We start from the raw sequence: 57,671 nt of genomic DNA, 5'->3' as shown, positions 1-57,671 counted from the left end.
TGGACACTCTTTAAGGGAAGCCTCGTGAGTTAAATATTTTTGAATTAACTCACAATAATGAGGTGTAACTGCGTCACCGGTACCTGGGCGAAAATAAATACAACCTAAACAAGGTTCTGATACAACTAGATGTCCTTTTGTCCGTAAAGTAGAAACAACAGATCCAAGTCCGAGTTCTAAATGTGACAAAACATTTTCAGGTAGAGACTGTAGTGCATCCTCTAATGCTTGCTCCCAGTCATCAAGGTTAGAAATGACCTTTTGTCCTTTTTCAGTTAAAGAAATTAGGGTCACACGTCTATCATCTGCCTTTTGTGTTTTATAAATTAGTTTTTTTTCTACCAATCTATTCAGTATTTTAACTGCTGTTACATGTGTTGTACCGATTGTACTAGCAAAATTCCCCACTTTAGCCATATCACTTCTAGTATAAGCAGCAAATAATAGTCCTTGAGTTTGTACAGGTGATAATCCGAGTGCATCACTTTCCGCCTGTGTAATTTTTTTGATTGCCTGCGAGATTCGGAATAAAGCCATGCTCATTCTTGCAGATCGATTATCTTTTCGATGTTGGGGATCGAACATCATAACATTTTCATACCTTTCCACACTTAATTTATCAAATAATTATGCTATGAAGCATAATATAGGTTTCTCTATTTATTATATGTGGTAGAAAGATTAATTAAAGGCATGTTTTAATAAACCTTATTGAAAAAAGAGGAAGGTGCCCAAACAGCACCTTCTTTTAGAACTTATCCCTTAACATCAGTTAAACTTGCACCAAAATTGATATGATATACATTTTCACCGATCACCAATGCTGGGACTGATTTTACTCCAACCTTTTCTGCTTCTTCAATACGATTTAGGTCTGTGCCAAGATGCACCACTTCCGGAGTAATTTTTGATTTGTCAAGATAATCAAGAACCATTTGCTCCGCATCTACACAAACTGGACAACCTGCATGATAAAAAATTGCTTTTGACATTTACAATCATCTCCCATATTTTTTTGTAGCATTGCTACTTAATTTAAATTCTAGAAGGTACCATAAAAGTAAACAATATCAAATTACCTATGATATCCATAGGTAAAACTAATTGAGTTTTTCAAAAGCATTATCAGCTTCTATCGAAGTTATGTTTTATTTAACAATCAAAAGAATTAACAAAAATTATCTAGATCGTCGCTTAACAAGCGCCGAATTATTTTCTGATCATTATCAAGAGATAGGGCTTGTACTGGGGTATGTTTTGATTATTGAAAGGTTCAACATTGATATAAAGTATCATAGAGGAACTAGTGAACAAATAATCTTTTATATTACTAGAAGTTATCGAAGCAAGATTCATGTCATATTCATAAAATAAAGGAGATATATCGCGGTCAAGATGTTATAAAGGAATTAGTTTTGAAGTATGATCTTCATTTTTATTATTGACATAGATACAAAGTAAGTAATTTTCAAAGCTACGCTAGTGATAATAGGTATTAGTCAAAAGTATCAGGCGAAGTTGTGAAATGAAAAAAATAATCAATTTCATAATTACTAACGCAGCTCGAACCTCACATGACCGAAGTAGCAAGTGTTTTTGACATTTTCTAAAAATAGATATATAGGACTCTATATTTGGAGCCATCAAAATAATAAGGTATTTATACATTTCCTATAGGACTCCTATAAACTCCTATCGGGATGCCTTGCTGATTAATAACTTTTTTCACATTTACAATAGCATTTCCTTCATAAATTTGGCCCATAATCTTATCAATTTTTTCGCCTTCTTTTGCACTTAATCTTTGTTTAATTGAAGCCACACCAAAGATAACTTCCATATTATTCATGAGTTCTTCTTCCAGTTCTAATCCGTCAATGATGTCAAATTTCTCTTGAAGGTTTAGACTATGCTGTTCTCCAGTAGTTCCAGAAACAAGAACAGATTTTGCACCTTGTTTATTTAAGTTTCTTATATGGCTTATTGTTCCTTGAACGTTTAAAGATTCATCTTCATAAAAAGCTGTTGGTACGGCAATATGAACTTTTTCTGTTAGCATTACCTTATCCCCTTTATCCTTTTATTTGCTTAAAATAATCTACCCATTTGTTTAAGTATATAAATATACGACGATATCTTTCAAACTGTTAATCCTATTATTTTTGAAAAGTGGCTTCTTAATATTCTATAAATGTTTATCAAAATTAAAGTAAGAATTCCACTAGCGATATATAAAACTAATTATTTATCATTACTTTTCTACCAGCAAGCACCCCTGTTATGAAAATAATCATCGCAATAAAAAGTAACATGAATAGCGGCGTAATCCAACTTCCTATTAAATCGTGCAGCCCACCAAAAAGAATTGGTCCTAAAGCCGCAAGGAAATAACCAAAAGATTGAGCCATTCCCGACAATTCTGATGCCTCATAACCATTTTTAGTTCGTAATGTAAAAAACATCATTGACAAACTATATCCACTACCGCAGCCAATTCCAATTAAAATTACTGAGATAGTAATCAAAACAATATTAGCACTAAATAAACCGATTGTGCCAAGAAGAAAAACAGCTCCTGTCAAAGCTCCTAATATTTTTTGATTCTTCATTTTATCGGCAATAACTGGGATTAAAAAGTTAACTGGAATGAGCGCAAATAACATGAGTGAAAGTATCCACCCTGCTTGACTGGACGAATACCCATGGAACTGTAAGATATCAGGTAACCATGTTAAACATGTATAATACATCAACGATTGAAGTCCCATGAATAAAGTTACTTGCCAGGCAGTGAAAGAAGTCCACATATTCGTTTTCTTTTGATCGGATTCCAATTCAGGTTTTGGAACCGGATTTTTAACTTGGGAATACCAAATAAATAGGCTAATGATTACTAAGATTACCCATATACCTAATGCACCTTGCCACCCAAAACTGTCAATCTTTGAAATTGGTACACTAAGACCTGAAGCTAATGCACCAAAAACGCTCTTAAACAATGCATAAAACCCCGTCATTAAACCTACTTTAAATGGAAAGTTCATTTTTATAAGACTTGGTAATAATACATTTCCAAATGAAATAGAAATTCCAATCAGGATTGTACCAATAAACAATGTGCTAATACCAGTAATGGGACGAATAACTATTCCGAGACCGAGTATAACCATTGATAAGAAAATAGTTCTTTCCATTCCCATACGGCTAGCTATCTTGGGTACAAATGGTGAAACAAATGCAAATGCCAGTAATGGTAAAGTTGAAACCAATCCTATAATAGTATTACTTACTCCCAAAGTATCGCGAATTATCGGTACCAATGAACCAATTGATGTTAATGGGACACGTAAAGTAGAAGCAAATAACATAATTCCAACAACTAATAATAAACCATTTTTCCTTTTAACACTTATTTGCTCCATATTTAAAGACATACTATTCCTCCTATAATCTTTTACCGGAGCCGAGCGCGCCCGCATCTACGATCAACACATGCGCATCCCCCAAGGCCTGTTGGCCAGCAGCACCAATCGGCCGGAAATTCTGCTGTCTGCTATACCGATCCTGAGACATCGCTGCTACCCCCTTCTGTTCATTCATCAAAGCCGCACTGACAACCGCAAAGCCGTCCATCCCGGAACGGCGAAAATACGACATTGGCTGTGGTGCGTGAAGCACCACAGCCAATGTTTTGCCGATACTATGCATGAGCGGTAATGAATCATTCAAGACCTACAATGCGGAGTAGATCATCAGGTCGATTTAAACTGTATTTTGCCACAGTACGCTCTGGTTGCTTGGCCCCCCACATCGCTAAGGCGAAATCGATTTGAGCCCCGTTCGCGCATTTCTGATCAAATACAGTATCTCCGACATAAAGCGTTGTCGTCGGGTTGATCTTGGTTTGTTCTACATACTTGAGCAGCGGGTCAGGCTCAGGCTTATGCCTAGACGTATCGTCTGCACAAATAATGTGTGAGAAGAGTTCGCTTATACCATGAGGCATAAAATCAACTATGAATTCCTCGAGTGTTTTGGATGTAACAACACCCGTATGAATGCCTTTTCCAACCAACTTTTTAAGCATCTCTTCAATCCCAGGATAGAGGATCATCATATGATTATTCCTTTTTACATAAAGCGTTAGCTTTTCAGCAACGCGCTTTACATCTGAAACCCCCAAGAAGTTCAAACAATTTTCACTAGTCATACCCAATACAGGAATCAATTCTTCACTTGGGTACTCCATTTTCTTTTCTTCTCTTAAAACTTGCTGCAAAGCCAAAATGATCGCTTGGTCTGAATTAAGAAGAGTACCATCCACATCAAATATAACGGCTTGAATCATATTAAAAACCTCCTATTTTTCACAAATCGAACTCCGACTGAAGTAGGAAATGTGTGCTTTCATATAATAAAGTACCGCTCAACGCATAGCCTTTATCCATAACCCAATCCGCTATTCGTTCAGGCGATTCAAACGGAACATGCTGCAAGTAATGAATCCTCACCTTATTCCACTTCCTTAAAGTATTCTTTCGTTTTGTTCAAGGCAAAAAGAAACTGCTCTACATCCGCTTCTGTATTGTATAAATAAAAGCTGGCACGAACTGTAGCACTAGCTCCAAAATGTCTCATCAACGGTTGACAGCAATGATGCCCCGCACGAATCGCGACGCCATACGTGTCCAGAACCGTAGCCAGATCATGCGGATGTATCTTGCCTAAATTGAAGGTCACTAAGCCAAACCGCCCTTCCTCTGGGCCATACATCGTTAAATGTTCAATTTGCTTCATTTGTTCTACCGCATAGCTGGTCAATTGCTTGTCATGCGCTTCGATGACATCCAACCCAATTTGCTCAAGAAAATCAATGGCCGCGCCCAAGCCAATTGCGCCTGCGATAATGGGAGTCCCCCCTTCGAACTTCCAAGGAAGTTCCTTCCAAGAGGCGTCATACAGACCCACATCCGCGATCATTTCTCCGCCAAATTCGATCGGCTCCATTTGTTCGAGATAAGCCTTTTTTCCATACAACACTCCGATGCCTGTTGGTCCGCACATTTTATGTCCCGAGAAGGCATAAAAGTCACAATCCAACTCTTGAACATCCACCTTGATATGCGGAATGCTCTGGGCTCCATCTACCATGATGACTGCCCCACGATTATGGGCGATTGCTGCAATTTGTTTCACTGGATTAGCAACACCCAATACGTTGGAAATGTGTGAAATAGATACGATTTTCGTGCGATTCGTAATCATGTTCTCCGCTTCTTCTATTGAAAATGTTCCGTCAGTTTGCAGCGGGATATATTTCAACACTGCACCTGTCGCCTTTGCCGCTTGCTGCCAAGGAAGGAGATTGCTGTGATGCTCCATAGCAGAGACAACAATCTCATCGCCTTCTTTGCATACGGCTCGTGCATAGCTGCTGGCGACAAGGTTAATGGATGAAGTTGTCCCGCGCGTAAAAATAATTTCCTCACCCCATTCTGCATGGATAAAACGGGCTACTTTGGCTCGCGCCCCTTCATAAGCTTCTGTTGCACGCGAGCCTAACGTATGAACACCCCGATGGACGTTCGCGTTATCTTGTTCATAATAGTATTTTAAGGTTTCTATCACCTGAATCGGTTTTTGCGCTGATGCTGCGCTATCCAGGTAGGCAAGCGGATAACCGTTAATGGTTTGACCCAGTATAGGGAAAAGTTTTCTTATGTTAGAATTATCCAAAATCATCACCCTTTCTTGCTGATTTTATTTAGTGCTTGATAATGAGCGCTGATCGTCCTTTCGATATCTTCGTCGGAATGAGGTGCCGAAACGAAACTCACCTCGTAAGGTGTAGGGGCAGTTAAAACGGCGTGCTTCAGCATGGCTACATAATATGCTTTAAATAACTGCATATTTGAACCTTTAGCTGTATCGTAGTCCACAAGCTCCTGCTCCGAAAAAAAGGCTGAAAACATGGAGCCGACCCTGTTTATTTAGGGCGCTGTAAGCGTATGGGCAGCAACACTATCAGGTACTCCCGGGCTATCCGATAATCCCATGGTAGCGGCGCCCGATCCTGACTTGATTAATAACGCATCGGCATGTCCGTGGTATCCGCCTTGAAATTTTACGAATTTTTGGCGCTTCGTATAACCTCTTGCTAATCGCAATGCGCTCATTGAAGCTTCCGTACCGGAATTCACCATACGCACCATTTCAATAGATGGCATACTTTTGCATATCCATTCAGCCATTTTGATTTCAACCTCCGTGGACAAGCCAAAGCTGGTCCGGCAAGACACTACTTTCTTGATCGCCTCCACCACTTCAAGATGAGCATGCCCGAGGATCAAAGGCCCCCACGACCCGATATAATCGATAAATTCGTTGCCGTCGATATCGAACACCCGCGCCCCTTGACCTCTTGCAGCAAAAACAGGCGTTAAATCTACCGCTGATAATGCGCGAACAGGGCTGTTTACCCCGCCAGGTATTACTCTTTTGGCTTGCTCAAATTCTGCTATAGAAATATGAATCCTTTCTTTTTGTACTGAGATTCATAGATGCTCCCTCTTTGGCTAAATTGCCTTGGTTTCGATAACCACCTTGATATTTTGCACTTTTAAATCTTGAGGTCCTCTTACAGGAAGACCAACTTCCAAATGCTCTCGAATGTAACGAATATGTTGTTCCGCGATGACTTCTCCAGGCAGTAAAATAGGAATACCCGGAGGATAGACATAAACGGACTCTGCCATAATACGCCCGGCATATTGCTCAAAAGGAATAAGTTCAACCTCCCCATAAAAAGCATCTCTCGGTGTCAAAGTAAGCAGCGGAATTTCAGGTAATTTTACATCAATGGCTTCAGCTTCCGCTTTTGGTTTTTGATGAGCTTTGGCTAGTTCAGTTAAAGCGTCCAGCAAGCAATCTACCGTTTCTGTCGAATCACCTGGTGTGATTAAGCAAAGAATGTTGTACAAATCGCTCAGTTCTACTTCAATATTGCAGTACTTCCGCAGCATATCCGGTAATGCCTAACTCTCGGACATGTACGGTAAGCTTCGTAGGGTCGAAATCAAAGGCCGCATCCGTCCACAGAATCTCCCTTCCGAAAGAAGCCAGACCGGGAATTTGGTTGATTTGAACTCTAGCGTACTCTGCCAGTTGAATTGCTTTTGCAGCCATTTTCGATTCATTCAAGGCAAGATGCTTCCGTGCTGCGTCCAGGGAAGCCAAAAGAATATAAGAAGTGGATGTGATTGTCAGCATGCTAAAGATGGTTTTACTTTTTCACGTTGAATATGCCCTTTTTTGATATGGAGCAGCGAGCTTTGTGTCAGTGATCCACCAAGATTGTGCATGCTTGTTGCAGCCATATCTGCTCCAGCCTACATGGCGGACAACGGAAGCATGTTATGAAAGTGGAGCAATGCCCCGTGCGCCTCGTCAACAAGTACCGGTATGCCGTAATTATGAGCTAAATCAACAATGGCTTTCAGATCGGTACATACACTGAAATAGGTTGGATTGATTACGAGCACCGCTTTGGCGTCCGTATGCCTTTCAATCGCTTTCTTCACTGAACGAATAGAGATGCCATGATCGATCCCCCATCGCTTGTCTCTCTCAGGAGTGACAAATACAGGCATCAACATTATTAATCATAAATTGAGTTGAATCATTGTTCAATTCAATTAATTATATAATAACGATAGGATATAACTATGATAAAGAAAAAGGAAATCAAGCCAGATGCAAGGATGGCGTTCATCCACTGCCATTCTATACTTTGAATAAGGAAGTATGTTCGGGGAATTCTTGAAGTGAGGCTTCGTGGGTAAGATACTTTTGGATCATCTTGCAATAATGAGGCGCTGCTATATCGCCGGTATTCGGGAGAAAATGAATGCAACCTAGACAGGGTTCCGATACAATGAGATGCCCCTCCTTTTGCAGGGTAGAAATAATAGAGCCAATCCCAATCTCGAAATGCGCCAGCAACTCCTCCGGAATAGGCTGGAGCGCATCATCTAGTAGATGTCCCCAATTGTCAAGCTTGTTAAGGATCTCCCTTCCCAAGTTAAAGAGAGCAAGGTCACTCGACGATCTTCGGCTTTTTGCTCACAGCCGTTACATGAGTCGTACCGATCGTATTGGCGAAGTTGCCTACCGTAGCCACATCGCTTCGTGTGTGAGCAGTGAACAGCAGTGCCTAGATTTGTACAGGGGATAATCCCAGAGTATCGCTCTCGGCTTGCGTTACTTTTTTGATCGCCTGGGACATTCGGAACAAGGCCATGCCGATGCACGCTGAGCGATTATCCTTTCGATGCTGAGGATCAGTCTTACCTTCCATATTCATTTTGCTTACCTCTGACGGTGCCCCGTAACAGCGGGATAGATGTCTCTTAATATTACATTCAAAATAAGTCGGATAAAAGCAGATCCAATGAAATGTGTTGACAAAAGAAGGTGCCGCTTAGGGCACCCTCTTTTGCAATGTTTAACTTTTTACATCCTCGAGACTTGCACCAAAATTGATATGATATACATTTCCGTCAATCACCAAAGCTGGAACGGATTTAACACCTGCCTTCTCCGCTTCTTCAATCCGGTTTTGTGCTGTACCGAGATGCACAATCTCCGTAGTAATTTTCGATTTGTCAAGATAATCAACCACCACTTGCTCTGCATCTACACAAACTGGACAACCTGCATGATAAAAAACTGCTTGTGCCATTGACATTCACTCCTTCGTTTTTAATGTAGCTTTGCTGTATAGAGCTAATAAAGTCGTTTAATTTTGATGTAGAACAATAAGAGCTTTACTACAATTCGTATGTAGTAAAGCTCTTTAAAGTTGTTAAAAAATTATCAGATACAAATTTTGACTACTTCAAAAATGAATAATAAAGTTGTTTAATTCGGTTACCTAATCTCAACTTTTACCCCTTACCTTACATTACATTTCAAATAGATAATCACGTTCTACTTTACATACACGTAATGTGAATCGACTATACCACTCTTTTTTTCCACGTTCTTGAGCGATTTGGTGAGCTGCATTTGCTTTCCAAGCAGTAATATCCTCGAGTGTTTTCCAGTAAGAAACGGTAATGCCCAAATCTGAATCTCTTGCACTTTCGACACCTAAATATCCTTTTTGTTTACTTGCTAATTCAACCATTTTTGCTGCCATTACACCATAACCATTGTCACCTTCTGTTCGCTCAGAAGCAAAGACAACTGCATAATAAGGTAATTTATATGTATTTGCAATGTTACTCATCTCTAACCACGCTCCTTACTGCTCAATATTCGGATGAAAATTCTTACAATTATTATACCTTAATCAGAAAAAGCCGACACTATTTTTAAGTATCGGCTCTCATTTTTAAAGGCTCTTTTCTCAAACATTTTTGCTATTTAAATCAAAATAATGATTCAAAAGATAATAAAAACGTTAAATTTCATTAATCACTTTGAGAAAAGTGCTGTGCATACGCAATAAGTACCGCTAAACAACCATTTTTAGTAGTCGGCTTTTGGACTTTTACGAAAAACAACATCTTTACGAATACAGCCTTTTTAAATAACTTTATTAACTTTTAAACGACTTTTTTATTTTTGAACAACTTTATTGTTTCTGTACATTTGCTACTTAATTTAGATTATAAAAAAGGATATGGGTATGATCAATCTCAAATTGCTTATCGTTATCATAGGTACACATAATGGTTATTCAGCCGTTCCTCTTTTGGAACTCAGTCAGAAAATCAGCCAGTGCTTTGCAATGCTCATAAGGTACCGCATTATAAATGGAAGCACGGAGATGCCCCGCATCCCGATGGCCTTTTAATCCCATGAACCCTTCTTGCTCCAGTTCAACAAGCAACTTAACTTATTCTCAATTTCCGGACTGGATGAAGCTTACCGCTGCGGTCTGAGGATCGTTCTGCGATCCGATTTGGGCCAAGCGACTTTCCATTTTCATCATGATTCATGTGCCTCCTTTCCAACTAATACCGATCCAAGCCTCAACCAGGTAGCCCCTTCTTCGATCGCAACTTCGAAATCATTGGACATCCCCATGGAAAGATGTTGCACGGGATAGGAAAAAATATCTCTTGCATTAAGTTCATCGCGTAATCGTTTCAATTCTCTAAAAACCGGTCTAGTCACTTCAGTATTGAGCTCGTAAGGGGCCATCGTCATTAACCCCACGACTCGAATCTGTTTCATCCGTGAAACTTCCTGGGCAAATGTAAATAACACTTCCGGAGAAAGTCCTTGTTTACTCTCCTCCCCCGAAACGTTAACCTGAATAAAGCAATTTACAACGACATTCAAATCAGCAGCCTTCTTCTCTATTTCTTTCATCAAGGATAAGCGGTCTAATGAATGTATATACTCGAATTTACCGATAACATCTTTTACTTTATTGGTTTGCAAATGACCGATAAAATGCCACATTCCTCGTGGATGGAAGGCCTCCCATTTAGATTGAGCTTCTTGCGTACGGCTTTCGCCGACATGGCCTATACCAGACAACAATACTTGCTCCACTGTTTCCATCGTCGTATATTTCGTCACAGCTATAATCTGGATCTCCTTTTCGCTTCTGCCGCATCGCCCGCAAGCTTCACGGATGCGATGTTCGACCTTGGACAGACGATCTTGTAGATTCATTGGATCACTCCTATCTTACGGGTAGCTTGTTCCTTTCAAAACTTCTGACTGAAAAGCCAAAAGCGGTGTTCATTCTGTCATCACTATTTTTCTTCAAATCGTTGCAGATTCATTGCCTTACGTGTTGTTACCTGTTAGTCTTTCTCGAGAATCCGTCTCGGTTCCCGCCAAACGTTTTAGAAACGTATTCCTCCAATTCAAGGACAATTCTTCTACTTCGAGGATTTGTTTGATGCCCTCGATATTATCCTTCTCTCGGTGCATAATCCGATTGGCAAATGAAACCGTAATTTCCTTAGGATGACGATGAAGAAGCGATAGTCCGTCGTCAATAGAGACGACACCCTCTGCCAGAACGCGGAAGTAAAATCCCGTGTAGCCCGTTTGCTGCACCTTCAAGAGCATATCCGGTACACCATGCCTGATCGTCAACTTGTAACAAGGCTGTCTCGGCTGACTAACTTGAACGATTGCTTTACCAAGCTCAAAAACGTCCCCAATGCAGACATCAGTTTCCAACAAGCCTTTTATCGTTAAATTTTCCCCTAAGGACCCGTACTCTAACGGTCTATTCAATTCATTTTCCCAAAATGGATAGTGTTCATAAGGATAGACGCATACAGCCTTCTCCCTGCCTCCATGATGAACGAGATCCCCCTGCCCATCCCCTTCAAAGTTTAGATAAGATAAATACAAAGCTTCGTCTGTAGCTTTCTTAAATATCCCCGTAGAAACGTCTTTCTGCTGAAACTGGACCTCCCTTGGCATGCCCACATTTAATGAAAAAATTTCAATAGATGCCATTTGAATCACCTCTCTCAAAGATTTTGATCAACAAGTTTACTGATGCGACTATATACCACGTTCCTGCATTCGTTCACGATGAATCTCAATAGCAAGCCCTGAAAAAAGAATAGCAACCGGAGGGTTCGGCTTGGTCACACGAATCGTAACCTCACCGATCCTGGAGTACGAATCTAGAAGGGTGGATGCAATGTTTTCTGCCAAAGTTTATACCAAGGCAACTGGTGGACCCTCGACTACTTTTTTAATCACCTCATACAAATCGGCATAATTTATCGTCAACTCAAAATCATCCGCCACCCCTGCGGGAGACAAATCGAGATATAAAACTACATCGACAACATATTTTTGACCCAAACGGTTTTCTTCAGGCAACAATCCATGACGACCAAAGAACTCAATTTTTCTAAAAATCATTTTATCCAAAATGGCTCACTCCTCAGTTCTTTTAAGGTTCTTCTGGCTGCCATTGCTGCTATCCAACTGGTGAACCTTCGACAACTTTTTTAATCACCTGCCTTAAAACCGAGAAGCGAGCGCCACCGTCTCCAATACAGCATCGATGACATACTGCACGCGTCCAAAATTATGTATTCAAGCAATCCAAAAATAGCGCTAATTTCACTTCATTCTATACGGGGGATCAAATTGCTGAAAGTAAACCGGGACGATAAAAGACCCCTGTGGCAACAACTGCTCGATCAGGCCATCGATCATATTAACAATGGAGTCTGGAAACCAGGGCAACTCCCACTCGAGCTCGCTCAGCAGTTGGGAGTGTCCCTGCGCAGGTTCCAAATATAGGTTTTCCAGACGTAGCAAGCGATCGAATCTCCTCGATAAACCCATATTTCCTCATCATTTTCCCTATTGTTGTACTTTCACCTCCAGGAATAATGATGCCATCTATACCGGTTAATTGTTCTTTTCTTTTAATGGCGATGCCAACTGCACCAACTTCATGAATCATGTTCAGATGCTCGTCCACTGCCCCTTGCAGTGCTAAAACGCCTATTTTCGTTTCCATTATTGCCTGCATGCTATTTATTTGCTTTAAATATGGAAATTTCGTTACAAGATCATAAGTTGAGTATAATATCGAATTTATGATAAGACTATTCCGTTAATATTATAAAAACAATAGTTTTTTCCTATGATTCTAGCAAGCCTATCATTACGATAGGCAAATCATAATTGATGCGGCTTGAAATCTTATACTATAATGCTTCTTAAATCATTTTATAATCAAAGAAAAGTTGGCGATACTTATGGCGATTCGACGTTTATTTCATACGTTAACTGAACTGACATCTCATAAATGGTCCTCAAAGTTGATCGGGTCATTTACTAAAACAAGAGCCAGCCGCTGGCTTCTTTTCTGGTATTCGAGAGCGTACGGGATTCATACCGAGGATGCTGAAAAGCCTTTGAAAGCTTATCAGTCATTAAATGAGTTTTTTATTCGACGTTTGAAGGACGGCATTCGTCCGATTGATCAAAATAACGCCGCGTTAGTCAGTCCCGTGGATGCCACCATTACCGGAATAGGCCGAATAGACGAAAAAAGCATAATCCATGTTAAAGGCCAAAATTATACTACGGACGAGCTATTGGGTTCTGCTCCAACCTTTAACAGATATCGCGGAGGTTTCTTTATTGTACTTTATTTGAGTCCAGCTAATTATCATCGCGTTCACTCACCGGTTACCGGAACGATCATTGCGAAGAACCATATTTTGGGAAGAGCGTATCCCGTAAACGAGTTTGGGTTAAAGCATATGAACAAAGTATTAAGTCGTAACGAGCGACTGATCACTTATATGAGGCATCAATACGGCGTTTTATCTATCGTTAAAGTCGGTGCAATGAACGTAAGCAGTATCAAGTATACGAACTCGCTCGCGATCCATCTCAATAAAGGCGATGAGCTTGCTTATTTCGAGTTCGGGTCAACTGTTGTTCTTTTCGTTGAGAACGGAGATTTCGAGTTTCTCCAAGAGCTATGTTTAGGAACCCAGGTACGTGTAGGTGAACCACTTGGTTATTGGGGAGCAGGCTTTCAGAACGGATAGAAAACGGATGCGGGCAACTAACAACGTAAATTTATATACTCAACAAAAGCGTCTCAGAATGGAGTTGGGAGCAATACACGTTATGCCTGCTCAAATGGATGCTTGCAAGGTAAAGAAAGCGGCTGGTTTTTGTCGAAACCAACCGCTTTCGTTGTTTTAATTATGCTTCTCCAGGCTTTGTCGTCATCAAACGATACAGCTTCGTATTACGCGGAAACTTGTCGGCAAACGGTACAAGAGAACTTCCGATCTTCATCAAACCATTCCCCACATCTACATTCGTGATGTAGGAGTGCTGCATGTCCGAGATATTAAGCAGTTCCGCCAATTCTCTGCGATTTGTACTGGCTTGATTCAGCATGACAATAGACTCACTGTTCGCAAGCATGGTGCGGACGTTATGGCTCTGCAACAGATCGTCCACATTTTGCGTAATCCCCGTATAAAAAGCCAAAATCAATCGGATCTCCCGTCGACTACAACTCAAATATTTTATTTGGTGTGTGTGCTATATGGAATACAATACTATAATATTGTTTTAATTCATTTCTGCAGACAGAAAACCAGTAAAATGAAAATTTCATTAACGAACCAGCTTAATTATTCAGGCGGCTCGAATTGCATCAGAGTATACCTTTCATAATATTCTTCTAAGTAATCAGTCACAAATTCCTTCTTAATCATTGCTTTTATTGCACTTGGAACCCTAAATTGAAGATTGTTATTCTTTTTTAATTCTTTAAACATCTCTGTAGACATTTTCCCACTAATTTCTCCGATAGTAGTAGTCGAAATCCTAAACTTATTATAGGAAGTATTTATTGAAGTTAATACACCCTCAACTTCAACTATGGAGCTAGTATAGAAGTATGGACACATTTTAGTTAAGTCCTTATCCTAGAAATTAAGAGAGGACGTGTCCGTTATGAAACAAAAACGTTACAATCAAGAATTCAAAGAAACGATTGTTGAACTTTATCGTGCTGGTACTCCCGTCAACCAGCTTGCTAGCGAATATGGTGTCTCAGAAGTAACTATTTATAAATGGATTAAAGTGCATTCTCCTATTGGGGGAAATGAGTCATTAACACCCGCTGAAATCGCAGCTATTCAAAAAGAAAATTTACGTTTAAAACAAGAGGTAGAAATATTAAAAAAGGCTATGACCATATTCGCGAAAAAGTAATGGATCAAGAAATTATCGAACATATCAATGAAGAAAAGGCACACTATCCTGTTCAAACCATGTGTCGTGTATTAAAGTTGCCTAAAAGTACTTATTATCAAGCTGCCCATAAAATGCCTTCGGCCTATCAAATAGAAAATGAGGAAATAACCAAACGTATCCGAGAAATCCATAAAGCAAGTAAGGGTCGTTATGGAGCTCCTAAAATTCATTACTTATTGCGTAAAGAAGGATTTCAGGTGAGCATCAAACGTGTACAACGCTTAATGAAACAGGCTGGAGTTCGTTCTATTATTGTTAAAAAATATCGTCCTGCATCATTTTAAAGTCTTATAGAAGAACGTGAAAACAGATTAGAGCAGGATTTTCAAACAACCTCTATTAATGAGAAATGGGTAGCTGATATTACATATATTCACACACATAAAGATGGCTGGTGTTACTTAGCTTCAGTGCTAGACCTTCATTCTAAGAAAATCGTAGGATATAACTTTGCCCGACAAATGACGGTTGAATTGGTTACACAAGCACTAGACAATGCCATTCAAAATCAAGACCCTAATGAAGGGGTTATTTTGCATACGGATTTAGGCACACAATATACGAGTGAAGCATTCCAAAAGCAGTTAAAGCAACATGGATTCATTCAATCGTTTAGTCGAAAAGGTTGTCCGTATGACAATGCATGTATGGAATCATTTCATGCAACATTGAAAAAAGAAGAGGTTTATAGGAACCGATATCTGGACTTTGAAACTGCAAAAGTAGCCTTATTTACTTACATTGAAAGCTGGTACAACCGAAAGCGAATTCATGGCGCAATAAACTATTTAACACCAGATGAAGTAGAAACATTATGCCGAGCAGCATAAGGAATGGGACTTAACTTTTCCAAATCGTAAATCAACGCTACCCTTTAATTAAAGAAAAAACAATTTCCTTATAACTTTTTGTTCTATATTTACTTTGTAACTGTCTTTATACTCTCAACTTTGTCTAAATATCGAATCTTATATTGAGGGAAAGCTATATTTTTTTAGTTAATGGAAATAAAACACAATCTTTAATTGTATCACTATCCGTAAGTACCATTAAAAGGCGTTCAATTCCAAATCCCCAACCAGAAATAGGGGGCATCCCATATTCCATTGCTGTTAGATAATCTTCATCCATTTCCATAGCTTCTAAATCTCCATTACTTTTAAGATGGGCTTGAGCCTCCAGCCGTCTTCTTTGTTCGAGTGGGTCAACCAACTCTGAATATGCATTAATAATTTCTGCACCATTCACAACTAATTGGAACCGGTCTGATAAAGCAGGGTTTAGATCATTGGCTCTAGCTAATGGGGATAAATCAATAGGGTGTTTAATTAAAAATGTAGGTTTAACTAATTTTGGTCGACACATTTTCTTGTATAGATGATCAATATAATTACCTCTTCCTAGAGATTCAATATCTAATTGTCCTAAGTTAATATTTTTCCTCAACGTTTCTTGATATAAATTTTTCACATCAGGAAAAAGGTCTATATCAACCCCTGTGTCTTTTAAGATTAAATCTTTGAAAGTGACAATGTCCCATTCTATCGAAAAGTCTATCGTTTGGCCTTGAATGGTAATGGTAGTTGTATTAAAGGTTTGAGCCAGAACAAACAGAACCATATCACGCATTAATTTCATTGTATCCTCATAATTCCAGTATGCCGCATATCCTTCAACCATTGTAAAATTCTTGAAGATGTTGAGGACTTATCCCCTCGTTCCTAAAACACTTTGCAAATTCAAATACTTTGGTAAAACCACCTACAATTAACCTTTTTAAATAGGTTTCAGGTGCAATCCGTAAATTTAATTCTGTTCTAAAGAGTAATGATATGTCCTTAAAGGTTTAGCTAAAGCCCCTGATGAAGAATGCTGTAAAACTGGTGTTTCTACTTCTAAGAATTCGTTGTCCTCAAAGAATCTGCGAATGGCACGAACCATTTTGGATCTGGCTAGTAAACGATTTTGTGTCTCTCTTGTCATCATTAAATCTAAATAACGCTGTCTATATCGTAGTTCAACATTGCTTAAACCGTGCCATTTTTCTGGAAGCGGACGCAACGCCTTCCCAAGAAACACATAGCTTTCAATACGAAGTGTTTTCTCATTCGTTTTAGTCGTATACATACGTCCATCTACACCGATAAAATCTCCTATATCCAATAAATTATGAAATTGATTAAAAGGTTCATCGCCAATCTCATCCTTTTTCAAAAGAAGTTGTAAGCATCCTTGTATATTTGAAATAGTAATAAAACTTAATTTGCTAAAGTATCTAATACTCATTATTCTTCCGGCAACTCGGACTCCAGAAGTTCCGTCTTCAAGTTGAGTGGCTTCATAAAGTTCACAATTTGTAGAAAACTTTTCAGGATATACTTGAATCCCCTGTGATTTTAAGGTCAATAAATTCTCTATTCTAAAAGATGTTTGTTCACTACTCATTCTTTTCACTCCAGTCTTTTAGCTTGTTTAGTAGGTCTTTACATTCGATTTTATACTTCAAAACAACAAAAAAACTCCCACCCCCAAGATTATTCATCTTGAGGACGAGAGTTTATAGCTCCGTGGTACCACCTCAGTTTATTGATATATCACCATATCAACCTCTTCGGGTACGGCAATTTTTTAATAATTGATTATACCCTATCTCTTTAACGGGAGATCCCGTCGCAGTATCACTAAGAACGCTCTTAGATCCGTGCAAAGCTCCAAGCCTTTTTTCATTAAGATCATTATTACTCCTTTCCACCTACCGGAGCTCTCTGCAAATAATTAATCAAAATTACTCTTCTCTTCATAGCCGTATATTCCGAATTAATTGAAAATATCTTAGCCTAAATAATTGGTTTAGTCAATAGCTATATAGAGGATTACAAATAGGTCGTTAAGAAGAATTCATAAAAAAAGCAACAGAAAACCTTATTTTATCAAGGGTTTTCCATTGCTTTAACCTACATCACCCGCTTAAACATCTTCTCCATCTCATAAATCGAATACTGTATGATGATAGGCCGTCCGTGCGGGCATGTAAATGGGTCTGTTGTGTGTCTAAGTTCATCAAGCAAGGCTTGGATTTCATCAGTTCTTAAATGATGATTTGCCTTAATTGAAGCTTTACAGCTCATCATGATGGCAGCTTCTTCCCTTAGCTTTTTGATATCTACTCTTTTCATAGAAAGGAGCTGCTCGATCATGTCTTCTATGATTTCTTTCTCTTCCCCTTTTGGAAGCCATTGCGGATGGGAACGAATAATAAAGCTATTGTGTCCAAATGGCTCGAGGAATACGCCTACTTTTTCTAGTTCCGCTTTATACTCACCAATTTTTATATAGTCATCGGTTGAGTATTCAAAAGTTAGTGGAATTAGCATTTCTTGGAGCTCACTTTCCACCTGGCCAACCTTTTCTTTAAAATATTCGTATTTGATTCGTTCTTGGGCCGCATGCTGATCGATGATATACAGTCCCTTCTCATTCTGGGCAAATATATATGTCCCATGCATTTGCCCAATTGGGTATAGAGGCGGAACTCTTGAAGCTTGATGCTGAATGAATTGTTTAAAATGAGATTCTTTGCTTACCTCAAAAGATTTTTCTTCCATATCAGACTCATACGAATGGGCAGCAATTTCTCTTTCTTCATTCATTTCATTGGAATAGATGGAAAGAATATCTTTCTTCGACTCATTTTGTATCATATTTTCACGAATATAAGAAGGTCTTGAATCGTCAATATTCATTTCTCGAATAGGTTTAATGACTGGAACATGATCCAGTTCTAAAAAGATTTGTTCCTCTCTCGGCTTAACCGCTTTAGGTTCTGTAAAACCTGTGGGAATTAATTCTTGTGCCTTAAATGCATTCTTAATTGCACCCGTCACAAGTTCATTTAATTCCTGTTCTTTACTCAGGCGCACTTCCATTTTAGATGGATGGACATTCACATCTACAAGAAGCGGGTCCATCTCAATATTCAAAAGGACAATTGGGTAGCGCCCAATTGGCAGCAATGTATGATACCCCTCTTGAATCGCCTTAGCGAGCGGATAATTTTTGATAAAGCGTCCATTGATCATTGTGGAAATATAATTCCGTGAAGCTCTAGTAATTTCAGGTAACGCCGCATACCCGCTAATATGAAAATCGAGGGAAGTGGCTTCGACCGGCACCATTTTTTTTACGATATTCATTCCGTATATAGCTGCTAATACTTGCCTTACATCCCCGTTCCCGTTCGTATGCAGAAGTTTCCGTTCATTATGGATGAGGCGAAAGGAAACTTCCGGATGAGCAAGAGCCAACCGATTGACCACATCGGTAATATTTCCAAGTTCTGTATGAATCGTCTTCATATATTTAAGCCGTGCTGGTGTATTGAAGAATAAATCGGACACAGTTAAATCTGTTCCTTTTCGTCCAGGAGCTTTTTCAACAGCTTCCACTTTTCCACCCTCAACCTGTAAACGCGTCCCTATCTCACCTGTCGATGTTTTCATTTCAATTCTTGAAACAGAAGCGATACTTGGCAAGGCTTCACCACGGAACCCTAACGTTCGAATTCGAAAAAGGTCTGTTTCATCTTTAATTTTACTAGTTGCATGGCGTTGGAATGCTGTCATTACATCGTCTTCCTCAATTCCATCTCCATTGTCAATGATGCGAATTTTTGCTAATCCCGCTTCTTCCGTCTCAATTTCAATGATTGTGCTGCCGGCATCAATTGAATTTTCCACTAGTTCTTTTACGACGGAGGCTGGCCTTTCGACTACTTCCCCAGCAGCGATTTTATTTGAGAGTGCATCATCTAGCTGAATAATTTTGGACATTGCCTACACCTCCATATTCAAACAGGTTTACCCTTTTAATTTTTTGTGTAATTCATATAGCGTATTTAGTGCTTCCATTGGTGTCATATCTAAAATATCAATATCTTTGACTTTTTCAATAATCCGTTTTTCTTTCGTACTTAATACAGCAGTTTTCTTTTCAGTTGGTTCATCAAAGAAGGAAAGCTGGGCCTCATTTTTTTCTGCTATTTTATTCTGATTCTTCACAGTGGAAGGCTGCTTTATCTGTTCATCTGTCTGTTCAAGTTTAGCTAAAATTTCATTCGCCCTTGTAATCAGCTCTTCAGGAAGCTCAGCAAGCTGTGCTACGTGAATTCCATAGCTTCTGTCTGCTGCTCCTTCTTTTATTTTATGAAGAAAAACAACTTTTCCATTTTGCTCGATTGCACTGACATGTACATTTTTGACCATTGGAAGTTCTTCCTCTAAGACAGTCAATTCGTGATAATGAGTAGAAAATAAAGTTTTTGCACCTAGACGATTATGAATATATTCGATAATTGCTTGTGCTAACGCCATGCCATCATAGGTTGATGTTCCACGGCCTATTTCATCAAAAAGAATAAGGCTATCCTGAGTAGCATTAACAATCGCATTACGCGCTTCGAGCATCTCTACCATAAATGTACTTTGACCGGAGATGAGATCATCTGCTGCGCCAATTCTTGTAAATACTTGATCAAATATAGGCAGTATGGCTTCTGATGCAGGGACGAAGCAGCCAATTTGTCCTAAAATAGCAGTTAAAGCAATTTGTCTCATATACGTACTTTTACCAGACATATTCGGTCCCGTTATAAGCAGCATTTCACGATCTGCATCCATATAACAATCATTAGGCACATACTCTTGCGCGTTCATAACCTTCTCAACAACTGCGTGTCTGCCATCCTTAATTACAATTTTTCTTTCCTTAGTGAATGAAGGCTTCACATAATGTCTCTCTTCACTTACTGTTGCAAAGCATTGCAGGACATCGAGTTCACTTATTGATTTTGCCAGAGCTTGCAATCTTGGGATAAATTCCTTCACATGCTCACGGACTGAGGTAAATAATTGGTATTCCAACTCCACACTTTTTTCTTCCGCTTGCAAAATAAGTGCTTCTTTTTCTTTTAAATCAGGGGTTATAAAACGTTCCGCATTAGTTAATGTTTGCTTCCGCTCATATTGCCCTTCCTTTAAAAGGTGCAAATTTGCTCTCGTGACTTCAATATAATAACCAAACACACGATTATAACCGACCTTCAAAGATTTGATGCCTGTTTTTTCCCGCTCCTGTTTTTCAAGCTGAGCGATCCAAGTTTTCCCATTTCTTGTAGCATCACGATATTGGTCCAATTGCTCATGGTATCCATCCTTGATCATGTTCCCGTCTTTAATCGACAGTGGCGGATTTTCTACAATTGCACGTTCCAGGAGATCGACAACCTCTTCACAGGCATCTAGCCGTTCTGCAAGCATTTCCGCTTCATGATTAGAAAGCTTTCTGAGTACTTCTTTCAAATTAGGAATCTGGAGCAATGAACGTCTTAATTGAACTAAATCACGCGCATTTACATTGCCGAATGCTACTCTGCCAGCAAGGCGTTCAAGATCATAGACTTCTTTCAGCTTCTCTCTTAATTCTTCACGTTCAAAAAAGGCTGCTATTAAGGTTTCAACAAGTGTTTGTCTGCGAATGATTTCCTGCTCATTCACAAGAGGACGGTCAACCCATTGCTTTAAAAGCCGACCACCCATGGCCGTTTTTGTTTCATCAAGCAGCCATAGCAAAGATCCCTTTTTCCCTTTAGAACGAATTGTTTCTGTTAACTCCAAGTTCCTCTTGGAAAAATAATCAATTTTCATGTATTGATTTGTTTGATAGGTAGAAACCTTCTGTAAGTGATCTAAACTTCTTTTTTGTGTACGGTATAAATAGTTAAATAGTCTAGCTGTTGTTTGATGAAGCTTGTCCTGACTAATCTCCTCAAGTAAAGGCTGATAGCTATCTTTACCCGTGCAATCTTCTTCGAACGAGATGGTTAGAATAGACCTTTCTTTCATTTTCCGCTGCCAATCTCCATTGAAATCCCGGGCAATAATTAGTTCTTTCGCACCTGAAATGGATAGTTCATTCAATACTTCATCAAAACCTGAGCTAAGCATGGTGACCTTCGTTTCTCCAGTCGAGAGGTCATTGTAAGCAAATCCAAAGGTGTTATCAGCAAAATAACTGATTGTCGCAATAAAATTATTTTCCTTCTCATGAAGGCCCTTGCCTTCCATCATTGTTCCCGGCGTTATTAACTGAACGACTTCCCTTTTTACGACACCCTTTGCCTGTTTCGGATCCTCCGTTTGTTCACAAATGGCTACTTTATATCCACGATCAACTAATTGTTCAATGTATTGTGGTGCAGAGTGATACGGAACTCCGCACATCGGAATTCGGTCTTCTGAGCCGCCTTCTCTGCTCGTTAATGTAATTTCTAGCTCTTGTGATGCTTTAATGGCATCATCGAAAAACATCTCGTAAAAATCTCCAAGACGAAAAAATAAAAAGGCATCCTCGTAATCTGCCTTTACTCTCAAGTATTGCTGTATCATAGGCGTATAAGCTGCCATAGTGTCCTCCAAATGTTCAAATGTAACTTTTTTTATAATCCTATTATAGCATAAGTATTATTTAATTTTGTTTCTCAAAACAAAGAAAAGCAGGATCTTAAAAAATAGACCGCTGCTTTGTTCAAATCAATTATTAATATACTTTTCAAATACAAACCCGAAATCTTTTACATTGTATTTCTTTCTGCTATTCATAAGCCAATTAAATGCTGTTTCGTTTAATACTCTGAAGTTATCTACGAAATTATTATCCTGAGGAACTGCTGAACGGCTGAATGTATTTGAAGTTAATTCCAAGCTCTTCTCTGCGTAAGACATGGATACTTCATTATCATGGCAAATTTCCGATATACGAATGAGTGCTTTATATAAATCTTTCAATTCTTCAATATGTTTCTTATGAACATCAATAGAAAAATGGACAGAACCGATCACAAATTTAATCTCTACATCCAAATCGACCGTGCCTGCAGTCTCAAGCATCACATCTGAAATCGTGTATTCTTTGTATGTGTAGCGTTTTAAAGTCCGTTTTTTACTCATTGCGCTCGTGCCATCTAAATGAATTAACGCTTTATTTGTAAAGCAGTATTCATCAGATTTCGATTTAATTAAGAAGTAAATCTTTTCATTGTCCTCGTGAAGAACGTAATCATCTGCATCTACTTTGTCATAATCAACAGGCTTAATTACACTTCCAACATCACTTAACCCTAATACGTCTGATGCAACTTTCTTGAACATAAACCTACCCCCTTGACTTCTTTCACTTAAATATTTTAGCATGTGAAGGAAGATAATGGGATACATAGATTTCAAATGAGGACTTTTTAACTATATACTAGTTTTTTTCCAAAGCTAATTTTAACCCAAATAGAATTAATACAGCTCCTGTTAGCCCTTCTACAGCCTTCATCGTAGTAGGCTTCTTCATAAAATCACTTACAAAATGAATTAAGTATATATAGAAGAAAAACCAGATCAATGTTAATAAGGTGTAAGTCAATCCTAGTGCTAAAAATTCAAAAAATGCATGATCTCCTTTTCCTGCAAATTGAGGCAAAAAGGTGAGGAAGAAAACTGCTACTTTTGGATTTAGTAAATTCGTTAAAAATCCTTGCCTGAAGTTTGATTCTTTTGCAAATTTATTGACTTGTTCTGGATCTGAAGGAGCTTGCGGCTGTTTTTTTATAATAAAAAGGATGGATTTGCAGCCAAGATAAATAAGGTATACGGCACCTGCATATTTAAGAATAGAAAAGAGAAAAGCTGATTTAACAATAAGAGCGGATAATCCAAACACAGCTGCCATTGTATGAATGAGCAATGCTATCAGTGTACCCGCTGTTGTTTGTAGCCCTGCAGCTTTACGTTTAGAGATAGTATTCTTTGTGATAATGGCAGTGTCTGGCCCAGGCAGTATAATCAGCATAAATGCCATGAATATAAATAGAAAATAATTCTCCATGATAATGACCTCCATTATTGAATTTTCCATCTATTATAATTTAAATTTACAGAAAATTAAATACAAAAAAGAAAAAACTAGGAAGCAACACCTCCTAGTTATTACTCTTCTTCATCTCCAACTAAAAAGTCGGGGTTTAAATCTTCAAATGCCTCATCTTCAACTTCATCAAAGCCCCATTCCTCGTCATCACAATCACATTGATCATGATGAACAGCTACACATACTTTCGTTTCACCAATCACTTCAACGAGAAATTCTCTTTCTACGTGAACGATAATTTTATTTCCATTTGGTGAAATCACACATTCACAGCAGTTAGGCTGCTGCAATACGCGTGCTACTACTTCGTGGTCATCAAGGCAATCAGGATCACGGTATTTTAATTTAATGACATCTTTATAATCAACACGTTCAGTAACAACCTCTGTTTTCGTATTATTATCAAAGGAATACCAAACGTTAATGTCATAGTAGCCGCGAACCTCGACTGTTTTTCCGACCTTTTTCGCCTCGTACGTATGGTTTATAATCCAGCAGCCAAGGATGCTTGACGGATGGTGTTTAGGGCATATCGTATGATTGGACTGGGTAAACTTTCGTCCCTTTGCAACGACCGCCTTTGTTATTATCTCTCTGTATTCTCCCATTGCGAGCGAACCTCCTCATTCATTTTCAATTCATCCTATGCGGGATATTAGACTAGTGTGCGATATTTCTTGATGAATGTTAGGTAAATGTATTGGCATAATCCATAGTATGCTTTTTCAGGGCGAATGTGCCATATTACTAAATTAGTGAACACATATCTTAAGGTAATTTCTTGGAGTAAATTACTATAAAATTGTCCATTTCTTAAAATTTTGCCCTCAAGGCTGTCTAACATATTTTATACCTTCGTCAGTTTCTCCCTGCTAACATTTCAAAAAATTATATGTTTGTCCTAATTAAAACGCGGATACAGCTTGGCTTTTTCACCAATATAATACATTAACGAGAAGGAGGTGATCAGGATGACCAACTTAGATAATTCCAACTTCAAAATAAATTTTAATGGCAAAGAAATAAATGGAGAAAATGCCAGAGAATTTGCGGATAAAATTTCGAAAAATTTAGGGGAGACACTAAACGGACTTGTTTCTAATAAACTTAGTAACTTATCAGCAAATCCAATGAGCGGAAACTTATTCAACGCGGCTAACCCGCTAAAAAACTTAAACGGGATTTTCAACCAAAATCCTTTAGATTCAAACGGAGTTCAGAATATGATCCCTGCTCTAAGCAAATTGCTGCCAGTATTTGAAACATCTGATGATAATAAGAAAATAAAACTTTCACTAAATGGTGTATCGTTACTTGACTTAGATCTTACTGATCTTACAAGTAGTAATTCTACTGAAGAAAAATAAGGAAAAAATAATGTTTTGGAGGAGGTGAGAAATATGTTGTCAAATAGATGCTATGAAGAAAATCATACTAGCCCTGTTCAGAATCGTCCTGAAGCAGTGAACGGCGTCAGCAGCAACGGAGATGCCTTCAAGGCCTTTACTTTCGCAGCACAAGGAAATAGCCCACAGGTAAACATCCCTGTACAAATACCAGTTTCACTTGGTGGTTTTGCAGTTAATGCATCACTAATCAATATTCCAATCCTATCTGCTCAATTCAACGTAGCAAATGGCGGTGATTCACAAGCAATTTCAGTGAACAACGCAAATCAAGTAGAAAGCAACCACTCATAGAAAAGCCAAGGCACCTTGTTCGCACTGCCAAGCACAAGACAAATCATGCTATATGGTGTTCTATGCCTTTCTTGAAGATTGGCTTATGACCTAGAGTGGCTAGAAGCTGCAGCAAGACTAATAGAAATGCAGAGGCGACTAGTTTAGCCTCTACCCAAACTAAGTAAAATAGAACCACAGATTGTCCAGGAGAAGGGAGGTATGGAAAATGATTGATAGAAGTAAAAAGAAAGAGAAGTTACAATTAGATCCTGAAGTGCTCAAACAACTTGGGGTTCCTGAAGAACTGCTTGAAATGGCTGCGGAAGCTGGTATCCCCTCTATTAATAACCATGCTGCAGGCGGTATGGGTGGCCGTGCCATCAATTTAACTTACGTTGATAATTACTCAACCTTGCTTCTCGTATATACCTTCCTTCTCAACTATTTGGGCAATGATTCAAATCAAAATGGTACGAGAATTTTAAATGAGTCTCTACTTTCAACTCTTAATGCTGCGTTACAAGAACAGCAAGAGTACCGGAAAGAGTTTTTAAGGGCAGTTGAACTGCTTAGAAATAATTAGCCTCCACAACCCAAACCAGGCCGATTATACCTCCTTTTTTATATAGAGAAACCCCCTGACATAATGTCAGGGGGTTTTCCGGCTAGAAAGGCGGTTTCACACTTCTAATTCTGTCTTGCTACAGCGCCTAACGCCTATCGTACTTCAGATCCCCTCCCTACGATAAGTCAACATTGATTCGCCTACTGGCTTATCGTGTTTCCTTTATCTCAGTCAGGGCTCTTCCAGTCCGTACGGCGATGAGCAAGGCACTTCCGCATTTCTAATTCTGTCTTGCTACAGCGCCTATCGCCTATCGTACTTCAGATCCCCTCCCTACGATAAGTCAACATTGATTCGCCTACTGGCTTATCGTGTTTCCTTTATCTCAGTCAGGGCTCTTCCAGTCCGTACGGCGATGAGCAAGGCACTTCCGCATTTCTAATTCTGTTGTGCTACAGCGCCTATCGCCTATCGTACTTCAGATCCCCTCCCTACGATAAGTCAACATTGATTCGCCTACTGGCTTATCGTGTTTCCTTTATCTCAGTCAGGGCTCTTCCAGTCCGTACGGCAATGAGCAAGGCGCTTCCGCATTTCTATTGATGATGTGAGCAATCGCTATTTTTTATTTGTGAGCCTGTTTCACCGCTTAACAAGTCTCCACCTGTTGAAAGGATCACTTCGTCGGTCACGGTGTTGGAAATAGTGTTAGCAACCATTTGCAGCAATTCATTCACTTCAATTTGAGATTGCTTAAATTCCTGAACAACTGGAATTTCATCTAATTCATTTTGAAGGGCTTCTAGCTTATCTTCTGTTTTTTTCAATGCTTCTTTCTTACCAAAGTGCTGTAGGTTTACCGCTTGTTTTTGCAACCCTTTAATATTCGAAATCGTCGCACGTACTTTTTCATTTTCGTTGATTTGTGCTTCCGCACGCTTGAAAAAATCTACTTCTTCAGTTTCTGCAATCATTCGTGCAAGCTCTCTTGCTCGGGCAATAATGTCATCTTTAGTATACTTCGCCATTTTACTCCACCTCTACCGCATTAAGTTCTTCTATCATTTCTCCGTTTAAGGACCATGTTTTCGCATCAGTAACTTTTACCTTAACCATTTTACCAATAGCTGATTTTGGTCCAATAAAGTTGACTAGTTTATTTTTTCTTGTATATCCTGCGAGTACATCCGGATTATTCTTGCTTTCACCTTCGACTAGAACTTCGACGATCTGGTCTTGATATTTTTTCATCGCTTCAGCAGAAAGCTCATTTACAAGTGCATTTAAACGCTGTAGACGCTCTTTTTTCACTTCCATCGGAACATTATCCTGCATTTTTGCAGCAGGTGTTCCTTCCCGTGGGGAATAGATGAACGTATAAGCAGCTTCATAGCCAACTTCACGATAGAGTGAAAGTGTTTCTTCAAACTGCTCATCCGTTTCATTTGGATAGCCAACAATAATATCAGTCGTAAATGTTGCCCCTGGAACAGCGGCTTTGATTTTACGAATAAGCTCTAAATAATGTTCTCTCGTATATTTACGTGCCATGATTTTAAGAACTTCATTTGATCCAGATTGAACTGGCAGATGAATATGTTCAACGAGATTTCCGCCTTTTGCCAATACTTCAATTAATTGATCATCAAAATCGCGAGGATGACTGGTTGTAAAACGGATACGTGGAATATCAATTTTACGAATTTCATCCATTAGATCCCCTAGACCATATTGAATATCTTCAAAGTCTTTCCCGTATGCATTCACATTTTGTCCAAGAAGGGTTATCTCTTGATATCCTTGTGCAGCTAATTGTCTAACCTCTTGAATGATATCTTCGGGACGGCGACTGCGCTCTTTTCCACGTGTATAAGGAACAATACAATACGTACAGAACTTATCACAGCCATACATAATATTAACCCATGCTTTAATATTTCCTTGACGAACCTTCGGAAGGTTTTCAATAACATCTCCTTCTTTAGACCATACTTCTACAACCATTTCCTTTGACATATATGCTTCATGCAATATGTTTGGCAGGCGATGAATATTATGTGTTCCAAAGATAATATCTACTTGATTATACGTTTTTAAAATTTTGTTAACTACTGACTCTTCCTGGGACATACATCCACATACACCTAGAAGCAAGTCTGGTTTTTCTTTTTTCAAGTGCTTTAAGTGACCAAGCTCACCAAAGACTTTATTCTCTGCATTTTCACGGATTGCACATGTATTTAATAATATTACATTTGCATCCTCTACAGTATCGGTCGGTTCATAGCCTAGTCCTAGGAAAATCCCCGCCATAACTTCCGTATCATGCTCGTTCATTTGACAGCCATACGTACGGATATAGAACTTTCGTCCATTTCCCATCCCATGAAATTCTTGTGGAATATCAAAATCCTTATGATAGGCTACTTCTTCTTTTCCGCGCTTCTTCGCTTCCTTTAAGGATGGAGGAGTATACACCGCTTCAAAATATTTGCTATAATCCTTTTCGGATTTTTTGTCCGATGGATTAGCTGTTTGCACTTGTTGACCTTCTAGTCGTTGTTTTTCATTCATTTTTTTGTCCCCTTTCTCTCTTTTGTACCTGCGAGAAAATCTATTGGAATACCTAAGCTTTTATAATAAAAAATATTATCGTAATTAAGATTAACTACACACATTATTATAGTATAAAGCCTTTATGCATTGAAAACAATAGAAATCCTCCTATGGGACTATTGATCACTCGCTGCTGTAAATTCAATTCAAACAAATGGTATGTACCTATTCACAAATAATAATATTATACGAATTCATCTAATTTGAACGTGACGATTATCACATATAATAAAAGTTATTAAAGAACAATCTTAGAAAGCGTTCATAAAAAATAACCCAGGAATTTACCCTGGGCTATCTTCATTTTCTTACATAAATTCGTCAACAAGTTTATCAAAATGTGCTTGATCTAGAGTTAAGTCCGCGTCAACTAACGGAGCTTCTGAATAGCCATTTAGCAGCTCTTGATAAGATTTACGCTCTGTATCTTGATAAATAAGTCCAGTTACTAAGCCATTATGCTTCATTAAAGTTTGCATAGCCATTGATTTATTAGAAGAATCATAGCCTTCAACATCACTTAATTTTGTTAAATTCTCTTTAAACCAGTCATAAGTGTTCACTTTATTATAAGTAACACAAGGGCTAAACACGTTAATTAAAGAGAAGCCTTCATGTTTAATACCAGCTTCGATTAATGCCGTCAGATCCTTAAGGTCAGTAGAGAAGCTTTGGGCAACAAATGTCGCACCAGCAGTTAATGCCATTTCCATTGGAGCAATTGCTTGTTCAATGGAACCTTCAGGTGTTGACTTCGTTTTGAAGCCTGTAGCTGACCTTGGTGATGTTTGTCCTTTTGTTAAACCATAGATTTGGTTATCCATAACAATATATGTGATATTTACATTTCGGCGAATCGCATGGATTGTGTGGCTCATACCGATTGCATATCCATCGCCATCACCGCCAGAAGCGATAACCGTTAAGTCTCGGTTAGCCATTTTCACACCCGTTGCGATTGGGAGTGAACGTCCGTGGATACCATGTAATCCATAAGAATTAATATATCCTGAAATACGGCCTGAACATCCAATTCCAGAAATAACAGCTAAGTTTTCAGGTTCTAGTCCTACATTTGCTGCAGCACGCTGGATCGCAGCTTGAACGGAGAAGTCTCCACAGCCGGGACACCAGTTTGGTTTTACACTATTACGAAAATCTTTAAATGTTGCCATTTAGACCAACTCCTTGCATCTTGTATGAATTTCATGCGGCAAGAATGGATTTCCGTCGTACTTTAACATCTTTGTAATTTTTTCAGCATTTCCGACGTTCATCTTAATCATATTTGCCAATTGCCCAGTCGCATTATTTTCAACAACCACGATCTTTTTCGCTGAATTTACGAGGGGCAGTAATTCATTAGATGGGAATGGATAAATTAAACGGATATGTGCATGATTCACCTTTAATCCGTCTTTTTCCAAACGGCCCATTGCTTCTTCAATTGCTCCGCGAGTTGAATTGAAGCCAACAATCAAAATGTCTGCTTCTTCATGTGGAGCGTTTTTATAAACAGGAGTATCGAATTTAATATTTTCAATTTTACGGAAGCGCTTGTCCATTTGTGCATTTCGATTGGCTGCAGATTCGGACGGCTTGCCCTGTTCATCATGTTCAACACCAGTTACATGGTGTATACCATTTTTTATTCCAGGTATCGTTCTTGGAGAAACGCCATCCTCTGTTACTTCATAACGTTTAAAGTAACCTTTATTTTCAATTTCAGGCAATTCTTCTGTCACTAACTTTCCGCGGCGAATTTCTACTTTATCATATTCAAGAGGTTCTACAGTTTGTTTACCTAAAGATAATTGAAGGTCAGATAAAACAATGACTGGACATTGGTATTCTTCAGCAAGATTAAATGCTTCTGCTGTATCATAGAATGCTTCTTGAACAGTACTTGGTGCCATAACAATCTTCGGAATCTCACCATGTGTACCATAAATCATAGCCATTAAATCGGATTGCTCCTGCTTTGTTGGCAGACCTGTTGATGGCCCCCCACGCTGTGTATCAACAATGACAAGCGGAGTTTCCGTAATACCAGATAAGCCGATCGCTTCCATTTTTAATGAAAGTCCAGGGCCTGATGATGCAGTTAGTGCACGTACTCCACCATAGTTAGCTCCAATAGTCATTGTTACTGCAGCAATTTCATCTTCAGTCTGAATCACTGCTCCGCCAACTGGAGGAAGCTTTTTAATTAAATATTCCATAATATCGGAAGCAGGAGTAATTGGATAAGCAGCCATGAAGCGGCACCCGCCTGCCAATGCGCCAAGCGCAATCGCATCGTTACCAATCATAAACATACGTTTCTTCCCGTCTGCTTTCTCAAGTTCCATTAATTCTGCCGTATTTTCTAGATGTTCTTGCATATTATCAAAGCCTGACTTAATGGCTTCCATATTTTTTTCAACTACTTGCTGACCCTTACGTCCAAAAATTTCTTGCACAACTTCCTTAAAAACGTTAATATCTAAATTTAAGACTGCACATGTTGCACCAACAGCAACCATGTTTTTCATAAGGGATGTACCTAATTCCGTCGCTAATTCCGTAAATGGAACCGCAAACATCGATGCTTTAGTATCTTCTGGCTTTATTGGGTTGAACTTTGCATCCGCAATAATAACACCTTTTTCATGGAGCTCTTTGTAGTTCAAATCGATTGTTTCTTGGTCGAATGCTACCAAAATATCAAGATCGTCTGAAATGGAACGAACTTGTGTTGTGCTTACACGAATCTTATTGTTCGTATGACCGCCTTTAATACGAGATGAGAAATGGCGGTAACCATACAAGTAGTAGCCTAATCGGTTCAATGCAATGGCAAAAATTTCACCAGTACTTTCAATACCTTCCCCTTGTTGCCCGCCAACTTTCCACGAAAGTTGATTGATCATGACTTACACCCCTTTAGATACGTTAGAAAAATATGTAAAAACAATATAATAATTAAAGTGTAGCACTCTTTCAGAAACCTTATTTACGATATAAAGAACAACCTTTTATTAAGGATTTTGAATGGGTACTAAACGCTTTCAATTCTAGACCTAAGTCTAAAAAAAAGCAACCCTTTCATACTAATTATTGTCGAAAATATGAATATTTTACAACTAATTAAACAATAATAGATTTATGCCATTTTGATTGCCAAATGATCGATTAAACTTCCTACTTTTTCGTAATGATAAATCTATTAGCTATCTATTCATTTTCATTTTCTCGGATATCTTCTAATAAAGTTTCTATACATAAAATTCTCCACTTGTATACTAGAATAATATTTTACCAACTCATTCATTAATTGGTGAAAGTCCTTCACATTCATTAAGCCTTTTGGCAGCTTTCCATTGGTTCCATCAAAATCTGATCCGAAGCCGACATGCTCTTCTCCTCCAAGTGAACAGACATATTCAAGATGTCTTAATACATCAGTCACTGTTGCCGTTTTTCTGCTTGTTAAAAATTCAGGGACAAACGTAATCCCTATTACACTGTCACGATCAATAAGTGCTTCAATCTGATCATTCATTAAATTACGGGGATTTGGACAAAGCGAATAACAATTCGAATGGGAAGCAAATGGATAGTCACTGTATTCGATCACATCCCAGAATCCACGTTCAGAGAGGTGGGAAACATCACACCATGTTTGGGTCGTATTCAAAATGCTGACTACTTTTTTCCCAAAGGTTGATAATCCTGCACCTCTTTCTTCAAGGATCCCATCAGAAACATAATTGCTATAATTCCATGTTAGCCCAATTGAAGTAACACCTAATCTGAGTAGCGTTTTTAATTTGACTAAATCATAGCCAATGGCATCGCATCCTTCTAAAGTTAATATAGCACCTATTTCATCCGCTGCAAGATTTTCGAGATCTATCCGATTCGAAATCACACGTATTTGTGAGAAAGGCTTAATTATCTTTTCATAAAAGAGCTCAATCATATATAGTGCTGCATTAAATCGCATATCGGGATGGACAGAATCAGGTATAAATATAGCAAAACATTGCACTTTTACCCCCCCTGATTTCATCCCATTTAAATTGACTTCAAGTTTTTCAGAATCGTTAAAATTAATAGTTGAGTCTAAAAACATTTTGTAAAGGACGTCACAATGGGCATCAAATATTTTCATCTATATTTTGATCCTTTCATCTATGTTAAGACCTGATTATGAAAAAAAGAACCCGCTTGCTTTTATGGCAAACAGGTCATCTATAGTTGATTACAATATATTTCTCTATTTTGAAAAAAGAATAGATCATTTCCGAGAAACATCTCCTGCTGCCTTACGTAATTACCTAGGTTCAACGATTAGTTTTATTGCGGTTCGTTCTTCCCCATCAATTTTAATATCTGTAAATGCAGGGATACAAATCAAATCCACTCCGCTAGGCGCTACAAATCCTCTTGCAATTGCTACTGCCTTTACCGCCTGGTTTAATGCACCTGCACCAATCGCTTGGATCTCGGCACCGCCTCTTTCACGCAGAACACCTGCAAGAGCACCTGCTACAGAATTAGGATTAGATTTTGCTGAAACTTTTAATATTTCCATTCCTAGCTCCTCCTTGTTTTCCCCTCCCGCGTGCCCATAACCTCTTCTTAAAGACAGCTATAATCCCATTTCAGTGATATTCTTTCACTTAGAATAGGGCGTGTTTTTAGATAATGCCTTATCGGAAATGAACACGTCAGTATAAATCATTCCATTGCTACTATATTCAGTTCTTAAATCACATATTCCGGCTTGGACAAAATAAAGTGAAACTCGGTCAGTGTGGGTTATCCTTCAACCCATACTGATTGTTAGTTGTACCAATCGGGCTATTACGAGCTGTTAAATTCTCCACTTAGAATGTTTATTCCTATAACTCCTGAAAGTTGAAACTTGCAGCCCGTTAATCTGCGTTATTGACTTAATTCATTGCTTAAACGAAGTCCGAAAGTACGAGAAACTAATTTACCCATAGTTATTCACAATATTGGGATATAAAAAAAGACTGAATCCGATTGCCTAAATTGCTATCGGATCCAGTCTTGCTATTATGAAAAAAACGGATGATCATCATTAATTAATATACGATTAATTTTTTTTGCTTTTCCGCTGGCTTTGTCAATTTCGATTAACACTGCACTTAACTGCTTACGTCCTTCTTTTGGAACTTCAAATCGCACAGGCAAGTTTGTTAAAAACCTTTTTAACACTGCATCCCTTTCAACGCCTAAGATCCCGTCATATGGTCCAGTCATACCTACATCTGTTAAATAGGCTGTTCCTTGTGGTAAGATCCGATTATCAGCTGTTTGTACATGTGTATGTGTGCCTACAACTGCAGACACTCTCCCATCTAAATACCAGCCCATCGCTTGCTTCTCGCTCGTTGCTTCAGCATGAAAGTCTACAAAGATTATCGACGTTCTCTTTTTTGCTTCTTGAATTAATTCATCCGCCTTTTTGAATGGACAATCAATAGAAGGCATGAACGTTCTTCCTTGCAAACTTATTACTGCAATTTCCTCTGTATTAAATTTAAGATAAACAATTCCCTTTCCAGGATTCTCAGCTGGAAAGTTTGCTGGTCTTACTAAATATTTTGCCTCATCGATAAATTCGAAGATTTCTCTATTATCCCATGTATGGTTCCCAAGAGTCACTGCTTGTGCTCCAGCCTCTAAAAATCCACGATAAATTTTTTCCGTTATTCCTTTGCCGCCTGCCGCATTTTCGCCATTAATAATCGTAATTTGAGGACGGTATTTCTCTTTAAGCTTCGGGACATATTCTGTAATCATCTCACGACCTTGTGAACCGACAACATCCCCTACAAACAAAATATTCATTGTACTGCCCTTTCTTTATATGTATTTCTTCTATTTATTGTATCACATTCTCTATCTTCCCACCCCAGTCAACAAAAAAAGTAAAGCGATGCAATTAGCATCGCCTTACTTCGCATATTCCACGGCCCGTGTTTCACGAATAACCGTTACTTTAATATGTCCTGGATAATCAAGCTCTTCTTCAATTTTTTTGCGGATATCTCTAGCTAGTCGATGAGCTTCAAGATCGTCGATTTGCTCAGGTTTTACTAAAATTCGAATTTCACGCCCTGCTTGAATAGCAAAAGACTTTTCAACACCATCATAAGATTCAGAAATCTCTTCAAGCTTCTCAAGACGGCGAATGTAATTTTCGAGAGTCTCTCTTCTTGCTCCAGGCCGTGCGGCTGAAAGCGCATCTGCTGCAGCAACAAGTACAGCAATAATTGATGTAGGTTCAGTGTCTCCATGATGGGAAGCGATACTGTTAATCACAATTGGATGTTCTTTATACTTCGTAGCTAATTCTACTCCAATTTCAACATGGCTTCCTTCTACCTCATGATCTATCGCCTTACCTATATCGTGCAGTAAACCTGCTCGACGAGCTAATACTTCATCTTGACCAAGTTCTGCTGCTAGTAAACCTGACAGCTGTGCGACTTCCATTGAGTGCTTAAGTACATTTTGACCATAGCTTGTCCGGAATTTAAGGCGGCCAAGGATTTTAATAAGATCTGGATGGAGGCCATGAACACCAACTTCAAAAGTCGTCTGTTCTCCAATTTCGCGGATATGCTCATCCACTTCACGGCGAGCTTTATCAACCATTTCTTCAATCCGTGCAGGATGAATGCGTCCGTCCTGTACAAGTTTGTCTAAAGCTAAACGAGCGGTTTCTCGGCGAATTGGATCAAAACCAGATAAGATGACTGCTTCTGGCGTATCATCAATAATGAGATCAATACCTGTTAAGGTTTCAAGTGTTCGAATATTTCGACCCTCACGTCCAATAATTCGTCCCTTCATCTCATCATTCGGAAGGTTTACCACAGATACTGTTGTTTCCGCCACATGATCAGCAGCACAGCGTTGGATCGCTAGTGACAAGATATCCTTCGCCTTCTTATCTGCTTCCTCTTTCGCACGAATTTCGCCCTCTTTTATCATTATCGCGACATCATGAGCTACTTCCTGCTCGACTCGCTCCAAAATGATGGACTTCGCCTCTTCACGAGTTAAGCCCGAGATGCGTTCCAGCTCAGCTTTTTGTGCACGTACCATCTCGTCCACTTTGCTTTCCATCTCTTCAATATGCTGTTGTCTTTTGTTAAGAGAATCGTCCCTCTTCTCTAAAAGTGTTTCACGTTTATCTAACGTTTCATCTTTGCGATCAAGATTTTCTTCCTTTTGCAGTAAACGATTTTCTTGTTTTTGCAATTCATTTCTACGATCACGAATCTCACGCTCTGCCTCTGTTCGAAGCTTATGAATTTCATCCTTCGCCTCAATCAGAGCTTCTTTCTTTATTGCATCCGCTTCTCGCTTTGATTCTTCTAAAATCTGCTCTGCAGCATCTTTAGCTCCTGCAACTTTTGCCTGAGCAATGGACTTACAAACAAAATAACTAACAACCGCACCAACGAATAGGCCAAGCAAACTGGAGATGATGATTGCTGTTAAAAGTTCCATCATTTCACCTCCTCTTGCTATGAACTTTTTGTGTTACGTCTTTAAAGTGTCGGCATGTATATTGAAATACAACATACAGCACTAAGGCTTTTCAACGTTTTTCATATCATCATAAAATGTAAAATATACATTTTTAATTGTAAAGCTGTGGTATTTCATTGTCAAGGCTTACTCTGATAGACATACATGTTATTTATCCTCATAGAGAAAAAAAAAGCAAAGCACGCAGCTTTGCTTTTTTCACCACTATATTAATCAATTAGCTGTAATTCCTCTTGTTCATCATCACCGCTTACAACATGTTCCCCATCGAGTCCATAATGATCACGGATTTGTGTTTGAATTTGCTTACGGATTTCAGGGTTTTCTTTCAAGAATAGCTTAGCATTTTCTCGACCTTGACCGACACGCTCATCATTGAAGGAATACCATGAACCACTTTTTTGAACAATGTCCAGTTCAGAGCCTATATCAATAATTTCGCCTTCTCTTGAAATACCTTCTCCATACATAATATCAACCTCCGCTACACGGAATGGAGGTGCAACTTTATTTTTAACAACTTTAATTTTTGTTTTGTTACCTACAATATCTTGACCTTGCTTTATTGCTTCAGCACGGCGCACTTCAAGACGGACTGTTGAGTAAAACTTCAACGCGCGTCCTCCTGGAGTTGTCTCTGGATTTCCAAACATAACTCCAACTTTTTCACGGATTTGGTTTATGAAAATAGCAATTGTTTTTGATTTATTGATTGCGCCTGATAGTTTACGAAGGGCTTGAGACATTAGACGTGCTTGTAATCCGACATGCGAGTCTCCCATTTCTCCTTCAATTTCCGCCTTAGGTACGAGTGCTGCAACAGAGTCAATGACAAGGATATCAACTGCACCACTTCTTACAAGCGCTTCAGCAATCTCCAATGCTTGCTCTCCCGTATCTGGCTGTGAAAGCAATAATTCATCAATATTAACTCCCAGTTTTTGCGCATAAACTGGATCGAGTGCGTGTTCTGCATCGATAAATGCTGCCTGTCCGCCAGCGGCTTGTACCTCTGCGATTGCATGAAGGGCAACCGTTGTTTTACCTGAGCTTTCTGGTCCATATGTTTCAATAATACGTCCTCTTGGATATCCGCCTACCCCAAGTGCTATATCGAGGGCAAGTGATCCGCTTGGAATTGTTGAAATTTTCCGGTCTGTTTGCTCTCCAAGCTTCATAATTGAACCTTTACCAAATTGTTTTTCTATTTGTTTTAACGCCATCTCCAGTGCTGCTTGACGATCACTCATTCATACTTCCTCCTCTTCAACATTCAAAAAATCTAAGTTTTGCTCTCGTTCAAAACCTAACTCTACTATAACTGTTTTCTTATCGTTTGTCGAGAAAAAAAGCGAACATCTATTCTTCTTTTTTCAATGCCTATTCTTTCATAAAATGAAAGAATAGAATGAGAGAAATGATATTTTTAAAGAATTTTCCTTTAAGAAAAGAGCAAACTTACTATTATTAAAAAATCAGAATGCACTATTTGTCATTCTGACTTCCATTTAATCTCTTTATTAAAAAATGACATCCATACTTTACACTTCTTACCCGGATGGCTTCTCTTGTTCCGCCAAAATTTAGCTTTTCAACTTGAACAGGCTCATTCTTTATTGAAATACCAATGTATACAGTTCCAACTGGTTTGCCTTCTAATTCATCAGGACCCGCAACGCCTGTAAAGCTAATGCCAATATCCGCGTTCATAAGGGAGGCAACGTTTTTTGCTAACTCACGTGCACATTGCTCGCTTACGACACCATTTTCAGCAATTGTTGATTTCTGGACGTTTAGCACATTTGTTTTAACTTCATTTGTATAACAAACAACACCGCCTTTAAGAAGGTCTCCTGCCCCAGGAATTGCTGTAAACTCCTGCTGGAACATACCTCCTGTCAGACTCTCAGCGCAAGCAATCGTCAGCTTTTTTTCCTTAATATGTTTAATTAACTCACGCATTAAGGAAGTCTCATCATATCCATAGAAATATTCTCCGATTCGAGAGAGAATGTTATTTTCAGTCTCATCTAGAAGTCTTAAAGCTGTATCCATTTGCTCATGCTTGGCTGTTAAACGAAGAGTTACTTCCCCATCCGATGCAAGTGGCGCTATCGTCGGATTCGTCTGTGCATCAATTAAATCTTCAATTTCTGTTTCGAGCATCGCTTCTCCAATCCCAAAAAATCTTAATACACGGGAAAGGATCACATCTTCCTCTAGTAGCAAGGAACGAAGAGCTGGGTAGCCATATTTCAAAAACATTGGTTCCATTTCTTTCGGTGGTCCGGGTAGAAGCATATAGGTATGGTTTCCACCATCAAGCAACATTCCAGGAGCCATCCCATGATCATTCGGCAAAATATGTGAATCCTCTAAAACAATTGCCTGCTTCTTATTATTTTCCGTCATCTGTCGATTCGTGCGCTCGAAATAAAGTTCAATCGACTGAAGAGCCTCATTATTCATAATCAGTTTTTTATTTACATGCTTTGCGATCGTTTCCTTTGTTAAGTCATCTTTTGTTGGTCCTAATCCTCCAGTGAATATAAGAAGATTCGAACGCTCCTCTGCCATTTTAATCACTGCTTTAAGGCGATCAGGGTTATCACCAACACATGTATGATAAAAAACATTAATCCCTAAATCGGCAAGCTGCCTGGACAAAAAGCGCGCATTTGTATTAACAATTTGACCAAGCAATAATTCAGAACCAACTGCGATTATTTCTGCATTCATGCAAACGCCCCCTCGTTTATATAGGATGAAACAAGAAATTCATTATTTTGAATTGACAAAGGCATCCTTATTCTTAGCAAAATAATCCCAGCCAGACCAGATCGTAAAGACAAGTGCTACCCAAAGAGCAATATCAGCAAATGGAATCGAAATCATTTCAAAAATAATGTTATGCAGTAATAGAGCAGAAATAGCGACAATTTGCGTCCATGTTTTGATTTTCCCTAATTGATTGGCTGCTACAACTTCTCCCCCACCTGCAAGAATAAGCCGTAAACCTGTTACCGCAAATTCTCTGCTAATAATAATAATAACAATCCAAGAGGGAGCGTAGCCAAGCTCTACTAAAACAATTAATGCTGCAGAAACGAGGAGCTTGTCCGCAAGCGGGTCAAGAAACTTTCCTAAGTTCGTAACCAGGTTATATTTCCTTGCAAAATGCCCATCCACCCAGTCAGTTGCTGAAGCGATAATAAAAATGAGTGCACCAACTAAATGTGTAACAGGAAGGGTAGCTCCTAGGATTGAAAGCTCTCCCCACGAAAAAGGGACAAGCATAATAATTAAAAATAATGGGATTAAAAAAATTCGAGAAATAGTAATTTTATTTGGCAAATTCATGATTTTACCTCCAATATAGTAATAACGCGAAAAATAGTCATCAGACGATGACTATTCGTTGTTCGGTAAGTAGCGAATGGTTATATTCTGCGTAACCGATTGAGTCGGAGGAATAGCATACTCAACTTTTTCATCATTTACATAAATCTCAGTTTCAGTTGATTTACCAATGACAATAACAGCCTCAATTTCCTTAGAAAAATCAATTACCTGACTTTCATTTTCGCCCTTTTTCAACGTACCAGAAAAAAAGGAAGTTCCTTTTCCATTTAAAATATTGACCCATGTTTCTCCAGTAGAAACTACCTTCAATTCAAACCGGTCTGTATTTTTCAATTCATATACAGTTTTTTTGCCACTTGACTGGGCAACAGTGACCTCTTGCTTAGGAGCTTCAATCTCTTCCTCATCGGTCTCTTCTTCATTCGTCTGATCTTCTTGCTTTACTGAATCTTCACTAGAATCTTTCTCTTTTTCTTTATCAGTATCCTTCGCAAAATCGTCTGATTCCTCAATACGTACGGGTTCCTTTCCGCTGTTATCAACGGATTCCTTTGTATTTTCTCCACCATTGGCCTTTTGAAAAAATACATAAGCGGCAGCCAATGCACCAATAACAAAAATAGCAATTAATACTTTCGGAAGAATATCAAAAGCTTTGGATCTTCCTGGAGAAACATTTTGCCTAGATTGAACACGTGAAAGCTTTTCTGGAATATCTTCATTTATTGTGGAAGGAATATCACTTTTAAACTCTTCAAAGATTTCTTCCGGTTCCATTCCTACTGCTTCTGCGTATTGCTTAATAAACGCCCTTACATAAAACTTTCCGGGCATCATACTATAATTTCCTTCTTCAATTCCAATTAAATATCGCTTTTGAATCTTTGTTACTGCCTGCAGGTCATCAAGACTCATGTTTTTAGCCAATCGAGCTTCTTTTAGTCGATTCCCGAGTTCTGTCAATTTACAACACCTTCCAACTCACTTAAAAATCAAATCCGCCAAATTCAGAATCAGAAAACATCTTGTTTTCATTTACAATGTCATATTTTATTTCTTCTTCTGGGTCATGGCGAAGCTCAATAATATAATCGAAGTCATCGATAGAATATTGAGTGTTTTCCACAAAAATATCTGGATGCTCCACCACTTTTATTGCGGGGAGGCTCATTATTTCACGGACAAGCTGCCAATGCTTTTCATTTGCTCTTCTAGATGAGACAATCCCATCGATAATGAATAGATTGTTTTCATTATATTCATCATGAATGAGCTGATTGCGAATCGTTTGTTTCAAAAGAGTTGAAGAAACAAATAACCATCGCTTATTTGCACATACACTTGATGCAACAATTGATTCTGTTTTTCCTACTCGCGGCATTCCCCGTATTCCTATTAGCTTGTGCCCTTCCTGCTTAAATAATTCTGCCATAAAGTCAACTAATAATCCAAGCTCGTCCCTTACAAACCTAAAAGTCTTCTTATCATCTGCATCTTGTTGTATGTATCTCCCATGACGGACAGCTAGCCGGTCCCTTAATTTCGGAACACGCAATTTAATTAGTTTTATTGTATCCATCGTATGTAAAATTGACTCTAACCGAACAATTTGTTCATAGTTTTTCGCTAAAATTAACAAGCCTCTTCGGCCCTGTTCCACACCATTAATCGTTACAATATTAATCGAAAGCATTCCGAGAAGGGAAGAAATATCACCAAGCAACCCGGGACGGTTCTTTGTTATTTCATATTCTAAATACCATTCTGTTTTACTCATAAAAACCTCCTTTTAACCGTTGCTAAACGATTTTTCTTACCTCCTATATCATAAATGATTTCACTGAAAGATGAAAGGATAAACCTATGCAAAAAATGTCATTACCCATTTTTCGAAAAATTAAAAAAGAGAGGAGCTTGCCTCTCTTTTTTAAACGATTTATTTTTGTGTACCATTATCCTCTACAAGCTTTACCATCATGCTTGCAATGGCTTCCTGCTCCTCCTTACTCGCAACGGACCAAAGATCTGAGAGGATTTTTTCCTGTTCATTTTTTGGCTCTACTTGTTTTGCTAAGTAATCACCAATCTGGTAAGCAAGATTATTAACCGTGTCTTTATTCATTCCCTGCTGCTGTCCCTGATCGAGACGATCACCAAGAAAGTCTTTCCACTGCTGCCAATTATCAAGTACAGACATGATATTATCCTCCTTCATTAACAATGTTGTACACCATAGTACATTGTTATTTTGGATGTTGGAAAGATAAAATATGCATGTTATTTATTGACTGTTCGTTGAACATTTTATGTATGCCAGCCGCCGTTTACAGCAAGTACTTGACCAGTAATATATGAAGCTTGTGAGGATAAAAGAAAAGACACCGCATCAGCAATATTTTCTGGGGACGCAAGCCTTCCCATTGGTATTTCGTGTTTTAACTCCTCAAGCTCTTCAAAGGAAAAGCCATCAAGCATAGCTGTCTGTACGGCCCCAGGAGCAACCGCATTCACTCGAATCCCGTTAAATGCCACTTCCTTGCTTAACGCTTTTACAAACGCAATTTGCGCCCCTTTAACAGTGGAATAGGCTACTTCACATGCAGCACCAGTCTGTCCCCAAATAGAGGAAATCACAACAACATTCCCTCCTCCTTTAGAAAGAAGCTTAGGTAAGAGATCCTTAGTTAGTAAAAGTGGTGTTCTTACATGAATATTTATCAATGTATCCGCCTGTTCCTCGTCTAACTCATAAAGAAGACCATAATGACTAGTTCCACTATTATGAATGATTGCATCAAGTGAAAAAATGTTTTCCACTATTTTTTTATAGCCTTTATTTGTTGTGAGATCTGCTTGTATCGGGATATATTCTCCATCAAAGAACTGTAATTGCGCTAAGAGCTGTTCGATTGCCTTTTTATTTTCATTATAGTGCAAATATAAGGAATATCCTTCCTCTGCTAATTTAATAGCCATTGCTCCCCCAATTCCCCCGCTTGCCCCTGTTATTAATGCAAACTTTTTCATTTTTCTACACCCATTTCCACGAACAGAAGAAAGCGCCACAATACCGGCGCTTCTTCATTCTTATCATCTTATTTATTTTTTTGGCACAACTAGACAAACAGTAAATTGTTCTTCAGAAATAAGCTCATCAGCAGCCCGTTCTATATCTGCTATTGTTATGCCTTCAAGTGTCGGCACCACTTCAAATAAATCCATGTCATTAAACGCATATCTAGTAAATTGATTGGCAATATATTCTGGTGAATTAACCGCTCGTAAAAAGGCACCAATCTTCTTCTTTTTCGTTCGCTCTAAACTTTCATCAGAAATCGTTCCCTTAGCTTCCAACAGAATTCTTTTTATTGTGTCTGCAAGCCTATCTGGATCACTTGTGTCTCCTCCAACCATCGCAAATCCGAAACCTTTCTCCTCCGTGTAATCAAAAGAAAACGTTTCATCAATTAATCCTTCATTATATAATGAACTGTAATGATCCGAACTCTTTCCAAATAAAATGTCGAGCATCACATTTAAACTTAATTCTTTCTTTAGCATTTCTTTTCCAGATTGATTGGCATTTGGTGCTTTAATTCCTACTAAACATTTAGATGTTTGTACATTCATCTCTAGTACCAGTTTTTTCTCAGCAACCGCCACAGGCTCCTCTTCAAATTTCCGTTTGATTTCTGGCAGCTCTTTGTAATCCTTACGATCTTGATTATCCCTTACCATCTTCATCATTTGATCCTGATTGACGGGCCCAACTATAAATAACAGCATATTACTCGGATGGTAAAACGTTTTATAACATTCATAAAGCATATCTTTTGTAATATGAGAAATGGATTCAATTGTTCCAGCAATATCAATCTTTACTGGGTGGTTTTTATACATGTTTTGGATTAGTCCAAAATACAAGCGCCAATCTGGATTGTCATCATACATTGTAATTTCCTGCCCAATAATGCCTTTTTCCTTTTCGACCGTTTTCTCTGTAAAATATGGCGCTTGAACAAAATCAATTAACGTTTCAAGATTTTTTTCCACATTAGATGTACTTGAAAATAAATATGCCGTTCTTGTAAAAGAGGTGAATGCATTTGCCGAAGCTCCCTGCTTGCTAAATTGCTGGAATACATCGCCATCTTCTTTTTCAAATAGCTTATGCTCTAAAAAGTGGGCAATCCCGTCGGGAACCTTTACAAAATCCTCTTTTCCTGGTGGCAGAAAATGATTGTCTATCGATCCATACTTCGTGGTAAATGTTGCATAAGTTTTATTAAAACCGTGCTTCGGAAGGATATATACATCAAGTCCATTATTCAGCTTTTCATAATATAATTCTTCCTGCAGTTGATCAAATATGATTTTTTCCATTATTTTGTATCCCCCTTTCCTGTTAAAAAGTAAACAGTATCTAAATGTATCTTATTTGCAACGGCAATAATATCTTTTTTTGTCACAAGATCCATTTTCTCCATCCATTCATCAAGAGAGATATCTTTTTTGGAAACAACATTATGATAGAGGATTTCAACCATCCCTCTTGAAGTATCTATCGTTTCAAGAAGCTGATTTTTAATAACTGCTTTCGTTTGCTCCATTTCCTCCTCTGTAAAATCCCCTCTTTTCATTGCGTCCATTTGCTCGTTAATAATCTGTATAGCCTGATCATAATTTTTATTATCTATCCCTGACATAACCATCATTAATCCCTTATGACTTTCAAGCCTGCTCGTTACATAATAAGCAAGACTGGCTTTTTCCCTTACATTAAGAAATAACTTGGAATGCGAAAATCCTCCAAAAACCCCATTAAAAATCTGAAGTGCGTAATAATCTTCATCCCCATATTTGATATTTGTCCGGTAGCCAATATTTAATTTCCCTTGTTTTACCTCTTGCTCTTCGATAACTTCATGAACATTGTTTTTCGAAACATAATTTGAAGAATGAATAATTTTAGGGGTGCGTTCTGAAAATTGTAATTGCTCGCTAACCACTCCAAATACTTCTTCTTCACTTACATCGCCAATTATATATAAATCAAGTTCATCCTGCTTCAAAGCGTTTTGATAATAATCGTATAAGATTTCAGGTGTGATAGAATCAACTGCGTCCATGTCTCCATGAACATGAAGGGAATATGGCTCCTCTTTGCACATTTCTTGTATTAGACGGTAATTGGAATAACGCATTTTATCATCATAAACGGACTGTATTCTTTGTTTCAATGTTCGTTTTTCATTTGCTACCGTTTCCTTATGAAAAGCACTTTCATCAGCATTTGGTTTCATTAATAAACCTGCTAAAAACTCAATTGCCTTTTTCAAAAGGGGCGTCGGGTCTGATAAAAACTTTTCATTGGCCATTTCCAACGAAAAACTAATAATGTGGAACTCACCTTTTTTGGCCAAGTCCACGTATAAACTAGCTCCGTAAAGTTCATCTAAATAAGATCGTAGTGTTCCCGTTGTCGGAAATTCTTTATTGCTGCTCTGCAAAACATACGGCAAAAGTGCCCGTAGGGTTGCTTCTTCCTTTCTTAATGGCGCTTTCATTTTCCAAACGATCGTGTTGGTTTTATACTTATCGGTTTTTACAATATGAATGTTATAGCCAGTCATTGCTTTAACCGTTTCTGAAATTATATTCATTTGATATCCTCCTAATCGTTTTTATGTATCTCATCCAAGATTATTTTCTGCAAACACCTTTAAATTAAATCATATTCTAACTATAACTTGCCCTATTTCTTATTTTCAAGTTATTGCCATCAACAGTATGTTTACAAACTGCTAATCAAATTTAATAGTGATTAAATTTGCTCCAGGTTAGGCAGCGAATCGGAGTGGGCAGTGAGCCTCCTCAGTAATGAATTTTTTCATTCAAAATACATAGTGGTGTTTGCAAGTAGGTAGTCTTACTTATAATTGGATCTAAAATCAAACCTCATATAGAACTTAAAGATTACTAAATATTTTATTGGAATAATATATTGTGTTCATTATCCTGATATGTTATTTTATTAAAGCAATATATCAATACGGTTCGAAAGGTGGCAGAATTTTTAAAAAGTTATTTTTAAATAATAATTTTCAGAATAATTGATTATATCAAGGGGAAATTAGTAGAAGGGGGTAGTGGTTGTGAATCAAAAGATTTCAACTTCTTATATTATTGTTTTAGGGTTAATGCTTTTTGCACTATTTTTTGGAGCAGGCAATTTAATATTCCCAATCATGATGGGCCAGGAAGCAGGAGTAAATATCTGGGTAGCTATGGCTGGATTTGTTATTACTGGTATTGGACTACCAATATTAACTGTTATCTCTCTAGGTTACTCCAGGGAAAGTGATATTCAATCGTTAGCAACTAGAGTACATCCCATGTTCGGGTTAATATTCTCTATTATTTTATACTTAGCTATCGGACCTTTATTTGCGATACCAAGAGCAGGAACGGTATCCTTTGAAATTGGTATTCGTCCATTAATCCCAGAATCTTGGGATACGATTGGGTTATTTATTTTCTCAATCCTTTTCTTTGCAGTTGCAACATTACTTTCACTTAATTCTTCAAAAATTGTTGATATCTTAGGTAAATATTTAACACCAATTAAAATAAGCTTTTTGTCTCTCTTAGTTATTGTGGCAATTTTTAAACCACTTGGCGCTCTTCAAAAACCTATTGGTAAATATACAGAAAATTCATTCTTCAGCGGTTTTTCAGAAGGATATTTAACGATGGATGTTTTAGCAGCTTTCGTATTTGGAATTATTATTATCAATTCCCTTCGCTCTAAAGGTGTGGAATCAGGTAAAGTGATTATGGTATCTACGATGAAGGCTGGTTTAATCGCTGCAGTTCTTTTAGCTTTCTTTTATAGTGCTTTGGCATTTATGGGAGCAAGTAGTGTTTCGGAATTAGGTATTTTAGATAATGGTGGCTCAGTTTTAGCTGGGGTAGCCAATCTCTACTTTGGATCATTTGGTGGAGTAATACTTGGCGCTCTCATTACTGCGGCTTGTATGACTACTAGCGTCGGTCTGATCAGCTCTTGTGCTTCCTATTTTAATAAAATTTTGCCTAAAGTTTCTTATCGTAGTTTTGTTATCATTTTTGCTATCTTTAGTACGGCTGTTGCAAACTTCGGATTAAGTCATTTGATTTCGATTTCAACACCAGTGTTAACAACCATTTATCCTTTAGCAATCGTTTTATTAATATTAACCTTCTTCCATAATGCATTTAAGGGTAAGAAGATAGTGTATCAATTGGCTATGTTATTCACATTTATCGTAAGTGTATTTGACGGATTAAATGCAGCTGGATTGGGAGTAAAACCAGTTGATCAATTATTTTCTTCTATCCTTCCATTATATGAAGTTGGATTAGGCTGGCTATTACCTGCGTTTATAGGTGTAATTCTGGGGATTATAATTGGCTTTTTTAAGCTAAGCAGTAAAGAAAAAGAGGAAGAACAATTAATATAATATCGATTAAAAAGAACCACCAATTATTAAAGAGTTTTCTTTAATGATTGGTGGTTTTTTCATTTAGAATAACTGGGAAAAATTCTATCATTTTTATAAAACTACAAATCACTTAATTCTTTAAAATAAAATAATATAACATCCACAGACAGATAGGACAAGGTTTTAAAATTAGCAACCAGAGGTTGTACCTTGATGCAGCTACAATTATCTTTACTTAAACTATACACTCCACCAATACTGGAAACAAACTTTATATAACCCAAAGAAAAAGACCCCACTCTTCATCTAAGAGTAAGGTCTTTCAACTACTTTATCGATTTCCCTTAATATAAGGTACCCCAGATGCTTTCGGTGCGTCAGCACGGCCGATAAAGCCTGTTAACGCAAGGATCGTCAGTACATATGGAGCAATTAATAAATACACATTTGGAATGTTTTCAAGGAACGGCAAGCTTGAACCAATAATACTTAAGCTTTGGGCAAAACCAAAGAATAACGCTGCGCCCATTGCACCAAGCGGATGCCATTTACCAAAGATCATTGCTGCTAGTGCCATGAACCCTTGTCCACTAATCGTTGCATGGCTGAAATCAGATGTAATCGATTGTGCATAAATTCCACCGCCAATTCCTCCAAGTGCTCCAGATAGAATAACAGCAATATAACGAATTTTTGTTACATTGATCCCCATAGTATCAGCAGCCATCGGATGTTCACCGACAGAACGAAGTCTTAAACCAAATGGTGTTTTGAAAATAACATACCATGCAATAAATGCAATTATTATTGCCACGTAAGATGTATAGTATGTGTTAGAGAAAAATATCTTTCCTAAAATCGGTATATCACTCAGGATTGGAATATCCACTTTACTGAAGCCTTTTTGAATGATATCTGTTTGACCTTTATCGTACATAAATTTCACAAGAAACAATGATACACCTACTGCTAATAAGTTAATAGCTACCCCAGAAACCGTTTGGTCTGCTCTAAATGTAATAGAGGCAACCGCATGAATAACAGAGAAAAGTCCGCCTACAACCATTGCTGCCACTAGGGACACCCAAGGAGTCATATCCCCAAACACATCAGCAAATGTTAAGTTAAAGACAATTGCGGTGAATGCGCCAATAACCATTAAACCTTCGAGACCGATGTTAACAACACCTGAACGCTCTGAAAAGGTACCGCCAAGTGCGGTAAAAATAAGCGGAGCAGCCCATAGCATAGTTGAAGGGATAACAATTGATAGTATATCCATTAAGCTCACTTACTTCGCCCCCTTTTTGCCGATACGATCAATAAAGATTCGGATCATATAACTTGCAGCTACAAAGAAAACGATTAATGCAATAATAATATCAACAAGTTCATTTGGTACACCTGCTTCAAGCGGCATGTTCAGCGCTCCTACTTTTAAAGAACCGAACAAAATCGCAGCTAAAATGATGCCAATTGGTGTATTTCCACCAAGTAATGCAACGGCGATTCCATCAAAGCCGACACCTGTAAAGCCGCCTCTTATAGATGCGTAGCCAAATGTACCTAGACCTTCCATCGCACCAGCAAGACCAGCAAATGCTCCAGAAATAACCATTGATAAAATAATGTTTGATTTTACACTCATACCCGCATATTCCGATGCATGCTGATTAAAACCAACTGCTTTCAACTCATAGCCTCTGGAAGTTTTTTCTAAAATAAACCACATAATAAATACACATATAAGTGCAACAATAATTCCCCAATGCAGTCGAGAATAGTCTGTTAGACCTTCAAGAAACGGGGAGCGTAGAGAAGCTGACGGGAAAACATCCGCTGTCCGGTCACTCTTTTCTGAAAGTACAGTACGGATAATATAGTTTGCTACATGTAATGCAATATAGTTCATCATAATCGTTACAATTACTTCATGAACACGAAACTTCGCTTTTAAAAGGCCAGGTATAAATGCCCATAGTGCTCCGGCTGCGGCAGCTGCTAACACAGCTAATGGAAGGTGGATGACTTTAGGTAGTTCAAACGCCACTCCAACCCATACTGCAGCCAGCCACCCAACAATTAATTGGCCCTCTACTCCAATATTGAAAAGACCTGTTTTAAAGGCAAATCCAACTGCAAGTCCTGCAAGAATATATGGGGTAACCTGCCGAATTGTTTCTCCAGTATAATATATATCACCAAATGCTCCATCCCAAAGAGCAATAAATGCTGCACCAGCATCATATCCTGTTATTAACATGATAATCGTACCGACAATTATCCCTAATAGTACGGCAAGAATCGGCACGATAATATTTTTCATGCGACTAGACATCTGCTTTTTCACCTGCTTCCTTCCGTTTAGAACCGGCCATTAATAACCCTAATTCTTGTTCTGTCGTTTCTTTCGGATCAACAATCGCAACGATTTGTCCTTCATAGATTACAGCAATGCGATCACTTACATTCATTACTTCATCAAGTTCAAATGATAGTAATAGAACCGCTTTTCCATTATCACGCTGTTCGATTAGTCGCTTATGAATAAATTCTATCGCCCCGACATCAAGACCGCGTGTAGGCTGTGCCGCAATAAGCAGGTCTGGATTTCGATCGACTTCACGTCCGATAATAGCCTTTTGCTGATTACCACCTGATAATGCCCGTGCAGGTGTAAATTCACTTGGAGTACGGACATCAAACTCATCAATTAAGCCTTTTGCTTTTTTGTAAATTTCTTTATAATTCAGGATTCCACCTTTTGAATATGGTTTTTGGTAATACGTCTGAAGGACCATATTTTCCCCAATTGGAAAATCAAGAACAAGTCCATGTTTATGACGGTCCTGTGGAATATGCCCTACCCCAGATTCAGTAACCTTTCTTGGTGAAAAATTGCGAATTTCCTTCCCATTTAACAAGATTGAACCGCTTTCAGACTTTCTTAGGCCTGTGATTGCTTCAAGCAATTCGGTTTGACCGTTGCCATCTACCCCTGCAATCCCAACAATCTCTCCTGATCTGATTGTGAGATCTAAGCCATTAATTGCTGGCAGCCCGCGGGCGTCCTTTACTCTTAAATCTTTTATTTGAAGCACTTCCTGTTTCGGACTTGCTTCTATTTTTTCTGTTTTAAATGTAACTTCACGGCCAACCATTAAGCTAGCTAAATCATTAGGATTCGTTTCACTAACATTAACCGTCCCGATACCTACGCCTTTTCGAATAACCGTTACACGATCACAGACTTCCATTATTTCTTTCAACTTGTGTGTGATTAATATGATCGATTTTCCTTCTTTAATCAGGGTTTTCATAATTTGAATCAGTTCATGAATTTCTTGAGGAGTGAGAACAGCTGTTGGTTCATCAAAAATTAAGATCTCTGCACCACGGTATAGCGTTTTCAAAATTTCAACACGCTGTTGCATCCCAACAGATATATCCTGGATTTTCGCACGCGGATCGACTGCTAAACCGTATTTCTCTGAAATTTCACTAACTTTTTTTTCTGCGGTTTTAATATCAATTTTTCCGCCTTTTGTAATTTCGCTTCCAAGGATAATATTTTCTGTAACGGTAAAGGGGTCAACAAGCATAAAGTGTTGATGCACCATTCCAATTCCCAAATCATTTGCAATATTAGGATTGGTAATTTTTACAGACTTGCCTTTTACTTTTATTTCTCCTTGTTCAGGCTGATAAAGTCCAAAAAGGACGTTCATAAGCGTAGATTTTCCTGCTCCGTTTTCACCAAGCAAAGCATGGATTTCACCCTTTTTCACCTGAAGTGTAATGTTATCATTTGCTACGATCCCAGGAAATTCCTTGCGAATACCTAGCATTTCAATTACGTAATCCATTTTTTCACTCCTTTAAAAATAAGGAAATTTTTAGTAGTAAGAGGTCAGACTTTTAAAACTGAAAAAATAAACTATAGAAATAAATTCTATATTATTAAATCAATACTAGTCTATAGTTGATTAACCTAAGTGAAAAGTTGAATAGCTTCAACACTTCAATTAAATTACCAAAATAGAAACTGTCTGAATAATTGCTTAAAAAAGGAATAAGGGGTCAGTTCTGCAACCCGCTTATTCCATTTTTATTTCAATTATTATTCTGCTTTGAAATTTGCTAGCTCATCTAATGTACCAGGAACAGTAATGTCACCATTCTTGATTTTATCTGTCCATTCTTTTACAGCAGTTTCGATGTCTGCTTTTGTTGTTACTTCTTCATTAATAGGAGCTAAGCTAACACCATCTTCAGCTAAACCATAAACAATTGTTTCTCCGCCAGGGAACTTTCCATCCATAGCCTTTTTAGAAATATCTTGAACTGCATGGGAAACACCCTTCATTGCAGATGTAATGATTACATTATGTTCTTTTCCGTCGATTTCAACTACACCTTCGCCTGATTGGTCAGAGTCAACACCGATTGCCCAAACTTCTCTTGTTGGGTCTTTTTTCTTAAGGTCTTTTGCTTCAGTAAATAATCCGTTACCAGTACCACCAGCAGCGTGGAAAATTACATCAGCACCAGAAGAATACATTTGTGCAGCAGTTGCCTTACCTAAATCCGCTTTATCAAAAGCGCCAGTATAATGAACGTCTACTTTGATATCAGGGTTTACAGCTTGGATACCAGCTAGGAACCCAGCTTCGAAACGCTCAATAACTGGGCTTTCCATACCGCCGATAAAGCCGATATGATTTGTTTTCGTTGTTTTTGCAGCAGCAACTCCAGCAAGGAATGCAGCCTCTTGTTCTTTAAATAATACGCTTACAACGTTTGGCTGTTCAACCACATCATCAATAATTCCGAAGTGAACATCTTTTTGTTGCTTTGCAATTGTATCAACGTCAGCTTTTAATTTAAAACCAATTCCGAAAATTAGAGAGAAATCTTCACGAGCAAGCTTATTTAAGTTTGTCGCATAGTCTGCATCTGATTTAGACTGAAGGTAGTCATATCCGCCTTTTCCTTGCTCAAGTCCATTTTCAGAACCGAAAGCTTTAAGACCTTCCCAAGCAGATTGGTTGAATGATTTGTCATCCACACCGCCAACATCTGTTACCATTGCAACTGAGAACTTGCTTTCTTTATCTCCGCCGTCCTTAGCTGTACCTTCATCCTTTTTGTCACCATTTCCACAAGCACCTAAAATCGTTCCGGCTGCTAGTGCAAGTGACAAAACTAGACCAAATTTGCGTTTTTTCAAGGTATGTACCCCCTATTATTTTTTTACCCGATAGTAGAAATTATTAAAGTCACGATTGTTTAAATCCTTTTTAGCCTTTTCTTTTAAATTCTTTTTCTAAGGACTTGGAAGCTAAACTTATCGGCTCTAAAATAATTGACTGAATAGAGAATAGGCTCGTCCATTTCATCGAAATGCATTTGCTTCAGTACAAGCAATGCAGTTTCAGGATCACATTCGAGGATTGGCGAAACTTTTTCGTGGTAGCCGATCGGTTCTATTGAAGCAACCGCATATGTAATCCTCCGGCTTGTTCCATTTTCAAGCATATTGAAAATGGATTCTTGCTCGTGAGAAAAAGTACCAGTTAGTATTTTATCAGGAACTTTATCAATACAATACACTACTGGTTCACCATTAGCGGTTCTAACCCTTTCAATCACCACAATTTCTTCATCCATCGTACATGAGAAACGGCGGATATCCTCTTCTGTCGGTCCTATTGTTGATGAACTTAAGAAAATGGTCCCAGGCTTCATCCCTGCTTGCAATATCATGTCAGTAACGCTGCTTAGCTGTTCAATTCCTGAAGTAAACAAAGGCTTTGCATTTACAAATGTACCAACTCCATGACGTCGAATGATAACGTTTTCTTCTTCGAGAATTCGAAGTGCTTCCCGGAGTGTTGCTCGGCTTACCCCAAGCTGCTTAGCAAGATCGAATTCAGAAGGAAGTTTTTCTCTTTCCTTATAAATCCCGTTTTCAATATCTTGCTTCAAATGGTCAATCACTTGTAAATATAAATGCCGGTTATCTGACTTAATAGACATTCAGTGTTCCTCCAACCAATTTTCGTAAAGGACATCAGACCTCTGATGTTCAATCATTCCTACTAATCGAAAATACTATAACACTTTTTACCCAATAATGAAATAGTATTTTCAAAAATGACTTAAAAAGGTGATTAAATTATCACTCCCATTTTCAGTTATTAGAACGAAAAATGAATATTGTCTTGAAAACGGTGTCATCGGGATTACAACTTCTTTTTCACTAGGTCTAATATATTTATTAAATGAATATTTCCCCTCTATTTTTTCAAGCTATTCTCATTAAAATTATCCCATTTTTAATCATGTTGATTAGTATAGCATAAAAATAGATCCATCTACTGATGGACCTTTTTTTTATTTATGAACTCGCTTCATCAGAAGGCTTACCAAGCAGAACTGCCCTTGGCTTACTGCCTTCATATGGACCAACGATCCCTCTTGCTTCCATTTCATCAATCAGTCTTGCTGCCCTTGAATAGCCAATTCGGAATCGTCGCTGCAGCATGGAAACAGAGGCTGTTTGCATTTCAAGTATAAGTTCCACTGCCTCATCATACAGATCATCGTCGACTTCCGTTGTTGTTTCTGGTATATCATCTGGAATCATTTCTTCCTGATATTGCGCCTTTTGCTGATCAATGACAAAGCTGACAACTTCCTCAACCTCTTCATCTGACAAAAATGCCCCTTGAACCCGAACAGGCTTGGATGCACCGACTGGCAGGAAGAGCATATCTCCTCTTCCCAGCAATTTTTCGGCACCACCCATGTCTAGAATAGTACGTGAATCAGTTGCAGATGAAACGGCAAATGCAATTCGGGAAGGAATATTGGCTTTAATGACTCCTGTGATGACATCAACTGAAGGACGCTGTGTTGCTATGATTAGATGGATTCCCGCAGCTCTAGCCATTTGTGCAAGCCTTGTGATAGCATCTTCAACATCAGAAGAGGCAACCATCATTAAATCTGCAAGCTCATCCACAATTACGACAATGTATGGCAAGAGGGGCTGCTGGCCTTCCTCTTCTGCATTATATCTCTTCACATAATCATTGTACCCTTCAATATTTCTTGTACCTGAATGGGAGAATAATTCATAACGTCTCTCCATCTCGCTGACAACCTTTTTAAGTGCTTGAGAAGCTTTCTTGGCATCAGTTACAACTGGTGCCAGTAAATGAGGAACCCCATTATAAACATTTAATTCTACCATTTTCGGGTCAATCATCATCATTTTGACTTCGTGCGGTTTTGCTCTCATTAAGATACTCGTAATAATGCCATTAATACAGACACTTTTTCCGCTTCCAGTTGCACCTGCCACAAGTAAATGTGGCATTTTATTTAGTTCTGCTAATACAGACTCACCTGTTATATCACGGCCAAGTCCAATTAATAGTTTTGAATTCGGCTGATCATTTTGCTTTGATTCAATCACTTCTCTTAACGACACCATGGCAACTTCAGAATTAGGAACTTCAATTCCAATGGCTGATTTACCAGGGATCGGCGCCTCTATCCGAATATCCTTAGCGGCCAGCGCAAGTGCTAAATCATCATTTAAGCTGACAATTTTGCTCACCTTCACCCCTACATCTGGGTGCACTTCATATTTCGTTACAGCTGGTCCTAAATGCACCTGGGTAACCCGTGCCTTTACACCAAAGCTTTGGAAAGTCCTTTCCAGCTTGGCTGCATTTGCATGGATTAATTCATATTCCCCACTTTGATCGGTCTGCCGAGGGAGCTTTAATAATCTCATTGGCGGCAATTCATAATCTTTATTTTCAACTTCTGTAAATTTAATCTGAGGCGAGGAATCTACTTCTGATTCTGGAGCTGATTGCTGCTTCTCCTTTTTTTGCACAGAATCTTCTGCTTTCTCATTCGCATACGTAGCCTTCTGTGTAAAACTAGAGATGATAGGTTCAGGATTAGGCTCTTCGAAGGATTCTTTTCCGCTATTAATCGTAATTAAAGGCTCTGATGCCTTTTTCTCCGCCTCTTCTCTTTTCTCTTGTGCTTGGGCCTGTTTAACTAATTTTTTTTCTTTTTGCGATCCCTTAAATTCTTTCAAATCGCTGATAAAAGCGTCCAATTGTCTTTTCCAGAAATGCCATATGGCTGTTCCCATTTTGCCTAAAACATCCCCAAGAGTTTTTCCGGTTAAGAGAATGAAACCTATAATAATAAAAACAAAGGAAATTATTTTTGTGCCTGCTTCATCAAACAGAAAATAAAAGAGAGCAAAAAGGGTTGCTCCAACCATGCCTCCACCTAAATCTGTTGTACTTGTTTCTCCATTTACTTCCATCCAAAACAATTCCCATGTATTCGCAATGACACTTGGGTCCTGAAATTTCCCATCATTTGATAACAGTTGAAAAAGACTAACATGACTCAACAATAGGAGAGAGCATAGGATTAAGTAGATGCCGATTAATCTCGTATGTAATAAATATGGGATGGTTCTTTTCCACATGAGGTAGCCCGCAAAAACGATTAAACATAATAGACTTAAAATATACCATTCACCCATGAAGAAACGAAAAAACATGACTGTTGCTTTTCCCACCGCTCCGAGTTTTGCCATCGCTATGGCGGATAATGCAATTAGTCCTAAAGCAAGCAACTCATATTGGATTGTTTTCTTTAAATTTTCTTTTTTCCTTGTTTTTCTTCGCTTTTTCTTGGCCATTTAATCACCTTATTCAATTTCATCTTATTCTCATTTTAAACAAAAATAGCATTTGACATCCATTTTTCTGATTGAATGAAGAAAGCAGCCACTTGATGGCTGCTCTGAAGTTTCTCTTAATTATATCATATTGCATCAATACACTGTTAAGCTAATGTTATTTTTGTTCCGGGTGTATATTTTTCATCCATGAAATGTGTAGGATCACTGCTCATAACCCGGATCACCGTACATTCCTTGCCTCCTTCCATTTCAACAAGCAATGGGATTCCATTATGCGTAACCATCATTTGTTTATTATATTCAGCTGCCTCCGTTGGAAAAACAAGCTCATGGGGCATTGAGGTATAAAGTATCATTGGACAATCCCTTCATTCCCTTGTTTATTATTTTCTATCAATTCTTCTAATTTTTTTATCGCAGGACCAATGCCCCCCACATTATCAATTAGCCCATATTTAACCGCATCCGTACCAACTACATTTGTCCCAATGTCCCTTGTTAGGTTGCCTTTTGCAAACATTAAATCTTTAAAACATTCCTCAGTGATATTTGAATGTTTCGTAACAAAATTAATCACCCGATCTTGCATTTTATCTAAATATTCAAATGTTTGCGGGACGCCGATTACTAGACCTGTTAACCGGATTGGATGGATCGTCATTGTTGCTGTTTCAGCAATAAATGAATAATTGCATGAAACAGCAATAGGCACGCCAATCGAATGTCCTCCTCCAAGTACAATCGAGACAGTTGGTTTTGATAAAGAAGAGAGCATTTCTGAAATAGCCAAGCCAGCTTCTACATCTCCGCCTACAGTATTCAATATGACAAGCAATCCTTCAATTTTTGGATTTTGTTCAATAGCAACAATTTGTGGAATAAGGTGCTCGTATTTGGTCGTTTTATTTTGCGGCGGCAGTTGGAGGTGACCCTCAATTTGTCCAACAATTGTTAAACAATGGATTTTTGAATCTTGCGAAAGCTGCGGGACATTAGTTTGGCCTAACTGCTGTATTTTATCAATGATACTTGGCGGCTGTTCTTCCTTTGTTTGATCCTGCTGTTCATTTAAAGAATCATTTTGTTTTTTATCATTTCCCATCATTTTTTCTCCCTTCAATCCTTATAAGTCTGGAAATTTCAAGCTATATAGGTTTAGTATGGTCGATAGAGGGGATTTAATGCGGGAAATCAATTAAAGAGCAAATGCAGAAGCACCTTCAGGACATTAAAGAACTGCTTAACTGCTTGGTCCTGCAAAGCTTACTCTAAGGAACTTTCCTTTGTGTGCTCACCACTGACAAGGACAAACATGCCCCTCAGAAAGTTGTCCTTTACCTTTCTGAGGGGCTTAACTGAAATGTGTAGGCGTTGAAGCTGAACGGACATAGATAGCACAGCAAAGAGCTGTGCCATTTTGTTTAGACTATACCTCCATAATAATCGGTAGTATCATTGGTCGTCGTTTTGTTTTCTCAAATAAATATTGGTTCAGTTCATCTCTCATATCTTGTTTGATGCCTGTCCAATCGAAAGAATCTTTCGAGATGCTTCTTTCTACAATATCGCGCACTCTTTTTGTTGCTTCCACAAGTAGCTCTTCCGACTCCCTTACATAAACAAAACCTCTAGAAATGATTTCCGGTCCTGCTGATATTTTTTTCTCTTTTTTATTTAAGGTGACAACCACTAATAAAATTCCATCTTGTGAAAGGAGTTTACGATCTCTTAGGACAATATTTCCAACATCTCCTACCCCACTCCCATCAATGAGCACATTCCCGGCTGGAATACGGCCTGCAGGACGTATTTTTTCATCTGCCAGCTCTGCCACTTCGCCTTTTTCAGGTATAAAAATCTGATCATTTGTTAAG

52 protein-coding genes, 7 pseudogenes and 1 other annotated feature (2 of these 60 only partly in view) are annotated in these 57,671 nt (G+C 38.3%); of the genes and pseudogenes, 7 read left to right on the top strand and 52 right to left on the bottom strand.

Going from position 1 to position 57,671, the window contains the following annotated elements:
- The 15 genes and pseudogenes from AN957_RS11915 to folB form a co-directional block, all read right to left on the bottom strand.
- Positions 1 to 588 carry the 5' portion of a MarR family winged helix-turn-helix transcriptional regulator gene (locus AN957_RS11915; RefSeq protein WP_056684266.1) on the bottom strand. The gene continues 18 nt to the left of window position 1, outside the view, so only the first 588 of its 606 coding nucleotides appear in the window; its start codon is at positions 586 to 588; its stop codon lies beyond the left edge, outside the window.
- Positions 589 to 755: 167 nt separating this feature from the next.
- Positions 756 to 992, bottom strand: a complete 237-nt coding sequence (locus AN957_RS11910; protein WP_056684263.1) for a thioredoxin family protein — start codon at positions 990 to 992, stop codon at positions 756 to 758.
- A 668-nt stretch (positions 993 to 1,660) separates the two neighbouring features.
- Positions 1,661 to 2,059 carry a dihydrodipicolinate synthase family protein gene (locus AN957_RS11905; protein WP_056684261.1) on the bottom strand — a complete coding sequence of 133 codons (399 nt, stop codon included), beginning with the start codon at positions 2,057 to 2,059 and terminating at the stop codon, positions 1,661 to 1,663.
- A 178-nt stretch (positions 2,060 to 2,237) separates the two neighbouring features.
- A complete protein-coding gene (locus AN957_RS11900; RefSeq protein WP_075209133.1) occupies positions 2,238 to 3,434 on the bottom strand; it encodes a CynX/NimT family MFS transporter in 1,197 nt (398 codons plus the stop codon).
- A gap of 287 nt (positions 3,435 to 3,721) precedes the next feature.
- On the bottom strand, positions 3,722 to 4,348 hold the full coding sequence (locus AN957_RS11890) for an HAD family hydrolase (protein WP_056684255.1): 627 nt from the start codon (positions 4,346 to 4,348) through the stop codon (positions 3,722 to 3,724).
- Between the two features lie 164 nt (positions 4,349 to 4,512).
- Complete coding sequence (locus AN957_RS11885) at positions 4,513 to 5,736, bottom strand: cysteine desulfurase (protein WP_056687160.1); 1,224 nt, start codon at positions 5,734 to 5,736, stop codon at positions 4,513 to 4,515.
- Between the two features lie 5 nt (positions 5,737 to 5,741).
- Positions 5,742 to 5,939, bottom strand: a complete 198-nt coding sequence (locus AN957_RS29150) for a hypothetical protein (protein WP_425388889.1) — start codon at positions 5,937 to 5,939, stop codon at positions 5,742 to 5,744.
- Between the two features lie 54 nt (positions 5,940 to 5,993).
- A pseudogene (locus tag AN957_RS26820) lies at positions 5,994 to 6,533 on the bottom strand (aminotransferase class III-fold pyridoxal phosphate-dependent enzyme); the annotation flags it as partial.
- A 42-nt stretch (positions 6,534 to 6,575) separates the two neighbouring features.
- Positions 6,576 to 7,646: pseudogene (locus AN957_RS27355) on the bottom strand (aminotransferase class I/II-fold pyridoxal phosphate-dependent enzyme); the annotation flags it as partial.
- Positions 7,647 to 8,503: 857 nt separating this feature from the next.
- The gene (locus AN957_RS11850) at positions 8,504 to 8,740 is read right to left on the bottom strand and encodes a thioredoxin family protein (protein WP_056684238.1); all 237 of its coding nucleotides are present in this window, start codon (positions 8,738 to 8,740) and stop codon (positions 8,504 to 8,506) included.
- Between the two features lie 222 nt (positions 8,741 to 8,962).
- Complete coding sequence (locus tag AN957_RS11845) at positions 8,963 to 9,289, bottom strand: antibiotic biosynthesis monooxygenase family protein (protein ID WP_056684235.1); 327 nt, start codon at positions 9,287 to 9,289, stop codon at positions 8,963 to 8,965.
- A 453-nt stretch (positions 9,290 to 9,742) separates the two neighbouring features.
- Positions 9,743 to 9,886 (bottom strand): annotated as a pseudogene (locus AN957_RS28480) (3-phosphoserine/phosphohydroxythreonine transaminase); the annotation flags it as partial.
- A gap of 107 nt (positions 9,887 to 9,993) precedes the next feature.
- Complete coding sequence (locus tag AN957_RS11840) at positions 9,994 to 10,689, bottom strand: YggS family pyridoxal phosphate-dependent enzyme (RefSeq protein WP_056684231.1); 696 nt, start codon at positions 10,687 to 10,689, stop codon at positions 9,994 to 9,996.
- Between the two features lie 117 nt (positions 10,690 to 10,806).
- Positions 10,807 to 11,493 carry an MOSC domain-containing protein gene (locus tag AN957_RS11835; protein ID WP_056684228.1) on the bottom strand — a complete coding sequence of 229 codons (687 nt, stop codon included), beginning with the start codon at positions 11,491 to 11,493 and terminating at the stop codon, positions 10,807 to 10,809.
- Positions 11,494 to 11,541: 48 nt separating this feature from the next.
- A pseudogene (gene folB / locus AN957_RS11830) lies at positions 11,542 to 11,919 on the bottom strand (dihydroneopterin aldolase).
- Between the two features lie 222 nt (positions 11,920 to 12,141).
- On the opposite strand from folB, the pseudogene AN957_RS29145 reads away from it, so the two are divergent.
- Positions 12,142 to 12,294, top strand: a pseudogene (locus AN957_RS29145) (MocR-like pyridoxine biosynthesis transcription factor PdxR); the annotation flags it as partial.
- Between the two features lie 31 nt (positions 12,295 to 12,325).
- Here AN957_RS29145 and AN957_RS29140 read toward each other — a convergent pair.
- Positions 12,326 to 12,463 (bottom strand): annotated as a pseudogene (locus AN957_RS29140) (pyridoxal 5'-phosphate synthase glutaminase subunit PdxT); the annotation flags it as partial.
- A gap of 298 nt (positions 12,464 to 12,761) precedes the next feature.
- Between AN957_RS29140 and asd the strand changes: the two are divergent.
- Positions 12,762 to 13,565, top strand: coding sequence for an archaetidylserine decarboxylase (gene asd / locus AN957_RS11820; protein WP_056684223.1), 804 nt, complete (start codon positions 12,762 to 12,764; stop codon positions 13,563 to 13,565).
- Between the two features lie 160 nt (positions 13,566 to 13,725).
- Here asd and AN957_RS11815 read toward each other — a convergent pair whose 3' ends face one another.
- Complete coding sequence (locus tag AN957_RS11815; protein ID WP_056684220.1) at positions 13,726 to 14,025, bottom strand: hypothetical protein; 300 nt, start codon at positions 14,023 to 14,025, stop codon at positions 13,726 to 13,728.
- Between the two features lie 140 nt (positions 14,026 to 14,165).
- Positions 14,166 to 14,324: a hypothetical protein gene (locus AN957_RS27665; protein ID WP_156341138.1), complete on the bottom strand. Its 159-nt coding sequence runs from the start codon at positions 14,322 to 14,324 to the stop codon at positions 14,166 to 14,168.
- A 166-nt stretch (positions 14,325 to 14,490) separates the two neighbouring features.
- On the opposite strand from AN957_RS27665, the pseudogene AN957_RS11800 reads away from it, so the two are divergent.
- Positions 14,491 to 15,623, top strand: a pseudogene (locus tag AN957_RS11800) (IS3 family transposase).
- 154 nt (positions 15,624 to 15,777) lie between these two features.
- On the opposite strand, the gene AN957_RS28820 reads toward AN957_RS11800, so the two are convergent.
- The 8 genes from AN957_RS28820 to AN957_RS11770 form a co-directional block, all read right to left on the bottom strand.
- The gene (locus AN957_RS28820; protein WP_281176498.1) at positions 15,778 to 16,473 is read right to left on the bottom strand and encodes an amino acid--tRNA ligase-related protein; all 696 of its coding nucleotides are present in this window, start codon (positions 16,471 to 16,473) and stop codon (positions 15,778 to 15,780) included.
- Positions 16,466 to 16,561 (bottom strand): amino acid--tRNA ligase-related protein, encoded by a 96-nt coding sequence (locus AN957_RS28815; RefSeq protein WP_281176529.1) that lies wholly within the window; start codon positions 16,559 to 16,561, stop codon positions 16,466 to 16,468. The genes AN957_RS28820 and AN957_RS28815 overlap by 8 nt, the downstream gene beginning before the upstream one ends.
- A gap of 38 nt (positions 16,562 to 16,599) precedes the next feature.
- A complete protein-coding gene (locus AN957_RS28810) occupies positions 16,600 to 17,238 on the bottom strand; it encodes an amino acid--tRNA ligase-related protein (RefSeq protein ID WP_281176496.1) in 639 nt (212 codons plus the stop codon).
- 97 nt (positions 17,239 to 17,335) lie between these two features.
- Positions 17,336 to 17,603: a binding site (T-box leader), on the bottom strand.
- Between the two features lie 144 nt (positions 17,604 to 17,747).
- Positions 17,748 to 19,622, bottom strand: a complete 1,875-nt coding sequence (gene mutL / locus AN957_RS11790) for a DNA mismatch repair endonuclease MutL (protein WP_053475749.1) — start codon at positions 19,620 to 19,622, stop codon at positions 17,748 to 17,750.
- Positions 19,623 to 19,649: 27 nt separating this feature from the next.
- Positions 19,650 to 22,253, bottom strand: coding sequence for a DNA mismatch repair protein MutS (mutS, locus tag AN957_RS11785; RefSeq protein WP_053475748.1), 2,604 nt, complete (start codon positions 22,251 to 22,253; stop codon positions 19,650 to 19,652).
- Between the two features lie 126 nt (positions 22,254 to 22,379).
- The gene (locus AN957_RS11780; RefSeq protein WP_053475747.1) at positions 22,380 to 22,997 is read right to left on the bottom strand and encodes a PH domain-containing protein; all 618 of its coding nucleotides are present in this window, start codon (positions 22,995 to 22,997) and stop codon (positions 22,380 to 22,382) included.
- A gap of 97 nt (positions 22,998 to 23,094) precedes the next feature.
- A complete protein-coding gene (locus AN957_RS11775; protein WP_053477509.1) occupies positions 23,095 to 23,724 on the bottom strand; it encodes a LysE family translocator in 630 nt (209 codons plus the stop codon).
- Between the two features lie 98 nt (positions 23,725 to 23,822).
- Entirely contained in the window at positions 23,823 to 24,371 is a 549-nt protein-coding gene (locus AN957_RS11770; RefSeq protein WP_053475746.1) for an outer spore coat protein CotE, read from the bottom strand.
- A gap of 363 nt (positions 24,372 to 24,734) precedes the next feature.
- Between AN957_RS11770 and AN957_RS11765 the strand changes: the two genes are divergently transcribed.
- The 3 genes from AN957_RS11765 to AN957_RS11755 all read left to right on the top strand — a co-directional run bounded on the left by AN957_RS11765 (position 24,735) and on the right by AN957_RS11755 (position 26,028).
- Positions 24,735 to 25,130 carry a hypothetical protein gene (locus tag AN957_RS11765; RefSeq protein ID WP_056684213.1) on the top strand — a complete coding sequence of 132 codons (396 nt, stop codon included), beginning with the start codon at positions 24,735 to 24,737 and terminating at the stop codon, positions 25,128 to 25,130.
- A 33-nt stretch (positions 25,131 to 25,163) separates the two neighbouring features.
- On the top strand, positions 25,164 to 25,463 hold the full coding sequence (locus AN957_RS11760; protein ID WP_053475744.1) for a hypothetical protein: 300 nt from the start codon (positions 25,164 to 25,166) through the stop codon (positions 25,461 to 25,463).
- Positions 25,464 to 25,671: 208 nt separating this feature from the next.
- Positions 25,672 to 26,028, top strand: a complete 357-nt coding sequence (locus tag AN957_RS11755) for a hypothetical protein (RefSeq protein ID WP_053475743.1) — start codon at positions 25,672 to 25,674, stop codon at positions 26,026 to 26,028.
- A 578-nt stretch (positions 26,029 to 26,606) separates the two neighbouring features.
- Here AN957_RS11755 and AN957_RS11750 read toward each other — a convergent pair.
- The 17 genes from AN957_RS11750 to yfmF form a co-directional block, all read right to left on the bottom strand.
- Positions 26,607 to 27,038 (bottom strand): YlbF/YmcA family competence regulator, encoded by a 432-nt coding sequence (locus AN957_RS11750; protein WP_056684210.1) that lies wholly within the window; start codon positions 27,036 to 27,038, stop codon positions 26,607 to 26,609.
- Position 27,039: 1 nt separating this feature from the next.
- Positions 27,040 to 28,584: a tRNA (N6-isopentenyl adenosine(37)-C2)-methylthiotransferase MiaB gene (gene miaB / locus AN957_RS11745; RefSeq protein WP_053475741.1), complete on the bottom strand. Its 1,545-nt coding sequence runs from the start codon at positions 28,582 to 28,584 to the stop codon at positions 27,040 to 27,042.
- Between the two features lie 350 nt (positions 28,585 to 28,934).
- Entirely contained in the window at positions 28,935 to 29,801 is an 867-nt protein-coding gene (locus AN957_RS11740; protein WP_053475740.1) for a 2-oxoacid:ferredoxin oxidoreductase subunit beta, read from the bottom strand.
- Positions 29,802 to 31,538: a 2-oxoacid:acceptor oxidoreductase subunit alpha gene (locus AN957_RS11735; protein ID WP_053475739.1), complete on the bottom strand. Its 1,737-nt coding sequence runs from the start codon at positions 31,536 to 31,538 to the stop codon at positions 29,802 to 29,804. It lies immediately after the preceding gene.
- 314 nt (positions 31,539 to 31,852) lie between these two features.
- Positions 31,853 to 32,782 (bottom strand): dipeptidase, encoded by a 930-nt coding sequence (locus AN957_RS11730; RefSeq protein ID WP_053475738.1) that lies wholly within the window; start codon positions 32,780 to 32,782, stop codon positions 31,853 to 31,855.
- A 162-nt stretch (positions 32,783 to 32,944) separates the two neighbouring features.
- The gene (gene spoVS, locus AN957_RS11725; RefSeq protein WP_009791522.1) at positions 32,945 to 33,205 is read right to left on the bottom strand and encodes a stage V sporulation protein SpoVS; all 261 of its coding nucleotides are present in this window, start codon (positions 33,203 to 33,205) and stop codon (positions 32,945 to 32,947) included.
- Between the two features lie 488 nt (positions 33,206 to 33,693).
- Positions 33,694 to 34,491, bottom strand: a complete 798-nt coding sequence (locus tag AN957_RS11720; RefSeq protein WP_053475737.1) for a TIGR00282 family metallophosphoesterase — start codon at positions 34,489 to 34,491, stop codon at positions 33,694 to 33,696.
- A gap of 105 nt (positions 34,492 to 34,596) precedes the next feature.
- A complete protein-coding gene (rny, locus tag AN957_RS11715) occupies positions 34,597 to 36,162 on the bottom strand; it encodes a ribonuclease Y (protein ID WP_053475736.1) in 1,566 nt (521 codons plus the stop codon).
- 251 nt (positions 36,163 to 36,413) lie between these two features.
- Entirely contained in the window at positions 36,414 to 37,454 is a 1,041-nt protein-coding gene (gene recA, locus AN957_RS11710; protein ID WP_053475735.1) for a recombinase RecA, read from the bottom strand.
- Between the two features lie 235 nt (positions 37,455 to 37,689).
- On the bottom strand, positions 37,690 to 38,943 hold the full coding sequence (locus tag AN957_RS11705) for a competence/damage-inducible protein A (RefSeq protein WP_056684207.1): 1,254 nt from the start codon (positions 38,941 to 38,943) through the stop codon (positions 37,690 to 37,692).
- A gap of 42 nt (positions 38,944 to 38,985) precedes the next feature.
- Positions 38,986 to 39,564 (bottom strand): CDP-diacylglycerol--glycerol-3-phosphate 3-phosphatidyltransferase, encoded by a 579-nt coding sequence (gene pgsA, locus AN957_RS11700; protein ID WP_053475733.1) that lies wholly within the window; start codon positions 39,562 to 39,564, stop codon positions 38,986 to 38,988.
- A gap of 51 nt (positions 39,565 to 39,615) precedes the next feature.
- On the bottom strand, positions 39,616 to 40,530 hold the full coding sequence (locus tag AN957_RS11695) for a helix-turn-helix domain-containing protein (RefSeq protein ID WP_056684204.1): 915 nt from the start codon (positions 40,528 to 40,530) through the stop codon (positions 39,616 to 39,618).
- A gap of 22 nt (positions 40,531 to 40,552) precedes the next feature.
- Positions 40,553 to 41,344 carry a DUF3388 domain-containing protein gene (locus AN957_RS11690; RefSeq protein WP_053475731.1) on the bottom strand — a complete coding sequence of 264 codons (792 nt, stop codon included), beginning with the start codon at positions 41,342 to 41,344 and terminating at the stop codon, positions 40,553 to 40,555.
- Between the two features lie 159 nt (positions 41,345 to 41,503).
- Positions 41,504 to 41,764: a DUF3243 domain-containing protein gene (locus AN957_RS11685; RefSeq protein WP_053475730.1), complete on the bottom strand. Its 261-nt coding sequence runs from the start codon at positions 41,762 to 41,764 to the stop codon at positions 41,504 to 41,506.
- A 107-nt stretch (positions 41,765 to 41,871) separates the two neighbouring features.
- Entirely contained in the window at positions 41,872 to 42,594 is a 723-nt protein-coding gene (ymfI, locus tag AN957_RS11680; protein ID WP_053475729.1) for an elongation factor P 5-aminopentanone reductase, read from the bottom strand.
- A gap of 72 nt (positions 42,595 to 42,666) precedes the next feature.
- Positions 42,667 to 43,950: an EF-P 5-aminopentanol modification-associated protein YfmH gene (gene yfmH, locus AN957_RS11675; protein ID WP_053475728.1), complete on the bottom strand. Its 1,284-nt coding sequence runs from the start codon at positions 43,948 to 43,950 to the stop codon at positions 42,667 to 42,669.
- Complete coding sequence (gene yfmF, locus AN957_RS11670) at positions 43,950 to 45,230, bottom strand: EF-P 5-aminopentanol modification-associated protein YfmF (RefSeq protein WP_056684201.1); 1,281 nt, start codon at positions 45,228 to 45,230, stop codon at positions 43,950 to 43,952. Before yfmF ends, yfmH begins: the two co-directional genes overlap by 1 nt.
- Positions 45,231 to 45,722: 492 nt before the next feature.
- On the opposite strand from yfmF, the gene brnQ reads away from it, so the two are divergent.
- Positions 45,723 to 47,069, top strand: coding sequence for a branched-chain amino acid transport system II carrier protein (brnQ, locus tag AN957_RS11665; RefSeq protein ID WP_053475726.1), 1,347 nt, complete (start codon positions 45,723 to 45,725; stop codon positions 47,067 to 47,069).
- A gap of 313 nt (positions 47,070 to 47,382) precedes the next feature.
- On the opposite strand, the gene AN957_RS11660 is transcribed toward brnQ, so the two are convergent.
- The 9 genes from AN957_RS11660 to AN957_RS11620 form a co-directional block, all read right to left on the bottom strand.
- On the bottom strand, positions 47,383 to 48,342 hold the full coding sequence (locus AN957_RS11660; protein WP_053475725.1) for an ABC transporter permease: 960 nt from the start codon (positions 48,340 to 48,342) through the stop codon (positions 47,383 to 47,385).
- A complete protein-coding gene (locus AN957_RS11655) occupies positions 48,343 to 49,389 on the bottom strand; it encodes an ABC transporter permease (protein WP_053475724.1) in 1,047 nt (348 codons plus the stop codon). It lies immediately after the preceding gene.
- Positions 49,382 to 50,917, bottom strand: a complete 1,536-nt coding sequence (locus AN957_RS11650; RefSeq protein WP_053475723.1) for an ABC transporter ATP-binding protein — start codon at positions 50,915 to 50,917, stop codon at positions 49,382 to 49,384. Before AN957_RS11650 ends, AN957_RS11655 begins: the two co-directional genes overlap by 8 nt.
- A gap of 254 nt (positions 50,918 to 51,171) precedes the next feature.
- Entirely contained in the window at positions 51,172 to 52,281 is a 1,110-nt protein-coding gene (locus tag AN957_RS11645) for a BMP family lipoprotein (protein WP_053475722.1), read from the bottom strand.
- 83 nt (positions 52,282 to 52,364) lie between these two features.
- Complete coding sequence (locus AN957_RS11640; RefSeq protein WP_053475721.1) at positions 52,365 to 53,090, bottom strand: GntR family transcriptional regulator; 726 nt, start codon at positions 53,088 to 53,090, stop codon at positions 52,365 to 52,367.
- A gap of 361 nt (positions 53,091 to 53,451) precedes the next feature.
- The gene (locus AN957_RS11635; RefSeq protein WP_056684198.1) at positions 53,452 to 55,794 is read right to left on the bottom strand and encodes a DNA translocase FtsK; all 2,343 of its coding nucleotides are present in this window, start codon (positions 55,792 to 55,794) and stop codon (positions 53,452 to 53,454) included.
- 146 nt (positions 55,795 to 55,940) lie between these two features.
- Positions 55,941 to 56,153 carry a YlzJ-like family protein gene (locus AN957_RS11630; protein WP_053475719.1) on the bottom strand — a complete coding sequence of 71 codons (213 nt, stop codon included), beginning with the start codon at positions 56,151 to 56,153 and terminating at the stop codon, positions 55,941 to 55,943.
- The gene (locus AN957_RS11625) at positions 56,150 to 56,899 is read right to left on the bottom strand and encodes a ClpP family protease (RefSeq protein ID WP_053475718.1); all 750 of its coding nucleotides are present in this window, start codon (positions 56,897 to 56,899) and stop codon (positions 56,150 to 56,152) included. Before AN957_RS11625 ends, AN957_RS11630 begins: the two co-directional genes overlap by 4 nt.
- Positions 56,900 to 57,223: 324 nt before the next feature.
- Positions 57,224 to 57,671: the end of a ribonuclease J gene (locus AN957_RS11620; RefSeq protein WP_056687157.1), read on the bottom strand. It continues 1,187 nt past the right edge of the window; only the last 448 of its 1,635 coding nucleotides appear in the window; its start codon lies off the right edge, out of view; it ends in the stop codon at positions 57,224 to 57,226.

The organism is Cytobacillus solani (assembly GCF_001420595.1).
Classification (GTDB): Bacteria; Bacillota; Bacilli; order Bacillales; family Cytobacillaceae; genus Cytobacillus; species Cytobacillus solani.
Note: the sequence above shows the minus strand (reverse complement) of the source record. Positions and strands in the feature narration are given on the sequence as shown.

Excerpts from the sequence above, each read along its gene's own strand:
- AN957_RS11705 (WP_056684207.1), bottom strand. The coding sequence starts at position 38,943 with ATGAATGCAGAAATAATCGCAGTTGGTTCTGAATTATTGCTTGGTCAA.
- mutL (WP_053475749.1), bottom strand. The coding sequence starts at position 19,622 with ATGTCCAAAATTATTCAGCTAGATGATGCACTCTCAAATAAAATCGCT.
- AN957_RS28810 (WP_281176496.1), bottom strand. The coding sequence starts at position 17,238 with ATGAGTAGTGAACAAACATCTTTTAGAATAGAGAATTTATTGACCTTA.
- pgsA (WP_053475733.1), bottom strand. The coding sequence starts at position 39,564 with ATGAATTTGCCAAATAAAATTACTATTTCTCGAATTTTTTTAATCCCA.
- spoVS (WP_009791522.1), bottom strand. The coding sequence starts at position 33,205 with ATGGAAATATTAAAAGTTTCAGCAAAATCTAATCCTAATTCTGTAGCA.
- AN957_RS11740 (WP_053475740.1), bottom strand. The coding sequence starts at position 29,801 with ATGGCAACATTTAAAGATTTTCGTAATAGTGTAAAACCAAACTGGTGT.
- AN957_RS11755 (WP_053475743.1), top strand. The coding sequence starts at position 25,672 with ATGATTGATAGAAGTAAAAAGAAAGAGAAGTTACAATTAGATCCTGAA.
- AN957_RS11905 (WP_056684261.1), bottom strand. The coding sequence starts at position 2,059 with ATGCTAACAGAAAAAGTTCATATTGCCGTACCAACAGCTTTTTATGAA.
- yfmH (WP_053475728.1), bottom strand. The coding sequence starts at position 43,950 with ATGGAAAAAATCATATTTGATCAACTGCAGGAAGAATTATATTATGAA.
- AN957_RS11750 (WP_056684210.1), bottom strand. The coding sequence starts at position 27,038 with ATGGCGAAGTATACTAAAGATGACATTATTGCCCGAGCAAGAGAGCTT.
- AN957_RS11780 (WP_053475747.1), bottom strand. The coding sequence starts at position 22,997 with ATGTTCAAGAAAGTTGCATCAGACGTATTAGGGTTAAGTGATGTTGGA.
- AN957_RS11690 (WP_053475731.1), bottom strand. The coding sequence starts at position 41,344 with ATGAGTAAAACAGAATGGTATTTAGAATATGAAATAACAAAGAACCGT.
- AN957_RS11890 (WP_056684255.1), bottom strand. The coding sequence starts at position 4,348 with ATGATTCAAGCCGTTATATTTGATGTGGATGGTACTCTTCTTAATTCA.
- AN957_RS11840 (WP_056684231.1), bottom strand. The coding sequence starts at position 10,689 with ATGAATCTACAAGATCGTCTGTCCAAGGTCGAACATCGCATCCGTGAA.
- AN957_RS28820 (WP_281176498.1), bottom strand. The coding sequence starts at position 16,473 with ATGGTTGAAGGATATGCGGCATACTGGAATTATGAGGATACAATGAAA.
- AN957_RS11635 (WP_056684198.1), bottom strand. The coding sequence starts at position 55,794 with ATGGCCAAGAAAAAGCGAAGAAAAACAAGGAAAAAAGAAAATTTAAAG.
- miaB (WP_053475741.1), bottom strand. The coding sequence starts at position 28,584 with ATGAATGAAAAACAACGACTAGAAGGTCAACAAGTGCAAACAGCTAAT.
- asd (WP_056684223.1), top strand. The coding sequence starts at position 12,762 with ATGGCGATTCGACGTTTATTTCATACGTTAACTGAACTGACATCTCAT.
- recA (WP_053475735.1), bottom strand. The coding sequence starts at position 37,454 with ATGAGTGATCGTCAAGCAGCACTGGAGATGGCGTTAAAACAAATAGAA.
- AN957_RS27665 (WP_156341138.1), bottom strand. The coding sequence starts at position 14,324 with ATGTCTACAGAGATGTTTAAAGAATTAAAAAAGAATAACAATCTTCAA.
- AN957_RS11845 (WP_056684235.1), bottom strand. The coding sequence starts at position 9,289 with ATGAGTAACATTGCAAATACATATAAATTACCTTATTATGCAGTTGTC.
- AN957_RS11765 (WP_056684213.1), top strand. The coding sequence starts at position 24,735 with ATGACCAACTTAGATAATTCCAACTTCAAAATAAATTTTAATGGCAAA.
- AN957_RS11650 (WP_053475723.1), bottom strand. The coding sequence starts at position 50,917 with ATGGATTACGTAATTGAAATGCTAGGTATTCGCAAGGAATTTCCTGGG.
- AN957_RS11730 (WP_053475738.1), bottom strand. The coding sequence starts at position 32,782 with ATGAAAATATTTGATGCCCATTGTGACGTCCTTTACAAAATGTTTTTA.
- AN957_RS11685 (WP_053475730.1), bottom strand. The coding sequence starts at position 41,764 with ATGTCTGTACTTGATAATTGGCAGCAGTGGAAAGACTTTCTTGGTGAT.
- yfmF (WP_056684201.1), bottom strand. The coding sequence starts at position 45,230 with ATGAATATAATTTCAGAAACGGTTAAAGCAATGACTGGCTATAACATT.
- mutS (WP_053475748.1), bottom strand. The coding sequence starts at position 22,253 with ATGGCAGCTTATACGCCTATGATACAGCAATACTTGAGAGTAAAGGCA.
- AN957_RS11720 (WP_053475737.1), bottom strand. The coding sequence starts at position 34,491 with ATGAATATTTTGTTTGTAGGGGATGTTGTCGGTTCACAAGGTCGTGAG.
- AN957_RS11760 (WP_053475744.1), top strand. The coding sequence starts at position 25,164 with ATGTTGTCAAATAGATGCTATGAAGAAAATCATACTAGCCCTGTTCAG.
- ymfI (WP_053475729.1), bottom strand. The coding sequence starts at position 42,594 with ATGAAAAAGTTTGCATTAATAACAGGGGCAAGCGGGGGAATTGGGGGA.
- AN957_RS11735 (WP_053475739.1), bottom strand. The coding sequence starts at position 31,538 with ATGATCAATCAACTTTCGTGGAAAGTTGGCGGGCAACAAGGGGAAGGT.
- AN957_RS11900 (WP_075209133.1), bottom strand. The coding sequence starts at position 3,434 with ATGTCTTTAAATATGGAGCAAATAAGTGTTAAAAGGAAAAATGGTTTA.
- AN957_RS11910 (WP_056684263.1), bottom strand. The coding sequence starts at position 992 with ATGTCAAAAGCAATTTTTTATCATGCAGGTTGTCCAGTTTGTGTAGAT.
- AN957_RS11655 (WP_053475724.1), bottom strand. The coding sequence starts at position 49,389 with ATGTCTAGTCGCATGAAAAATATTATCGTGCCGATTCTTGCCGTACTA.
- AN957_RS11640 (WP_053475721.1), bottom strand. The coding sequence starts at position 53,090 with ATGTCTATTAAGTCAGATAACCGGCATTTATATTTACAAGTGATTGAC.
- rny (WP_053475736.1), bottom strand. The coding sequence starts at position 36,162 with ATGGAACTTTTAACAGCAATCATCATCTCCAGTTTGCTTGGCCTATTC.
- AN957_RS11630 (WP_053475719.1), bottom strand. The coding sequence starts at position 56,153 with ATGATACTTTATACCTCAATGCCCCATGAGCTTGTTTTTCCAACGGAG.
- AN957_RS11850 (WP_056684238.1), bottom strand. The coding sequence starts at position 8,740 with ATGGCACAAGCAGTTTTTTATCATGCAGGTTGTCCAGTTTGTGTAGAT.
- AN957_RS11770 (WP_053475746.1), bottom strand. The coding sequence starts at position 24,371 with ATGGGAGAATACAGAGAGATAATAACAAAGGCGGTCGTTGCAAAGGGA.
- AN957_RS11835 (WP_056684228.1), bottom strand. The coding sequence starts at position 11,493 with ATGGCATCTATTGAAATTTTTTCATTAAATGTGGGCATGCCAAGGGAG.
- AN957_RS11625 (WP_053475718.1), bottom strand. The coding sequence starts at position 56,899 with ATGGGAAATGATAAAAAACAAAATGATTCTTTAAATGAACAGCAGGAT.